Here is a 57,018-nt window from a genome sequence, read left to right on the forward strand (position 1 = left end):
AAAAAGTGATTTCCTGTTCCTTGGCGGCGCTGGAACTGTGTCCGTGATGGATTTGTCGCTGCTCATCGGTGGCGTAGGTCAGCTCCATGCTCGCCAACCAGGCTCGAGCATCGATCTGTTGCAACTGATCCGGATTGCGCTGGCCGTTCTGCAAGTGCTGGTGCAAGGCCTGCATGTTGTCGCGAACATGGGAAAGGATCTGGCTGACGCGATCCTGGAACTGCAGGCCGATCAGGACCTCGCTGATTTCGTCGCGGATGCCGACACTCTCTTGCTGGAGTAACTCGGTAGAGCCCGACAGGCGCTGGGTAATGCTGTGAAAACGATCCAGCACATGTTGAATGCTGGCTTCGGAGGCGGAGACCGAGTGCTGGTCATTCGTTGCAGTGTTGTCGGCGACTTCGACCAGGCGAGTGATGGCGCTGTTGATGATGCCGACGGTGGCCGACATCTTTTTCCCGGTGTCGCTTGAGAGACTCGACAAGCTGCGCACGGCATCGGCCACCACGGCGAAACCACGGCCCGCTTCACCTGCTCGTGCGGCTTCAATCGCGGCATTCAGCGCCAAGAGGTTGGTTTGCGCAGCGATCGCCGCGACCTCTTTAGACATGCTCAGCAGTTCGCCGGTGTAGTCGGTGAGGCTGCGGACTTGTTCCAGCATCTCGTCGCGGCTCAGCTGCGTGGCCTTGAGGGAATTGACCACCTGCGTCAGTTCCGTTTCGCTTTGCGCGAGCACCACCACTGCGCCGCTCTGGGCATCGCCGGCCAGGCCATCCGCCGCTTGTTGCGAAGTCTGCACGGCTTCTTCCAGCTTGCTGTAGATGCCTGAGAAACGCTGGCTCAGCGTGACGATGGCCTGCTCGGTCTGGCTGCGGGAGTTCTCGATCTGCTTGGTCCAAATGGGCACCGCTTCCAGGCACACGGCTTCCAGACCGTTGGCCGCCGACGCGGCACTGGCGGCCTGATGTTGGCTCAGGATGCTGGCATGTGCCTGGCTCAACGCTTGGTCAAACAGCTTGCGCTGGCAGCGGACAATCCAGGCGCAGGCACCACCGCCGCAGGCGAGCAGAATCAGTGCGGCGGTCACGTGCGGTGCTGCCATCCCGGCAAAGGCCAGCAGCGACACAGCACCGCCCGAGGCAATAGCCAGGACGGGCCAGATCAAGGCGGTGAAATCAGGACGAACGGAGGAATAATTGCGGTCAAAGTCATAAGAAGACAAGGGCGGATCCTTATTCAAATCGTTCCATTCGAGCGGCTAAACTGTCACCGATAGAGAAGTGCCTGCTCCTGCGTCTGCAACTGAATCGTTGTAATTTCAACGACTTGGCCAATGCAGGCGACAGGTCATATTGCTTTGGAACTAATACAAATTGTTGCTGTCTTGGACGATAGCAGTAGGCCATCCTTTTGCAAGGCAGCAACCGCGTCAGTCAATGTTTTATTTGGTGCTGGTGGCTTATTTTCAGCGTGATTGCGAGAGGTTGTTAATTGCGTTGCGAGGGAGGGCAGAGCGGAGGGCGACGTTTGACAACCCAAAAAACAGGCACAAAAAAAGGCCAGCTAAGCGCTGGCCTTTTTTGTGTATCTAGATGGCTCCACGACCTGGACTCGAACCAGGGACCCAGTGATTAACAGTCACTTGCTCTACCAACTGAGCTATCGCGGAATGGCGCCTATGTTACTGATTCAAAAAGAGAAGTCAAGCGCCTGATAGCAACTTGAGCGATTCGTCGGGACAGACGGTGGTTTATCGGCCGTAGGCGGTTACCAGAATCGTCCCAGAGGTCTACCATGGCTGCCCGGAAGTGGTCACACGCGCTACCGGCCATTCGCCGAAACAGGTACGCGCCATGAATCATTCAATCCTTGCACCTCACACCAGCGGGGTGTTCGCATGAGCATCGCTCAGATCAGCTTGCCCAAAGGTGTCGGCCCTCACGCCGAAAAACTGCTCGACGCAATCACGCAGGCCAGTACGGCTGAAGATCTGAACCGTGCCGGTGGCAAGGCCGAGGGTTTTGTTCTGGGCCTGGAAAGTGCCAAGGCGATCAAGAGTCAGATTGCCGAGTCGCTCTATGTCGCCTATGACGATGCCGCCAGCCAGCGTGCCACCGAATTGGCTTAACCGCCGAACGTAAACGTGCCGAGCATCATTTTGGCGTAGAGCGACGTGGCGGCCAGTTGCACCAGCCACAAGGCCAGGCCGCCAAGGAATACGCCGGCAGCGACTTGCAGTACCAGGTTATTCCCGCGTTTGGCCGGGGTGCGAGGGACGAAGTCGTCCAGCTCATCGCGGTCGGCGCGTAGGTCATCGTTTTTCATGTGGGTTCTCGTAAAATTCCTGGATGTACAAAAAACTTGTGGGAGCGAGCCTGCTCGCGAAGGCGGTCTATCTGTCACATTGATGCTGGATGTGCCGCCGTCTTCGCGAGCAGGCTCGCTCCCACATTTGATCTGCGTGCAGTCTAGAGTGACCGATCGCCGAGCTGGGAATTATCTGCGACGAATAAAAAACGGGAAGCCAATCGGCTTCCCGTTTTTCATATCACCGAACGACTCAGATCACCGCAACGATGGCCTTGGTCACTGCATCGATGTTGCTCTGGTTCAACGCCGCCACGCAGATGCGACCGGTGTCCAGGGCGTAGATGCCGAACTCGGTGCGCAGGCGGGTGACTTGCTCAACCGTCAGGCCGGAGTAAGAGAACATGCCGCGCTGACGGCCGACGAAGCTGAAGTCGCGCTGCGGGGCGTTTTTTGCCAGGGTGTCGACCATCTGGATACGCATGCCGCGAATCCGCAGGCGCATTTCAGCCAGTTCTTCTTCCCACTGGGCGCGCAGGACCGGGCTGTTCAATACCGCGGCGACGATGCTTGCACCGTGGGTTGGCGGGTTGGAGTAGTTGGTGCGGATCACGCGTTTGACTTGCGACAGCACGCGCGCGCTTTCTTCTTTCGATTCGCTGACGATCGACAGGGCACCAACGCGCTCGCCGTACAGCGAGAACGATTTAGAGAACGAGCTCGATACGAAGAAGGTCAGGCCCGATTCAGCGAACAGGCGCACAGCGGCGGCGTCTTCGTCGATGCCGTCGCCAAAGCCCTGGTAGGCCATGTCGAGGAACGGTACGTGGCCTTTGGCTTTAACCACTTCCAGCACGTTGTTCCAGTCCGCCGGGCTCAGGTCCACGCCGGTCGGGTTGTGGCAGCAGGCGTGCAGCACAACGATCGAGCCGGAGGGCAGGGCGTTGAGGTCTTCGAGTAGGCCGGTGCGGTTTACGTCGTGGGTCGCGGCGTCGTAGTAGCGGTAGTTCTGCACCGGGAAACCAGCGGTTTCGAACAGGGCGCGGTGGTTTTCCCAGCTCGGGTCGCTGATCGCCACGACGGCGTTCGGCAGCAGTTGCTTGAGGAAGTCGGCACCGATTTTCAGTGCACCGGTACCGCCCACGGCCTGCGTGGTGATGACGCGGCCAGCGGCGATCAGTGGCGAGTCATTGCCGAACAGCAATTTCTGCACAGCCTGGTCGTAGGCGGCGATACCGTCGATTGGCAAGTAGCCACGGGAAGCGTGTTGAGCGACGCGAATCGTCTCGGCTTCGACAACGGCGCGCAGGAGTGGAATTTTCCCCTCCTCGTTGCAGTAAACACCGACTCCCAGGTTGACCTTGTTGGTACGGGTATCGGCGTTGAATGCTTCGTTGAGGCCCAGGATTGGATCGCGTGGTGCCATTTCGACAGCGGAGAACAGGCTCATTTTTGCGGCGGCTCTGAATGGAGAGTGGAGGGACGTGTGGCGCTCCAGCCGAATGCACTAGAGCGGTGCACAAACGGGGAGCTAGTATAGAGGCCATCAGCGACCGATGGCGACAGCCGTTTCGGCTTTTCCGCTAAGTTTTTCCGATTATTTTTCGACCGTTAGTCGATTGCCGTCGTCAAAGGATTCACGGGATGTAGGACGTTTGCCTTGAAAGAGCAGGCAATCGACTCCACATTGAGCACAATCCAGTTTTTTCCTCGGGCGACGTCGGTCGTTTGCGGTCTTTCTCGTTGCTGTCCGGTTTGACCGGTCAGGCGCGACCCCAGGGGTATTGAATGTCTGAATTTCAGCTAGTCACCCGCTTCGAGCCCGCCGGCGATCAGCCGGAAGCCATCCGCCTGATGGTCGAGGGCATCGAAGCCGGGCTGGCGCACCAGACGTTGCTTGGTGTGACCGGCTCCGGCAAGACCTTCAGCATCGCTAACGTGATCGAGCAAGTGCAGCGTCCTACCCTGGTGCTGGCGCCGAACAAGACCCTGGCCGCGCAGTTGTACGGCGAGTTCAAGGCGTTCTTCCCGAACAACGCGGTCGAATACTTCGTTTCCTACTACGACTACTACCAGCCCGAAGCCTATGTGCCGTCGTCCGACACCTTCATCGAGAAGGATGCGTCGATCAACGACCACATCGAGCAGATGCGTCTTTCCGCGACCAAGGCGTTGCTGGAACGCAAGGACGCGATCATCGTCACCACCGTGTCGTGCATCTACGGTCTGGGCAGCCCGGAAACCTATTTGAAGATGGTGTTGCACGTGGATCGCGGCGACAAACTCGATCAGCGCGCCTTGCTGCGTCGCCTGGCGGACCTGCAATACACCCGCAATGACATGGACTTTGCCCGTGCGACCTTCCGCGTGCGCGGTGATGTGATCGATATCCACCCGGCCGAATCCGATTTCGAAGCGATCCGCATCGAACTGTTCGATGACGAGGTCGAGAGCCTGTCCGCCTTCGATCCGCTGACCGGCGAAGTGATCCGCAAGCTGCCACGCTTCACGTTCTATCCGAAAAGCCACTACGTGACGCCACGAGAAACCCTGCTCGGTGCCGTTGAAGGGATCAAGGTCGAGTTGCAGGAACGCCTGGATTACCTGCGCACCAACAACAAGCTTGTTGAAGCCCAGCGTCTGGAGCAGCGCACGCGCTTCGACCTGGAGATGATCCTCGAGCTGGGTTATTGCAACGGTATCGAAAACTACTCGCGCTACCTGTCCGGCCGTGAATCCGGCCAGGCGCCACCGACGTTGTTCGACTACCTGCCGGCCGACGCCTTGTTGGTAATCGACGAATCCCACGTCAGCGTGCCGCAGGTCGGCGCCATGTATAAGGGCGACCGTTCGCGTAAAGAAACGCTGGTGGAATACGGTTTCCGCCTGCCGTCGGCGCTGGATAACCGGCCGATGCGTTTCGACGAGTTCGAAAGCATCAGCCCGCAGACGATTTTCGTCTCGGCAACGCCCGGCAATTACGAGGCGGAACATGCGGGGCGTGTCGTTGAACAGTTGGTGCGGCCGACGGGGCTGGTCGATCCTCAGATCGAAATCCGTCCGGCGCTGACCCAGGTCGACGACTTGCTCTCGGAAATCGGCAAGCGTGTCGCGCTCGAAGAACGGGTGCTGGTCACGACTCTGACCAAGCGCATGTCCGAAGACTTGACCGATTACCTGGCCGACCACGGCGTTCGTGTGCGTTACCTGCACTCGGACATCGACACCGTGGAACGGGTAGAAATCATTCGTGATTTGCGCCTCGGTACGTTCGATGTGCTGGTGGGGATCAACCTGCTGCGTGAAGGCCTGGACATGCCGGAAGTGTCGCTGGTGGCGATTCTCGATGCGGACAAGGAGGGCTTCCTGCGCTCCGAGCGCTCGCTGATCCAGACCATCGGCCGGGCGGCGCGTAACCTCAACGGTCGGGCGATTTTGTACGCCGATCGCATTACCGGCTCCATGGAGCGGGCGATCGGCGAAACCGAGCGCCGTCGCGACAAACAGATCGCCTTCAACCTGGCCAACGGCATTACGCCGAAGGGTGTGTTCAAGGACGTTGCCGACATCATGGAAGGCGCCACCGTGCCGGGCTCGCGCAGCAAGAAGCGCAAAGGCATGGCCAAGGCTGCCGAAGAGAGCGCCAAGTACGAAGCGGAATTGCGCTCGCCGGGTGAGATCGCCAAGCGTATTAAAGCCCTGGAAGAGAAGATGTACGCGTTGGCGCGTGATCTGGAGTTTGAAGCGGCGGCGCAGATGCGTGATGAGATTGGTAAGTTGCGGGAGCGGTTGATCACTGTCTGAGATTTGCAGCGCCCGGGATGACCTCTTCGCGAGCAAGCCCGCTCCCACATTAGACCGCGATCGCCTGCATTACGCGGACAAATGTGGGAGCGGGCTTGCTCGCGAAAGCGGTCTTCTGAGCACCGCAGATCTTGACTAGTGCGCCTCGCCAGCCTTGATCCCCTCCGGCAATTTCTTGGTCAACCAGATCGCCAGCATGCTCACCCCCAGCGCAATCCCGACAAAGTGAAACGCATCGTTGTAGGCCATGATCGACGCCTGCTGATGCGCAATCTCACTGATTTTTCCCAGTGCCGCCGTTTCATTGCCCAGCCGGTCCGCCATCGACGCCAGCCGCTCGGCCACCTGTGGATTGCTCGGCACGATGGCTTCGCGCAAGTAATCAAAGTAGGTCTTGGTGCGCGCATCCAGCAGGGTGGCGAGGAGGGCGATGCCAATCGCGCCGCCGAGGTTACGCAGGATGTTGAACAGGCTCGACGCCGAACCCGCGTCCTGCGGCAGGATGTACGCGGTGGCGATCAGCGAAATGGTGACCATGATCAGGGGTTGGCCGAGCGCGCGGATGATCTGGATCTGATTGAACTGCGGTCCGGCGAAGTCCGGGTTCAACACCCCCGATGAAAAACTCGCCAGCCCGAACAGGCCGAATCCCAGCGTACACAGCCATTTCGGCGAAATGTACTTCATCAACTTTGGCACCAGCGGAATCAGAAACAGCTGCGGCACGCCCATCCACATGATCACTTCGCCGATCTGCAGGGCGTTGTAGTTCTGAATCTGCGCCAGGTACAACGGCAACAGATAAATCGAGCCGTACAATCCGACCCCCATCCCCAGGCTGGAAATACTCGACAGGCCAAAGTTGCGGTTGCCCAGGATGCCGAGGTTGATCAGCGGGTTGGGCTTGGAAAACTGCACGATCACAAAGGTGATCAAGCTGATCAGTGCGATGCTGCCCAGGGTCACGATCAGGTTCGATTCCAGCCAGTCCTTGCGATGGCCTTCTTCCAGAAACACCTGCAAACAACCGAGCCCGACGCCAAGGGTGAGAATGCCCATGTAATCGGTGCTTTTCAGCAATTCCCAGTGCGCTTCCTTCTTCTCCAGGCCGTACATCAGGCCGGCGATCATGATCAGGCCTGGCGGGATGTTGATGTAGAAGATGTATTCCCAACCCCAATTCTCGGTCAGCCAGCCGCCCAGCGTCGGGCCGATGGAGGGCGCGAAGGTGGCGGTCATGGCGAACATGGCCATGCCTTTGGCGCGGTGGTGTTCCGGGAGTTTGATCAATGTGAGGGTGAATGCCAGCGGAATCAGTGCGCCGCCAGTGAAGCCCTGCATGGCGCGGAAGATGATCATGCTTTCCAGGCTCCACGCCATGGAACACAGCAGCGAGGAGGCGAGGAATCCCAATGAAACCCACACCGCCAGTCGCCGCGCCGAGAGCAATTGCACCAGCCAGGCGGTCAGCGGAATCATGATGATTTCCGCGACCAGGTACGAGGTGGAAATCCACGAGCCTTCTTCCAGGGTGGCCGACAGGGCGCCCTGAATGTCCTTGAGCGAGGAGTTGGTGATCTGGATGTCGAGCACGGCCATGAAGGCGCCGAGCATCACGCTCATGACCGCAATCCAGTCCCGTCGGGTCGGTTCGCCGACCGGGCGGATCAATTGATCACCGGCCATCGTCAGGGGCGTCTTTGATGTTCACTTTGGCGGTGACTGACATGCCCGGGCGGATCCTGCCGCGCAGCGGATTGTCCGCGTCGAACGTCAGTTTTACCGGAATCCGTTGTACGACTTTGGTGAAGTTGCCGGTGGCATTGTCCGGCGGCAGCAGGCTGAACTGCGCGCCCGAGGCGGCGAACAGGCTGTCGACGCGCGCCTTGATCGGCGTGTCGCTGTAGGCGTCGAAGGTCAGTTCGGCGCTCTGGCCGGGCTGCATGTGGCCGATCTGGGTTTCCTTGAAGTTGGCCTGAATCCAGATGTCCTGGTCCGGAACAATCGACAGCAAATATGCGCCGGCCTGCACCACTTGGCCCTCGCGGGCGGCGCGCTGGCCGATCAGGCCACTGATCGGCGCGTGGATTTCGCTGCGGGTCAGGTTCAGTTCGGCTTGCGCCAGGTCGGCCTTGGCGTTGGCGATCTGCGCGTCGAGGCGCTTGATCTCGGCATTCAGGGCGTTGACCTGCTGGCGTTGGCCCTGCGCATCGGCCTGGGCCTTGGCCACTTGCGAGCGGGCGATGTGGTTGTCGGCGGACAGGGTGGTCACCCGTTCTTCCGAGATGTAGCCGGGTTTGCGCAAGGTCTGGGCGCGGGTCAAATCGATCAGCGAGCGGCCGAGGCTGGCCTGACTGGACGCGACCTGCGCTTCGCTGGCGGCGATCAGGCTCGATTGCTGGGTCAGTTTGCTTTGCGCTTGCAGGCGTTCGGCCTGACGGGTGGCGAGGGTCGCGTTGGCGCGGTCGACGGCGAGGTCGAAATCGGCACCTTCGAGCTTGATCAGCAACTGGCCTTTCTCAACGTGCTCGTTGTCGTGCACCAGCACCTGGTCGATGCGAGCGCCCAACTGGCTCGAGACACGGGTGATCTCGCCCTGGACATAGGCGTTGTCGGTGCTTTCATAAAATCGTCCCTTAAAGAACCACTGGGCAAAGAAGCCCCCGGCAATGAGCAGGACAATCAACAGGAAAATAAACAGGCGACGCTTGAGTTGGGCAGGCATGGGGCAGACTGTAGTCGAGAAATTGTAAGGAAAGTTATCAGCTGGTGAATCTGTCATACAGCCGACAAGCGGTAAATGCCGTCGGCTGATATTCGGTCATTCGCCAGGGCATACGCGCGTTGTAGGCGCAAACTTGGCTTAAATGCCCTGCTTACTGGAGCCGGGCGGGTATCGCCTGTTACCATTCGCCCTTTGTTTTATCTTCATTTCGAGACTTGCCATGACCACCGTCCGCACGCGCATCGCGCCATCGCCTACCGGGGACCCCCACGTAGGTACCGCTTACATCGCTTTGTTCAACTACTGCTTTGCCAAGCAGCATGGCGGTGAGTTCATCCTGCGGATCGAAGACACCGACCAATTGCGTTCGACCCGCGAGTCCGAACAGCAGATTTTCGATGCCCTGCGCTGGTTGGGTATCGACTGGAGCGAAGGCCCGGACGTCGGTGGCCCGCACGGTCCTTACCGTCAGAGCGAGCGCGGCGATATCTACCAGAAGTATTGCCAGCAACTGGTTGAAATGGGCCATGCCTTCCCGTGCTTCTGCACCGCCGAAGAACTGGACCAGATGCGCGCCGAGCAAATGGCTCGCGGCGAAACCCCACGTTACGACGGCCGTGCGCTGTTGCTGTCCAAGGAAGAAGTCGCGCGCCGCCTGGCCGCTGGCGAACCTCATGTGATCCGCATGAAAGTGCCGAGCGAAGGCGTGTGCGTGGTGCCGGACATGTTGCGTGGCGACGTCGAGATCCCGTGGGATCGCATGGACATGCAAGTGCTGATGAAGACTGACGGCCTGCCGACGTACTTCCTGGCCAACGTGGTCGACGACCACCTGATGGGCATCACCCACGTCCTGCGCGGCGAAGAATGGCTGCCGTCGGCGCCGAAGCTGATCCTGCTTTACGAGTACTTCGGCTGGGAACAACCAGAGCTGTGCTACATGCCGCTGCTGCGTAACCCGGACAAGAGCAAGCTGTCCAAGCGCAAGAACCCGACCTCGGTGACGTTCTACGAGCGCATGGGCTTCATGCCGGAAGCGATGCTCAACTACCTGGGGCGCATGGGCTGGTCGATGCCGGACGAGCGCGAGAAATTCTCGTTGCAGGAAATGGTCGACCACTTCGACCTGAGCCGTGTCTCGCTGGGCGGACCGATTTTCGACATCGAGAAGCTGTCCTGGCTCAACGGCCAGTGGCTGCGTGACCTGCCGGTGGAAGAGTTCGCTTCGCGCCTGCAGACCTGGGCGCTGAACCCTGAGTACATGATGAAGATCGCGCCGCACGTTCAGGGCCGGGTCGAAACGTTCAGCCAGGTGGCTCCGCTGGCCGGGTTCTTCTTTGCCGGTGGCGTGAATCCGGATGCCAAGCTGTTCGAATCCAAGAAGCTGTCGGGCGATCAGGTGCGTCAGTTGATGCAGTTGATCCTGTGGAAGCTGGAAAGCCTGCGTCAGTGGGAAAAGGACAGCATCACCGCGACGATTCAGGCGGTGGTTGAATCCCTGGAGCTGAAGCTGCGTGACGCCATGCCGCTGATGTTTGCGGCGATCACCGGTCAGGCCAGCTCGGTGTCGGTGCTGGATGCGATGGAAATCCTCGGTCCGGACCTGACTCGTTTCCGTCTGCGCCAGGCGATTGACCTGCTGGGCGGCGTGTCGAAGAAAGAAAACAAGGAATGGGAAAAACTCCTGGGCAACATCGCCTGAGGACGTTTGACCCTGTGGTAACCGCCGGAGGCTGCGATCATTTGATCGTGAACTTCGGCGCTCCCCCCGATTTTCCGGGGGGAGGGCGGTAAGTGATTGTTATGTCGGCAAAAAACTTTGAAATATTTTAAAAATAAGTTTGACAGCTTTTCGATCCGCCATTAAGATTCGCCCCGTCCTCAGCGATGAGGGGCTATAGCTCAGCTGGGAGAGCGCTTGCATGGCATGCAAGAGGTCGACGGTTCGATCCCGTCTAGCTCCACCAATTTACACTTCAAGGTCTGGCCACACTGACCTTGAAGCGATCAACACTCAGCGTTGATCTGTTGTATAGAAGGGTTTGCGTCCCCTTCGTCTAGTGGCCTAGGACACCGCCCTTTCAGTGGCCTAGGACACCGCCCTTTCACGGCGGTAACAGGGGTTCGAGTCCCCTAGGGGACGCCAGTTTTACAGAAGCGATGTTGCAAGATGTCGCTCCGCCGCGAGGCGAAAAATCCGGGGCTATAGCTCAGCTGGGAGAGCGCTTGCATGGCATGCAAGAGGTCAACGGTTCGATCCCGTTTAGCTCCACCAATTTTACAGTTCAAGGTCTGGCCACACCGGCCTTGAATCGATCAGATCTCAGCACTGATCAGTTGTATAGAAGGTTTTGCGTCCCCTTCGTCTAGTGGCCTAGGACACCGCCCTTTCACGGCGGTAAAGTGGCCTAGGACACCGCCCTTTCACGGCGGTAACAGGGGTTCGAGTCCCCTAGGGGACGCCACGATTACCCGCTCTGCGGGATTTTATAAGGGTCATTCAATTATTGAATGGCCCTTTTGTTTGTCTGGCGTTTGGCCAAATCCCCCCATTTCTTTCAAACTGTTCTTCAGACCAGCGGTCACATCCACGACTTGCGAAAAATTATTATGAGAATAATATTCTAGTCGTAATATTCGGAGGCAACGATGAACGATAAAAAAGCTCAAACCCGCGAACGCATCCTCAAGGCTGCCAGCGCAGCGCTGATTCAGCGCGGCCCGGCAGAGCCGAGCGTTGGCGAAGTGATGGGCGCAGCCGGCCTGACCGTCGGCGGCTTTTATGCGCACTTCGAAAGCAAGGACGCAATGATGCTGGAAGCGTTCCAGCAGTTGCTCGGTCACCGTCGAGGCATGATCGCCGACATGGATACCGAGTTGACTGGCGAAGAGCGTCGCGCCTTGGTGGCGGCGTTTTACCTGTCGCGTAAACACCGTGACTCCTCTGAGTCGGCGTGCCCGATTCCGGCTTCGGTCGGCGAGTTGGGGCGCCTGCCAGACGCCTTTCGCGTCGCACTTAATGAGCATGTGGAAATGATGGTCGCGCAGTTGGCGGCCAGCCCGGAAGACACCGACAAAGCCCTGGCTGACATGGCCTTGATGGTGGGTGGTTTGGCGCTGGCCCGCGCGCTGGGGCCAGGAGAGTTGTCCGATCGATTGCTGCGCGCCGCCAAATCGGCGGTGCTGTGACCTGAAGGCATTGGCCTGAGGAGTGAGAGCGATGAGCACGTTGAAGTGGGTTCGTGGCGTTAATGGCACCTTGGGCTGGTTCGCACCACAACTGGTCGCGAGCAGAATGCGACTGGCATTCATGAGCCCGCGAGAACTGCCTCCGCGTGACTGGGAGCTGCCGCTGCTGGCGAAGTCCGAACGTATCACCCTGCGCTTTGGCCTTTCGGCGCTGCGCTGGGGCCAAGGCCCTGCCGTGTTGTTGATGCACGGTTGGGAAGGGCGGCCGACGCAGTTCGCCAGCATTATCACTGCACTCGTCGATGCGGGTTACAGCGTGGTTGCCCTCGACGGTCCCGCGCATGGTCGCTCTCCCGGTGAGGAGGCGAATGTCGTGCTGTTTGCTCGGGCCATGCTCGAAGCCGCCGCCGAGTTGCCGCCGCTGCAAGCGGTCATTGGTCATTCGATGGGCGGCGCCAGTGCCATGCTCGCCGTCCAATTGGGCCTGCGCACCGAAACCCTGGTCACCATCGCCGCTCCGGCGCGGATTCTCGGCGTGCTGCGCGGCTTTGCCAGGTACGTGCGGCTGCCGCCCAAGGCGCGTTCGGCCTTCATCCGTCAGGTCGAGAAAGACGTCGGCATGCGCGCTGCGGCCCTGGACGTGGCGCACTATCAGCTCGACATGCCAGGCCTGATCGTCCATGCCGAAGATGACTGCTTTGTGTCGGTCAAGGAATCGCAACTGATTCACGAAGCCTGGTTTGACAGCCGCTTGCTGCGTCTGGAAGAAGGCGGCCATCAGAAAGTGCTGGCCGATCCTCGGGTGATTGATGGCGTGTTATCACTCCTGGCCGGTCGCAGCCTGCAATCGCGCCAATCGGCGTAAGCATCCGTTACACTGCGCCGGTCGACATTATCTGACCGGGAGTGGGGCATGAGCTGGGATCGGGCAACGCCATTTATCATTGATCTGCAAGTGGGCGCCGAGGACATCGACGGGCTGGGTCACGCCAATAATGCGGTGTACGTGACATGGCTCGAACGTTGTGCCTGGCGTCACTCGCAGCGTCTGGGCCTTGATCTGGTCGAATATCGGCGACTGGACCGGGCGATGGCGGTGGTGCGGCACGAGATCGATTACCTGGCCGCCGCCTACGAAGATGATGAATTGCAGTTGGCGACCTGGATCGTCGATTGGGATCAGCGCCTGAAAATGACCCGACACTTCCAGTTGAAGCGCCCTCGCGACAACACCACGTTGCTGCGCGCGCAAACCACGTTCGTCTGCATCGAACTGTCTACCGGCAAGCCAAAACGCATGCCGACCGAATTTATCGAAGGCTACGGCCCGGCGTTGCAGATGTTGGATACGACCAACATCTAATGTGGGATGTTCTGCAGATTCCCCGCGCAATCCAGTAAACTGCCGCACGTTTTTCGTCGAGTGTGTTTTTCATGCAAATTGCTTTGGCGCCCATGGAGGGGTTGGTCGACAACATCCTGCGGGACGTGCTGACCCGTGTGGGTGGTATCGATTGGTGCGTGACCGAGTTCATCCGGATCAACGACCAGTTGCTCACGCCTGCCTACTACCACAAGTTCGGCCCCGAACTGCTGACCGGTGCCCGCACCGCGTCCGGCGTGCCGTTGCGCGTGCAATTGCTCGGTTCCGATCCGGTGTGCCTGGCGGAAAACGCCGCGCTGGCGTGTGAGCTGGGTTCCAAGGTCATCGACCTGAACTTCGGTTGCCCGGCCAAGACCGTCAACAAGTCTCGCGGTGGCGCGGTGTTGCTCAAAGAGCCTGAACTGCTCAACGAAATCGTCGAGCACGTGCGTCGTGCGGTGCCTGCGCACATCCCGGTGACCGCCAAGATGCGCCTCGGCTTCGACAGTCCGGACGGTTCGCTGGTGTGCGCCACAGCCTTGGCTGAAGGCGGCGCAGCACATATCGTGGTGCATGCGCGGACCAAGACCGATGGCTACAAACCGCCGGCGCATTGGGAGTGGATCCCTCGCGTGCAAGAGGTGGTCAAGGTGCCGGTGTTTGCCAACGGCGACATCTGGAGCGTTGAAGACTGGCGTCGTTGCCGCGAGATCAGCGGCGTGGAAGACATCATGCTCGGTCGAGGCCTGGTCTCGCGCCCGGACCTGGCCCGGCAAATCGCGGCAGCGCGAGCCGGTGAAGAGGTGGTCGAGATGACCTGGGCCGAGCTGTTGCCGCTGATCCAGGACTTCTGGCTGCAAGCCAAGGCGCAGATGACACCCCGCCAATCCCCCGGTCGCTTGAAGCAATGGCTGGCGATGCTGACCCGAAATTATCCGGAAGCGGTCGAGCTGTTCACCGTCCTGCGGCGTGAAACCGAGCTGGATCAGGTTTCCCGTTTGCTCGGTCTGACAGTCGCCGAGGCGGCGTAAAAAAATCTGAAAAAAGCCTCTTGAAATGCAATCAGCGGTCCCTATCTAAGGGTTACGCGATGCCGAATTCGGGTCGCGGAGACACAAAACCTTGCTGATTGTTTTCAGGAGATTTGAATCATGACTACTGCATTTTCCCTGGCCCCACTGTTCCGTTCCTCGGTTGGTTTCGACCGTTTCAACGACCTGTTCGAAACCGCCCTGCGCAACGAGCCAGGCAGCAGCTACCCACCTTACAACGTGGAAAAACACGGCGATGATCAATACCGCATCGTCGTCGCCGCAGCCGGTTTCCAGGAAGAAGACCTGGACCTGCAAGTGGAAAAAGGTGTGCTGACCATCAGTGGCGGCAAACGTGAAGCGAACGAAAGCGTGACCTTCCTGCACCAAGGCATTGCCCAGCGTGCGTTCAAGCTGTCGTTCCGCCTGGCGGATCACATCGAGATCAAGGCTGCCGATCTGAGCAACGGTCTGCTGAGCATCGACCTGTTGCGGGTGATCCCGGAAGAGGCGAAAGCCAAACGCATCCCGATCAACTGGACGCAAAAACCGGCTCTGCAGCACTAAGCCAGAGCAATGAAAAAGGGCGCCCTCGCGGCGCCCTTTTTTGTGCCCAGACATCACACATACCCTGTAGCAGCTGACGAGCACCGCGAGGCTGCGTTCGGCTGCGCAGCAGTCGTCAAAGAAGCCAGCGCGGTGTTTCGGGTAATCCGCATCAACAGATTTCACGACTGCTTCGCAGCCGAACGCAGCCTCGCGGTGCTCGACAGCTGCTACACAGGTCGGGTTATTTCAGGAGTTTTTGAAACTCTTCCACCGGCAACGGCCGGCTGTGCAAATACCCCTGATAAAAATGGCAGCCCAAACCCTGCAAAAATTCCAGTTGCTCCGCCGTCTCCACGCCCTCGGCAATCACTTTCAGCTCCAGGCTGCGCGCCATGGCGACAATCGCGCGGATGATTTCCGCGTCGTTCGGATCAGTCGTGGCGTCACGGATAAACGACTGATCGATCTTCAATGTGTCGACCGGTAAACGCTTGAGGTAGGTCAACGAGGAGTAGCCGGTGCCGAAGTCGTCCATCGCGAAACTCACGCCGAGTTTTTTCAGGCGGCGCATTTTGTTGATGGTGTCTTCCAGGTTCTGGATGACGATGCCTTCGGTGATTTCCAGTTTCAGCAGCGAGCAGGGCAGGCCGTGGCTGGAGAGGCTGTGTTCGATGCGTTCGACGAAATCGGTTTGACGAAATTGCCTCGGGCTGATGTTCACGCACAGGCTGAAGCTCAACGGGTTGACCAGGCCTTTGGTGACCAGTTGTTTGAAGGCGCCGCAGGCCTCGTCAAGAATCCAGGTGCCGACTTCAAGAATCAGTCCGCTGTCTTCCAGTACCTTAATGAACTCGGCCGGTGATTGCGGCCCGAGTTCGGGGTGGTCCCAGCGCACCAGCGCTTCGGCACCGACAATGCGATTGCCTCGGGCGTCGATCTGCGGTTGGTAATGCACATGGAATTCGCCGCGAGAAAGCGCCAGGCGCAGGTCGGTTTCCATGCGCAGGCGTTCGCTGGCAGCCTTCTGCATGGTGTTGTGATACATCTGCGTGGTGTTGCGGCCCGAGTCCTTGGCGCGGTACAGCGCGATGTCGGCGCGTTTGAGCAGGTCGGTCGGGGTCGAGCCGTGGTCGGGAATCAGCGCGATGCCGATGCTCGGCGTCACTTGCAGGCGCTGGCCGTCGAGGAACATCGGTTCCGACAACAGTTCTCGCAAGGTGTCGGCCAAGTCCTGGACCTGGGCGCTGACTTCGTTGCGCGAACCTTCCAGGCCGCTGAGCAGCACCACGAATTCATCGCCGCCCAGCCGCGCCACGGTGTCTTCCATGCGCACGCTGGCTTCCAGTCGCGCGGTGATGATTTTCAGCACGGTATCGCCGACCGGGTGACCGAGGGAGTCGTTGATGTGCTTGAAGTGATCAAGGTCGAGGAACAGCAGCGCACCGCGCAGGTTATGGCGCTTGAGCAGGGCGATCTGCTGGCTCAGGCGATCCATCAGCAGCGCGCGGTTGGGCAGGTTGGTCAGGGGGTCGTGGTAGGCCAAATGGCGAATTTGCGCCTCGGCGTTTTTCAGCAGGCTGACGTCGCGGGCGGTGAGCAACAGGCAGGCGGTTTCGTTGAGGGTGATCGGTTCGACCGAGACTTCGACGGTCAGCAACTCCCCACGCTTATTGCGCCCGAGCATTTCCTGGTGATGCACGCGACCCTTGAGTTGTAGCTCGGCCAGCAACGCCGAACGTTGTTTCTCTTCGGCCCAGATGCCCACTTGGTACACCGTACGACCGATCACTTCCTGTGCGCGATAGCCGGTCAGGCGGCAGAAGCCGTCGTTGACCTCCAGGTAGCGTCCGGTGTCGCGCTCGGTAATGGTGATGGCGTCGGGGCTGGAGTGGAACGCCTTGGCGAACTTCTCTTCACTGGCCTTGAGCGCCGCTTCGGAACGTTGTTGCTGGGTGATATCACGCAAGGTGGTGACGATGCAGGGTTGGTTATCGACGTTGATCTGGCGGCTGGAAATCACGCAGGTCAGCGCTTGCCCATTCTTGTGCTGGGCGACGATGGCGACATTGTTCAGCCCTTGTTCGCGGATGACCTGCTCGATCCGTTGCAGGCTTTTCGCCGAAGCGTCCCACAGGCCAATCTGGTCGGCGCTGCGGCCAATCACTTCGGCGGCGCTCCAGCCGAAGGTCTGGGTGAAGCTGGAGTTGATCTCGATGAACTGGCCAGTGTCCTGGCGCGTCACGCAAATCGGGTCCGGGCTGACCTGGAACAGCGTGGCGAATTTCTCTTCCGAGGCCACCAGTTTTTGTTCGCGCTCCACCTGATCGGTGATGTCCAGCAAGGTACCGGCCATGCGCAACGGGAAGCCGTTTTCATCGCGGTAGAGGCGGGCGCGGCTTTCCAGGTAGCGCGAACTGCCGTCCGGCAGTTGCACGCGGTAGGTCAGCTGATAATTGCCGGCCGGGCCTTCGCGCAGGCTGCGGTAGGCGTCACGCATGGTGTCGCGCTCTTCGCCGGGCACGCCTTCGAAAAATTCCTCGAAGGATTCATGGAAGGGCTTTGCTTCCAGGCCGTGCAACTGGGCGGCCCGTGCCGAGCCGTAGAGCATGCCGCTGGGAATGTGCCAGTCCCAGGTGCCGAGTTGCGCCGAGTCGAGCGCGAGGTCGAGGCGTTCCTGGCTGTCCTTGAGGGCTTGTTCGGCGACTTTGCGTTCGGTGGTGTCGAGGAAGGTGCTCAGTAGATACGGCTGGCCCTCGAGTTCGACTTTTTGCGCGCTGAGGATGCCATCGAGGACCTGCCCGTTACTGGCGCGAAACTGCACCTCCATGCTGGTCAACTCGCCTTTGGCTTTGGTCGCAGCGACCAGTTTGGCCCGTTGCTCCGGGTGCACCCAGAGGCCCAGTTCCAGCGTGGTGCGGCCTATCGCGTTCTGCACAGGCCAGCCGAACAGGCTTTCGAAATACTGGTTGGCTTCGGTGATCAGGCCGTCTTCCTGGCGGGTCAGCAACACCATGTTCGGGCACAGGTGAAACAGCGTGGCGAAGCGTTTTTCCGAGCTGCTCAGGGCCTGTTCGCGCTGGCGCTGGTGGGTAATTTCGCGAATCACTCCGATCATGCGGGGTCGTCCGTGTTTATCCGGCAGCAGGCTGCCGCTGATTTCCAGCCAGTGCAGGCTGCCGTCGGGCCAGCGGATGCGGTGATGCATCGCTTGCTCAAGCGGCGCGCCGGCAATCACCGCATGGAACGCGCGGACGGTTTTCGCCCGGTCTTCCGGCGGCAGCAAGTCGAGGTATTCCAGGTCCTCGGGCAATGGCAAATGCGGGTCGAAACCAAACAGTGCCTGCGTTCCCCGCGACCAGCTGATCTGCCCACGTTCGATGTCCCAATACCAAGCCCCCAGCCGCGCGCCGTTGAGGGCTGCGAGCAATTGTGGCGCGCTTTCCCAACTCAGCTCGGACCTTTTTGGGTCAAGCGCCTGGATACGCGGCATCGGCGGAACACGGTCAACAGATTTCGGCATTGGCAGCGGGCCTTGGGCAGAAATGGGCGTTAGGCGCAGGAGTTCGCAGCTCTATTGGCGTATCACAGGTTAGCCTTGAGTCCCGGGAAAATCGATTTGTGCATCCAGCAAAGCCATAAAAGCCTTCGCCGCATTCGATAGCGTCCTTTCGGTGTGCAAGATATAGCCTAGCTGGCGAGTCAGTTGTATGCCCGGCAAAGGTATTCGCGCAACCTGATCATCGAGCATCGTACGCGGCAACACGCTCCAGGCCAGGCCGATCGAGACCATCATCTTGATCGTTTCCAGATAATTGGTGCTCATGGCGATGTTCGGCGTCAGGCCCTGCGCCTCAAATAACCGCTGCACGATGTGATGAGTAAAGGTGTTGCCGCCGGGGAAGACCGCCGGGTGCAGGGCAATGTCGGCCAGGGTGACCGGGCCGTGGCTGATCAGCGAGTGCTCCGGGGCGACCACGAAATCCAGCGGGTCGTCCCACACTGGTGTCGCCTTGACCAGCGAATGGGGCTCCGGTGCCAAGGTGATCACCGCCAGTTCCGCGCGGCCATGGAGGATTTCTTCGTAGGCCACTTCCGAATCGAGGAACTGAATATCCAGCGCCACTTGTGGGTAACGTCGGGTGAACTCCCTTAATAAGGGCGGCAAACGGTGCAGGCCGATGTGGTGACTGGTGGCCAGGGTCAGGCGGCCGGACACTTCGCCGGTCAGATTGGTCAGGGCGCGCCGGGTGTCGTCCAGCACATTCAGAATCTGGTAGGCCCGTGGCAACAGGGCACGGCCGGCTTCGGTCAGGCCGACTTCACGGCCCAGGCGATCAAACAGGCGCACCTTCAATTGCTGCTCGAGCCCCGCGATGCGTTTGCTGATAGCCGGTTGGGTCAGGTGCAGCCGCTCGCCGGCTCCGGAGAAGCTGCCGGTCTCGGCGATTGCGATAAAGGCATTGAGGTTGGCCAGATCCATTGTTGTATTCCAGTTGGTTATCCAAAGCATAAAAAATATGAATTTGAGTTATTTAATGTAACCCCCTAGGATCAGCCTCACAAGCCAAGGGGTTATTGATTTGCTCAAGACCCAGGGCATAGAAACAAGCTGATGAGGAAACGTCTGATGGCCGGCAAAACGCTCTACGACAAGCTCTGGGATTCGCATTTGGTCAAACAGCGCGACGATGGCTCTGCGCTGATTTATATCGATCGTCACATCATCCACGAAGTGACCTCGCCGCAAGCCTTCGAAGGCCTGCGTCTGGCCGGGCGCAAGCCTTGGCGCATCGATGCCAACATCGCGACCCCGGACCACAACGTACCGACCACCCCGGAGCGCAAGGGCGGCATCGAAGCGATTGTCGACCAGGTCTCGCGTTTGCAGGTTCAGACCCTCGACGACAACTGCGATGAATACGGCATCGTCGAATTCAAGATGAACGACATTCGCCAAGGCATCGTCCACGTCATCGGCCCGGAGCAGGGCGCGACCTTGCCGGGCATGACCGTGGTCTGCGGCGACTCCCACACCTCGACCCACGGTGCGTTCGGCGCCCTGGCTCACGGTATCGGCACTTCCGAGGTCGAGCACGTGCTCGCCACTCAGTGCCTGGTCGCCAAGAAAATGAAGAACATGCTGGTGTCGGTCGAAGGCAAATTGCCGTTCGGCGTGACCGCCAAGGACATCGTCCTCGCCGTGATCGGCAAGATCGGCACCGCCGGCGGTAACGGCCACGCCATCGAGTTCGCTGGTAGCGCGATTCGTGACTTGTCCGTTGAAGGCCGCATGACCATTTGCAACATGTCCATCGAGGCCGGCGCTCGCGTAGGTCTGGTGGCTGCTGACGAAAAAACCGTGGCCTACGTGAAGGGTCGTCCATTCGCCCCGAAAGGCGCGGAATGGGACTTGGCTGTTGAAGCGTGGAAAGACCTGGTGTCTGACGCGGATGCTAAGTTCGACACCATCGTTGAACTCGACGCGACCCAGATCAAGCCGCAAGTCAGCTGGGGCACCTCGCCTGAGATGGTGCTGGCCGTGGATCAGAACGTGCCGGACCCGGCGAAGGAAATGGACCTGGTCAAACGCGATTCGATCGTGCGCGCCTTGAAGTACATGGGTTTGACCGCCAATCAGGCGATTACCGACATTCAGCTGGATCGCGTGTTCATCGGCTCCTGCACCAACTCGCGGATCGAAGACTTGCGCGCCGCCGCCGTGATCGCCAAGGGCCGCAAAGTCGCGTCGACCATCAAGCAAGCCATCGTCGTGCCGGGTTCGGGTCTGGTGAAGGCGCAGGCCGAGGCCGAAGGTCTGGACAAGATTTTCCTCGAAGCCGGTTTTGAATGGCGTGAGCCGGGTTGCTCGATGTGCCTGGCGATGAACCCGGACCGTTTGGAATCGGGCGAGCATTGCGCGTCGACCTCCAACCGCAACTTCGAAGGCCGTCAGGGCGCCGGTGGTCGTACTCACCTCGTCAGCCCGGCAATGGCCGCCGCCGCTGCTGTAAACGGTCGTTTCGTCGACGTCCGTGAATTGATCTAAAGGAGCGCAGCATGAAAGCTTTTACCCAGCACACTGGTCTTGTCGCGCCTTTGGATCGTGCCAACGTCGACACCGATCAGATCATCCCGAAGCAGTTCTTGAAGTCGATCAAGCGCACCGGTTTTGGTCCGAACCTGTTCGATGAATGGCGTTACCTGGATGTGGGGCAGCCGTATCAGGACAACTCCAAGCGTCCGCTGAACAAGGACTTCGTCCTCAACGCCGAACGTTATCAGGGCGCCAGTGTGTTGCTGGCCCGCGAGAACTTCGGTTGCGGCTCCAGCCGTGAACACGCGCCGTGGGCGCTGGAAGAGTACGGTTTCCGCAGCATCATCGCGCCGAGCTACGCCGACATCTTCTTCAACAACAGTTTCAAGAACGGCTTGCTGCCGATCATCTTGAGCGACGCTGAGGTTGATGAGCTGTTCCAGCAGGTTGAAGCGAATCCGGGCTACCAGTTGCAGGTCGACCTGCAAGCCCAGACCGTGACGCGTCCGGATGGCAAGGTGCATAACTTTGAGATCGACGCGTTCCGCAAGCATTGCTTGCTCAATGGTCTGGACGATATCGGTCTGACGTTGATGGACCATGAGGCGATTGCGACGTTTGAAGCCAAACACCGGGCGAGCCAGCCCTGGTTGTTTCGCGACGCTTGATTGAGCTGAAATTTATGTAGACAGGGCCGGCCTCTTCGCGAGCAAGCCCGCTCCCACATTTGAAATGCATTCCCCTGTGGGAGCGGGCTTGCTCGCGAAGGCGGCAGTTCCGGCAACACAAGGCTAAACCTTAAAAAAGGAATTCCCCATGACCAGCACCGCCCAGCACACCCAGGTCGTCCAAAAGCAATTCGGTGAACAGGCCTCGGCCTACCTGAGCAGCGCCGTTCACGCTCAAGGCACCGAGTTCGCGCTGCTACAGGCCGAACTGGCCGGGCAGGGCGATGCGCGGGTGCTGGACCTGGGCTGCGGCGCCGGTCACGTGAGTTTTCACGTGGCCTCGCTGGTCAAGGAAGTGGTGGCCTACGACCTGTCGCAGCAAATGCTCGACGTGGTCGCGGGTGCTGCCGTTGATCGTGGTTTGAGTAACGTATCGACGGTCCTCGGTGCCGCCGAGCGCCTGCCGTTCGCCGATAGCGAGTTCGACTTCGTGTTCAGCCGTTATTCGGCGCACCATTGGAGTGATCTCGGCCTGGCGCTGCGGGAAGTGCGTCGGGTGCTGAAGCCGGGCGGCGTGGCGGCGTTCGTCGATGTGTTGTCGCCGGGCAGCCCGTTGTTCGACACTTACCTGCAAAGCGTTGAAGTGCTGCGCGACACCAGCCATGTGCGCGATTATTCCGCCGGCGAGTGGTTGCGCCAGGTCAGCGAAGCGGGGTTGCATACCCGCAGCACCACGCGTCAACGGCTGCGTCTGGAGTACACCTCCTGGGTGGAGCGCATGCGCACACCTCAAGTAATGCGCGCAGCGATCCGCGAGTTGCAGCAGTCTATGGGCAACGAAGTGCGCGAGTATTTTGAGATTGAGGCCGATGGCTCGTTCAGTACCGATGTGCTGGTGCTGATTGCAGAGCGATAAGCTACGGACGATAGAATTTTTCCGGGTGCGCCCCTGGGCGCACCGACTGATGACATGAGGAAAGCATGAGCAAGCAGATTCTGATTCTTCCAGGTGACGGTATTGGCCCGGAAATCATGGCCGAAGCGGTCAAGGTGCTGGAATTGGCCAGCGACAAATACTCCCTGGGCTTCGAGCTGAGCCACGACGTGATCGGCGGCGCCGCCATCGACAAGCACGGCGTGCCTTTGGCTGACGAAACCCTGGAGCGCGCCCGCGCCGCCGACGCTGTGCTGCTGGGTGCCGTGGGCGGCCCGAAATGGGACACCATCGAGCGTGACATCCGCCCTGAGCGCGGCCTGCTGAAAATCCGTGCGCAACTGGGCCTGTTCGGCAACCTGCGCCCGGCGATCCTGTACCCGCAACTGGCCGAGGCGTCGAGCCTGAAGCCGGAAATCGTCGCCGGCCTGGACATCCTGATCGTCCGTGAGCTGACCGGCGGTATCTACTTCGGCGCGCCACGCGGCACCCGTACCCTGGAAAACGGCGAGCGTCAGTCCTACGACACCTTGCCGTACAGCGAAAGCGAAATCCGCCGCATCGCCCGCGTCGGCTTCGACATGGCCATGGTGCGCGGCAAGAAGCTGTGCTCGGTGGACAAGGCCAACGTCTTGGCATCCAGCCAACTGTGGCGTGAAATCGTCGAGGAAGTGGCCAAGGATTACCCGCAAGTCGAACTGAGCCACATGTACGTCGACAACGCCGCCATGCAGTTGGTGCGGGCACCGAAGCAGTTCGACGTGATCGTCACCGACAACATGTTCGGCGACATCCTGTCCGACCAGGCCTCGATGCTCACCGGTTCCATCGGCATGCTGCCGTCGGCGTCCCTGGACACCAACAACAAGGGCATGTACGAGCCATGCCACGGTTCCGCGCCGGACATCGCCGGCAAGGGCATTGCCAACCCGTTGGCGACCATTTTGTCGGTCTCGATGATGTTGCGTTACAGCTTCAACCAGCAGGCTGCAGCCGATGCCATCGAAAAAGCCGTGAGCCTGGTACTGGATCAAGGCCTGCGCACAGGCGACATCTGGTCGGCGGGTTGCACTAAAGTCGGTACGCAGGAAATGGGCGACGCAGTAGTCGCCGCGCTGCGGAATCTGTAATCTCTCGGGCCCGCTGCGAAATTCAATACAAAGCAGCGGCCCACTTTTAAAGAAGGTGTAGTTGCGATGAAACGTGTAGGTCTGATCGGTTGGCGCGGTATGGTCGGTTCCGTGCTCATGCAGCGGATGCTGGAAGAGCAGGATTTCGATCTTATTGAGCCGGTGTTTTTCACCACTTCCAATGTCGGTGGCCAAGGCCCGTCCGTGGGCAAGGACATTGCTCCGCTCAAGGACGCTTACAGCATTGAAGAGCTGAAAACCCTCGACGTGATTCTGACCTGCCAAGGTGGCGACTACACCAGCGAAGTGTTCCCCAAGTTGCGTGAAGCCGGCTGGCAGGGTTACTGGATCGACGCCGCTTCCAGCCTGCGCATGCAGGATGACGCGGTCATCGTCCTCGACCCGGTCAACCGCAAGGTCATCGACCAGCAGCTGGATGCGGGCACCAAGAACTACATCGGCGGCAACTGCACCGTCAGCCTGATGCTGATGGGCCTGGGCGGTCTGTTCGAAGCCGGTCTGGTCGAGTGGATGAGCGCCATGACCTATCAGGCGGCCTCCGGTGCCGGCGCGCAGAACATGCGTGAACTGATCAAGCAGATGGGCGCGACCCACGCCGCTGTCGCCGATCAACTGGCCGACCCGGCCAGCGCGATCCTCGACATCGACCGTCGTGTGGCTGAAGCCATGCGCAGCGAAGCGTACCCGACCGAAAACTTCGGTGTACCACTGGCCGGCAGCCTGATCCCGTGGATCGACAAGGAACTGCCGAACGGTCAGAGCCGCGAAGAGTGGAAGGCCCAGGCCGAGACCAACAAGATCCTCGGTCGCTTCAAGAGCCCGATCCCGGTCGACGGCATCTGCGTGCGCATCGGCGCCATGCGCTGCCACAGCCAGGCGCTGACCATCAAACTGAACAAAGACGTGCCGATCGCCGACATCGAAGGGCTGATCAGCCAGCACAACCCTTGGGTCAAACTGGTGCCGAACAACCGCGACATCAGCATTCAGGAACTGAGCCCGACCAAAGTCACTGGCACCCTGAACGTGCCGGTGGGCCGTCTGCGCAAGCTGAACATGGGTTCGCAATTCGTCGGTGCTTTCACCGTCGGCGACCAGCTGCTGTGGGGCGCGGCCGAACCGCTGCGTCGCATGCTGCGGATTCTGCTCGAGCGTTGATCGGTTGAAACAATGAAAGAACCCGTGCCTTGAAAGAGGTGCGGGTTTTTTTATTCCGGCAATCTGATGTCGATGAGTTGTCTGTACTGGCCCCTTCGCGAGCAAGCCCGCTCCCACATTGGAACGCATTTCAAATGTGGGAGCGGGCTTGCTCGCGAAGGGGCCATCACAGGCACCACAAATCCCGCCAGAATTGCCTGCACGCCACCCACCCGGTAAAGTGCCGCTCCCCCCGTTTCGCCTGAGGTAGAACCATGAGCCAGTCCTTTGATATCGCCGTAGTCGGCGCCACCGGTACTGTCGGCGAAACGCTCGTGCAGATTCTTGAAGAACGCGACTTCCCGGTCGGCGACTTGCACCTGCTTGCCAGCAGCGAATCGGCCGGTCATTCGGTTCCGTTTCGCGGCAAGAACGTGCGGGTGCGGGAAGTCGATGAGTTCGATTTCAGCAACGTCCAATTGGTGTTCTTCGCCGCCGGCCCGGCGGTGACGCTCAGTTTCGCCTCGCGTGCAACCGCTGCCGGTTGCTCGGTGATCGACTTGTCCGGCGCTTTGCCGGCCGATCAGGCGCCACAAGTGGTGCCGGAAGCCAATGCCGAAATCCTCGCGACGTTGAAAAAGCCCTTTCTGGTCAGCAGCCCAAGTCCGTCGGCCACCACCCTGGCCGTGGTGCTGGCGCCGTTGCTTTCGGTGATTGACCTGCAGCGGGTCAACGTAACCGCCAGCCTGGCGGTCTCTGCCCAAGGACGTGAAGCAGTGAAAGAGCTGGCCCGGCAAACCGCCGAGCTGCTCAACGTGCGTCCGCTGGAGCCGACATTCTTCGATCGGCAAATGGCGTTCAACCTGTTGGCTCAGGTCGGTAAGCCCGATGAGCAGGGCCATACGTTGTTGGAAAAACGCCTGGTACGTGAGTTGCGTCAGGTGATTTCGCTGCCTCAATTAAAGATTTCCGTCACTTGCATTCAAGCCCCGGTGTTTTTTGGCGATAGCTTTAGCGTGACCTTGCAGTCAACGAGCGCAGTCGACCTGGCGAAAGTCAACGCGGCGCTGGAAGATGCACCCGGTATCGAGCTGGTTGAGGCTGGCGATTATCCGACCGCAGTGGGCGATGCGGTGGGCCAGGACGTGGTGTACGTCGGTCGGGTTCGCAGCGGTGTCGACGACCTGTCGGAACTTAATTTGTGGCTGACGTCAGATAACGTACGCAAAGGCGCCGCGCTCAATGCTGTGCAGGTGGCTGAATTGTTGATAAAAGACCTGCTGTAAAAGATACTTGGCAACAATTCACAGAATGATTCTAGCCGGGCGCTATGCTTGGCCGCACTGCTGAACGAAAGCCGCTCGACAGGGCTTTGCGGGGCAGGCAAGAAATGATCGCGCGCGATGACACTTCGACGCCGCGCGCAATGCCTTACGGCAGCGACTATCAATACCTTCTCGCTGGCCGAGGAATGTTCAAACAAAGGATGAGGCTATGGTTCAAGTTCGCAAACTGGTGTTAGCAATTGCGGCCGCCTCGGCGCTGTCATCCGGTATGGCGCATGCCCTCGGGCTCGGGGAATTGACCCTGAAGTCGACGCTGAACCAACCCTTGGTGGCGGAAATCGAGCTGCTCGACGTCAAGGACCTTACGGCCGCCGAAGTGGTGCCGAGCCTGGCCTCGCCCGAAGATTTCGCCAAGGCCGGTGTCGACCGCCAGGCATTTCTCAATGACCTGACCTTCACCCCTGTGCTCAACGCCAGCGGTAAAAGCATCCTGCGTGTGACTTCCAGCAAGCCTCTGTCCGAACCCATGGTGAAATTCCTGGTTCAGGTCATGTGGCCTAACGGTCGCCTGTTGCGCGATTACAGCGTACTGCTCGATCCGTCCAAATTCTCGCCGCAGACCGCTGAAGCGGCTGCGCAGCCAGCGCCGACTTCAAACGTTACGGCTCCGGTGACCGGCGCGTCCAACCCGGCTCAACACACCACCACGCCGCGCGATACCCTGTGGGAAATCGCTGCGAAGGCGCGCAACGGTGGTTCGATTCAGCAAACCATGCTGGCCATCCAGGCGCTGAACCCTGATGCCTTTATCGACGGCAATATCAACCGGCTGAAAACCGGTCAGGTGCTGCGCATGCCGGATCAGGCGCAAGCCACCACGTTGCCGCAACCCAAGGCCATCGCTGAAGTGGCCGCGCAGAACACCGCGTGGCGCCAGGGTCGACGTTATGTGGCGAAACCCGGCACCGGCCAGCAACAACTCGATGCCACCAAGCGCGGTCGTGCTGACGCCGCTAGTGCAGAACCTGCCAAGGACAAGCTGAGCCTGGTCTCTGCCGAATCCGGCAAGGCCGGTGGTAAAGGCGCTGCGGGCGATGCCAAGAACCTGAGCAACAAGCTGGCCGTGACCCAGGAAAGCCTCGACACAACCCGTCGTGACAACGCTGAACTGAAAAGCCGCATGACCGATCTGCAAAGTCAGCTGGACAAGCTGCAAAAACTGATCGAACTGAAGAACAATCAACTGGCCAAGATGCAGGCCGAAGGCGCGGCGGGTGCACCTGCTGCTGCGGCGACTGCGACCGCTCCGGCCATGTCGGCGGAGTTGGCAGCCAACCCTGCGCCGGCACCGGCTGAGGTGGCGCCTGCTCCGGCGGCGGCACCTGAAGCGACACCGGCACCTGCCGAGCCACCAATCGAGCCGACACCCGCGGTCTCCGACGACCAGAAGTTCAACGAACTGCTGACCAACCCGATCCTGCTGGGGCTGATCGGTGGTGGTGCGGTGGTTCTGGCGCTCCTGCTGCTGTTGCTGGCTCGCCGCCGCAAAGCCCAACAGGAAGCCGAGAAACACCTGCGCATGGCCCGTGCGTTGTCTGAAGAGCAGAACATGTCCTTTGACAACGACCTGCCGGAAACCAGCTTCGAAGGCCTGGAAGTTCCGCCGCCTAGCGTGAAGCTCGCGACTGCGCCGGCTCCTGCACCTGCTCCTAAGCCAGAGCCCGCTCCAGTGATAGAGCCGGAGGTGATGACTACGCCGATTGCAGCGCCTCTGGTGTCACCTGCCGGCGAACGTGATGACGACGTGCTGACCAAGGCGCAGTCGCACATTGCTGCGGGTCGTCTGAACCAGGCAGCCGCGTTGCTGGAAGACGGCATCAAGCAAGAGCCGCAGCGCAGTGACCTGCGTTTGAAGCTGATGGAAGTGTACGGTCAGCAGGGCGACCGTGATGCGTTCGTGGGCCAGGAGCGCCAACTGGTCGCCAATGGCGACAACTTCGCCCAGGTCGAAAAACTCAAGACCCGCTTCCCGGCCATGGCCGTGGTCGCCGCCAGTGGCCTGGCTGCAGCAGCCATCGCCGCAGAACTGGATGCGCAGTACGTCAAGGACCTGCTGCTCGACGAGCCGCAAGCCCCGGCAGCCGATGATGACTTCGACAGCGCATTCGACCTGAGCCTGGACGACCTGGAAGCCGCTTCCCCGGCCGTGGTTGCGCCTGAAGCAGACGCGTCGACCGAGCTGGACGAGTTCCCGCTGGATGACGATTTGAGCTTTGAATCGGTGCTGCAGCAGCAAACCGACATCAAGGAAAACCTCGATGACCTGTCGGACTTCGATCTGGACATGGACCTGGGTGCAGAGCCGTCGCCGGCCATCCTCGCTGAAGACGACTTCCTGCTGGATCTGGACGAAGGCGTGAAAGACTTTCCGGTCGCGCCTGAAGTGCCACAGGACGATCTGGAATTGCCTGCCGATTTTGACCTGTCGCTGGCCGATGAAATGGACGCGGCCCCGGCCAAGCCTGCCGTCGCTGATGTCCCGGACGACTTTGAAGCCGAACTGGATGACGTCAACGCCGAACTGGATCGTTTGTCCCAGAGCATTGGCGAACCGCGCTTCACCGCAGAAGACGCTATGGCCTCGGCGGCGGATGAGCCGGACTTCGACTTCCTCTCCGGTACGGATGAGGTCGCTACCAAGCTCGATCTGGCCCAGGCCTACATCGACATGGGCGACAACGACGGCGCTCGGGACATCCTCAATGAGGTGGTGACCGAGGGTGATGCCGGGCAGAAGAGCGAAGCCAAGGAAATGCTTTCGCGTCTGGCCTGAGTGATCCGTCAGCAGTAAACAAAACGGCAGCCCATTGAGGCTGCCGTTTTTTATGGTTCATCGCAATTCGAATGGGGATCGGCGGTGCGGCGATCCCACATTCGATTAGGGTGTTTTCAAGACCTATGCTCGCGATGAGGCTCTGACATTCACCGCAAATGCTGAAGCCACTCTGGCGTCTCGGTCCGGCGGCCTTATAATGCCCGCCTTTGCGTAGATCAGCAGGCTGCACCCCTTGGCAAATATAGATAATCCGGCCGCAGAAATGGCGGCCGACGGCTTTTACCGGATCGCCTTGGGCGTTGAATACAAAGGCTCGCGTTATCGCGGCTGGCAGCGCCAGGCCTCCGGTGTGCTCACGGTGCAGGAAACCCTTGAGAAAGCCTTGTCCAAAGTCGCCGACTCACCGGTGTCGCTGCTGTGCGCCGGGCGAACGGATGCGGGCGTGCATGCCTGTGGTCAGGTGGTGCATTTCGATACCCAGGTCGAGCGGTCGATGAAGGCCTGGGTCATGGGCGCCAACATCAATTTGCCCCACGACGTCAGCGTCAGTTGGGCCAAGGTCATGCCGGCGCATTTCCATGCGCGGTTCAAGGCCATCGCCCGGCGTTACCGCTATGTGATCTACAACGATCAGATCCGCCCGGCGCACCTCAACGAAGAAATTACCTGGAATCACCGTCCGCTGGACGTCGAGCGCATGGCCGAGGCCGCGCAGTATCTGGTCGGCACCCATGATTTCAGTGCGTTCCGCGCCGGTCAGTGCCAGGCCAAATCGCCAATCAAGGAATTGCATCATCTGCGCGTGACCCGTCACGGCAAGATGATCGTGCTGGATATTCGCGCCAGCGCGTTCCTGCACCACATGGTGCGCAACATTGCCGGCGTGCTGATGACCATCGGTGCCGGCGAGCGCCCGGTGGAGTGGATGAAGGAAGTATTGGAAAGCCGCATTCGCCGTTCTGGCGGGGTCACGGCACATCCGTTTGGCCTGTATCTGGTGCAGGTCGAGTACCGCGATGAGTTCGAATTGCCCGAGCGTTATATCGGCCCACACTTCCTGACCGGTTTCACGGAACTTGACGGCTGACGCCCTCGAACGCATTTGTTACCATCCGGGACTTTCCCGGAATTCCCCTGAGGATTTATCGACATGTCAGCCGTTCGCAGCAAGATTTGCGGGATTACCCGCATAGAAGATGCGTTGGCGGCGGTCGAGGCCGGGGCCGATGCCATAGGGTTTGTGTTCTACGCCAAGAGCCCGCGGGCCGTGACGTTCCAGCAGGCGCGCGACATCATCAAGGCGCTGCCGCCGTTCGTCACCACCGTGGGTTTGTTCGTCAACGCCAGCCGCTGCGAATTGGGCGAATTGCTCGATGCCGTGCCGCTGGACCTGTTGCAGTTCCATGGCGACGAAACGGCCGCCGAGTGCGAAAGCTGGCATCGGCCGTACATCAAGGCGCTGCGGGTCAAGGCCGGAGACGGCATCGCGGCAGCCTGCGATGCGTTCCCAAGTGCCAGCGGCATCCTGCTCGACGCCTACGTTGAAGGTGTGCCCGGCGGAACCGGTGAAGCATTCGACTGGTCTCTGATACCGCAAGGCTTGAGCAAGCCGATCATTCTGGCGGGCGGCTTGACCCCCGATAACGTCGCCGGCGCTATTGCCCGGGTCCGGCCTTATGCGGTGGATGTCAGCGGCGGGGTAGAGGCGAGCAAGGGCATCAAGGATCACGCAAAGATTCAGGCGTTCATCAAAGCGGTACGTGATGTGACGGCTGGCTAACTGCCGCCGTCCACAGCTCTGTAGAAAAGAGGCTGAGGGTTGTTCGGGTTGTACGCAGGTCAGTATTTCTGACCCGGCCATCCACCAACCATCGCCACACACACATGAATTTAGCTCAAGGGCATACGCGGGGCTGCGAACCAGAGCGTTCGGGCCGCCGGTACTGGAGAAAGAAAGCATGAGCAACTGGTTAGTAGACAAACTGATCCCTTCGATCATGCGTTCCGAGGTCAAGAAGAGCTCGGTGCCTGAAGGTCTGTGGCACAAATGCCCGTCTTGCGAGGCTGTGCTGTATCGTCCGGAGCTGGAAAAGACCTTGGACGTTTGCCCCAAGTGCAACCACCACATGCGTATCGGCGCCCGCGCCCGCATTGATATCTTCCTCGACGCCGAAGGCCGTGCCGAGCTGGGTGCGGACCTGGAGCCGGTTGACCGCCTGAAATTCCGCGACGGCAAGAAGTACAAGGATCGCCTGACCGCTGCCCAGAAGCAGACCGGCGAAAAAGACGCACTGATCTCCATGAGCGGCACCTTGCTGGGCATGCCGGTGGTGGTGTCGGCGTTCGAATTCTCCTTCATGGGTGGTTCGATGGGTGCCATCGTCGGTGAGCGTTTTGTTCGCGCCGCCAACTACGCCCTGGAAAACAAATGCCCGATGATCTGCTTCGCCGCTTCCGGTGGCGCGCGGATGCAGGAAGCCCTGATCTCCCTGATGCAAATGGCCAAGACCTCGGCGGTACTGGCGCGTCTGCGTGAAGAAGGCATTCCGTTCATCTCCGTTCTGACCGACCCGGTCTACGGCGGTGTTTCCGCCAGCCTGGCGATGCTCGGCGACGTGATCGTCGGTGAGCCGAAAGCCCTGATCGGCTTTGCCGGTCCGCGCGTGATCGAGCAAACCGTGCGTGAAAAACTGCCGGAAGGCTTCCAGCGCAGCGAATTCCTGCTGGAACACGGCGCCATCGACATGATCATTCACCGTCAGGAACTGCGTCCGCGCCTGGGCAACCTGCTGGCACAAATGATGGGCCTGCCGACACCGAAATTCGTCGCCGCGCCAATCGAGCCGATCGTGGTTCCGCCGGTACCTGCGAACATATGACCGAGCGTACCCTTGGCGAGTGGCTCGCCTACCTTGAGCAGTTGCACCCTTCGGCCATCGACATGGGCCTGGAGCGCTCGCAACAGGTAGCGTCCCGCATGGGGCTGGGCAAGCCGGCGCCTCGGGTGATCACGGTCACCGGCACCAACGGCAAGGGTTCTACCTGCGCATTCGTGGCTTCATTGCTGCGGGCGCAAGGCCTGAACGTTGGTGTCTACAATTCTCCGCACCTGCTGCGCTATAACGAGCGGGTGCAGGTCAATGGCGTCGAAGCCACTGACGCCGAGCTGTGCCAGGCCTTTGCGGCTGTCGAAGCCGGTCGAGGCGACACATCCCTGACGTACTTCGAAATGGGCACCCTGGCGGCGTTCTGGCTGTTTCAACAGGCCGGGCTTGATGCGGTGGTGCTGGAAGTCGGGCTGGGCGGGCGTCTGGACACGGTTAACGTGGTTGATGCCGACATGGCGCTGGTCACCAGCATTGGCGTCGACCATGCGGATTATCTGGGCGATACCCGTGAGTCCGTGGCCTTTGAAAAGGCCGGCATCTTCCGTCAGGGCGCGCCTGCGCTCTGTGGCGATCTGAATCCTCCACAACCCCTGCTGGACAAGGCGCGCGAGCTGGCTTGCCCGTTTTTCCTGCGTGGCCGCGATTTTGACCTCGGCGTGACCGATCACAACTGGCAATGGCGCGGTCTGGATGCTCAAGGGCGTGCGGTCGAACTGCGCGATCTGCCGTTGCTTGATCTGCCGATGGAAAACGCCGCGCTGGCGTTACAGGCCTATCTGCTGCTCGGTTTGCCGTGGGTTGATGCGCAGATTATTGATGCGCTGAAAGCGACGCGGGTGGTGGGTCGTCTCGACCGCCGTCAGTTCGACTGGCAGGGCAAACGTTTGAACGTGCTGCTGGATGTGGGGCATAACCCGCATGCGGCGGAGTATCTGGCGCGGCGTCTGGCCAGCCGTCCACCGGTCGGCAAGCGTCTGGCGGTGTTCGGTTTGCTGGCTGACAAGGATCTGGATGGTGTTGTCGGTGAATTGAATGCTAGTGTCCAGCACTGGGCTGTTGCGCCGCTGGATTCCCCGCGAGCGCGACCGGTTACCGATTTGCAGGCTGCGTTGCAGAACGTTGGCGCGTCGGTAACGTCCTATGACAGCGTGGCGGCAGCCCTGGAAGGGCAGAGCGCGTTGGCGACGAGCGACGACGAGATTCTGTTGTTCGGATCATTTTATTGTGTCGCCGAGGCCCTTGAATGGCTGGCCCGGCGCTCCACGGAGGAAGCGGCAAATGGCATTGCTGGATAAGGCCTACAAACAACGCATGGTTGGCGCCCTGGTGCTGGTGGCGCTGGCGGTGATTTTTCTGCCAATGCTGTTTTCCCGTCAGGATGAGCAGCGTCAGGTGGTGGTCGACGCCCCGGCTGCGCCGCATGCCCCGGCGGTGCCGCAAGTGCAGGTCGAGCCAGTCGTGGTGCCTGAGCCGCAAGCGCTGCCTCAAGAGCCGGTGCCGAGCGACGATGAAATCGCTCAGCAAGAGGCGCCGACGGCACCGATTGCGCCGGCTGTCCCTGTCGCCCCGGCGCCTGTGGCCAAACCAGTCGCGCCTGCGCCAGCCGCCAAGTCGACGACGCCGCCGGCTCAGCCGATCGCGGCTGCGCCGACTAAACCCGATACCACTCAAAGTCGCATCGATGCCAATGGCTTGTCGGTCAGCTGGTCGGTTCAGCTGGCCAGTCTGTCGAGCCGCGAAAGCGCTGAAAGCCTGCAGAAAGACCTGCGCAGTCAGGGCTATAACGCTTACATCCGATCCTCTGATGGCAAAAATCGAGTGTTTGTCGGGCCGCTGATCGAGCGCGCCGAAGCCGACCGTCTTCGTGACTTGCTGGACCGCCAGAAGAAACTCAAGGGTTTTGTCGTGCGCTTCCAGCCTGAGCGCGGGTAAAAACTATCACGCCGATTTGAAATGCACTGACAATCGCAGCTTACCGATAGCCCTGCGCTCTGCTAAAATGCGCCGCCTTATCCGTCTGTAGGCTGCACTGTGCCATTTACCTGGGTTGACTGGGCGATCGTTGCAATCGTCGCCATCTCCGCATTGATCAGTCTGAGCCGCGGCTTCGTCAAAGAAGCACTGTCGCTGGTGACCTGGATCATCGCAGGAGCCGTTGCCTGGATGTTCGGTGGTTCATTGTCCGAGTACCTCGCCGGATACATTCAAACGCCGTCGGCTCGTGTGATCACGGGCTGTGCCATCATGTTTGTCGCCACGTTAATCGTGGGCGCAATGATCAATTATCTTATCGGCGAGTTGGTTCGCGTCACCGGGCTATCCGGGACCGATCGATTCCTCGGCATGGCCTTCGGCGCCGCGCGTGGCGTGTTGCTGGTGGTCGTGGCGGTCGGGCTGTTGAGCCTGGGGCCGGTACAGCAGGACGGGTGGTGGAAAGAGTCACAGCTCGTGCCAAAATTTCTATTGGTCGCAGACTGGTCCAAGAACCTGATTCTCGGGTGGAGCAGTCAGTGGCTTGCCAGCGGTATCAGCGTACCCGCTGAGATACCGTTCAAGGAGCAACTCTTGCCGATGGCCAAAACGCCTCAGTGAGAGTTGTTCAGTTCAGATCCATTAAGTAGGGGTTGCGTCGCATGTGTGGCATCGTCGGTATCGTCGGTAAGTCGAACGTCAATCAGGCGCTGTATGACGCGCTAACCGTCCTCCAGCACCGCGGCCAGGACGCTGCCGGTATCGTGACCAGCCATGATGGCCGGTTATTCCTGCGCAAGGACAACGGCCTGGTGCGTGACGTGTTCCATCAGCGTCACATGCAGCGTCTTGTCGGCCACATGGGCATTGGCCATGTGCGTTACCCGACCGCAGGCAGCTCGACTTCGGCCGAAGCTCAGCCGTTCTACGTCAACTCGCCTTACGGCATCACGTTGGCGCACAACGGTAACCTGACCAACGTTGAACAACTGGCCAAGGAGATTTACGAATCTGACCTGCGCCACGTCAACACCAACTCTGACTCGGAAGTCCTGCTGAACGTGTTCGCTCACGAACTGGCCCAGCGCGGCAAGTTGCAGCCAACCGAAGAAGACGTGTTCGCCGCTGTAACTGACGTGCACAACCGTTGCGTCGGTGGCTACGCGGTCGTGGCGATGGTGACCGGTTACGGCATCGTCGGTTTCCGTGACCCGCACGGCATCCGTCCGATCGTCTTCGGCCAGCGTCACACCGACGAAGGCGTTGAGTACATGATCGCCTCCGAAAGCGTCTCCCTGGACGTGCTCGGTTTCACCCTGATTCGCGACCTGGCACCGGGCGAAGCGGTCTACATCACTGAAGACGGCAAGCTGCACACCCGTCAGTGCGCGACCAACCCGTCCCTGACCCCGTGCATCTTCGAACACGTCTACCTGGCGCGTCCGGATTCGATCATCGACGGCGTTTCTGTCTACAAGGCCCGTCTGCGCATGGGTGAGAAGCTCGCCGAGAAGATCCTGCGCGAACGTCCTGAGCACGACATCGACGTGGTCATCCCGATCCCGGACACCAGCCGCACCGCGGCTTTGGAGCTGGCGAACCACCTGGGCGTCAAGTTCCGCGAAGGCTTCGTGAAGAACCGCTACATCGGCCGGACCTTCATCATGCCGGGCCAGGCTGCACGGAAAAAATCCGTACGCCAGAAGCTCAACGCGATCGAGCTGGAATTCCGTGGCAAGAACGTGATGCTGGTGGACGACTCGATCGTTCGCGGCACGACGTGCAAGCAGATCATCCAGATGGCTCGCGAAGCCGGCGCCAAAAACGTCTACTTCTGCTCCGCCGCCCCGGCCGTTCGTTACCCGAACGTCTACGGTATCGACATGCCGAGCGCTCACGAGCTGATCGCGCACAACCGTTCGACCCAGGACGTTGCTGACCTGATCGGCGCTGACTGGTTGATCTATCAGGACTTGCCTGACTTGATCGAAGCGGTCGGTGGCGGCAAGATCAAGATCGACAAGTTCGATTGCGCGGTGTTCGATGGCCAATACGTCACCGGCGACGTCGACGAGGCTTACCTGAACAAGATCGAACAGGCGCGTAACGATGCCTCCAAGGTCAAGACGCAGGCAGTCAGTGCGATCATCGATCTGTACAACAACTGAGTTTCTACCGGCCCTGAGGGGCCGGTTTTGTATCTACTAAAGACTCTCTAAATCAAGAGCAGGGCAAGGAGTGAAAGCATGAGTCAGGATTGGGATGCCGGTCGGCTGGATAGCGACCTCGATGGCGTAGCGTTCGATACCCTGGCCGTACGCGCCGGTCAGCACCGCACGCCGGAAGGCGAACACGGTGATCCGATGTTCTTCACTTCCAGCTACGTCTTCCGTACCGCTGCCGACGCAGCGGCACGCTTTGCCGGTGAAGTGCCAGGCAATGTTTACTCGCGCTACACCAACCCGACCGTGCGTGCGTTCGAAGAGCGCATTGCCGCGCTGGAAAGCGCCGAGCAAGCTGTGGCCACGGCCACCGGCATGGCTGCGATCATGGCGGTGGTGATGAGCCTGTGCAGCGCCGGTGATCATGTGCTGGTTTCGCGCAGTGTGTTCGGTTCGACCATCAGCCTGTTCGAAAAGTACCTCAAGCGCTTCGGCATCGAAGTCGATTACGTGCCTCTGGCGGACTTGTCCGGTTGGGACGCGGCAATCAAGGCCAACACCAAATTGCTCTTTGTCGAGTCGCCATCCAACCCGTTGGCCGAGCTGGTGGATATCGCCGCGCTGGCGGAAATCGCTCACGCCAAAGGCGCGATGCTGGTGGTCGACAACTGCTTCTGCACGCCAGCGTTGCAGCAGCCGCTGAAGATGGGCGCGGACATCGTCGTGCACTCGGCCACCAAGTTCATTGACGGCCAGGGCCGGTGCATGGGCGGTGTCGTCGCCGGTCGTAGCGAGCAGATGAAAGAAATCGTCGGTTTCCTGCGCACTGCCGGGCCGACCTTGAGCCCGTTCAATGCCTGGATTTTCCTCAAGGGCCTCGAAACCCTGAACCTGCGGATGAAGGCGCATTGCGCCAACGCCCAGGAATTGGCCGAGTGGCTGGAAAAGCAAGATGGCATCGAGAAAGTCCATTACGCCGGCCTGAAAAGCCATCCGCAGCACGAACTCGCTCAACGTCAACAGAAGGGTTTCGGTGCGGTGGTCAGCTTTGAGGTCAAGGGTGGCAAAGAGGGCGCCTGGCGCTTTATCGATGCGACCCGTCTGATTTCGATCACGGCCAACCTCGGTGATACCAAGACCACCATTACTCACCCAAGCACCACCTCCCACGGCCGTCTGGCGCCGCAAGAGCGTGAAGCTGCGGGTATTCGTGACAGCCTGATCCGCATCGCGGTCGGCCTGGAAGACGTGGCTGACCTGCAAGCCGACCTGGCGCGCGGGTTGGCGGCCTTGTGATCGAGTTGTCCACTCCGACCTCCGGGTCCAATGGTCGTGTCGCGCTGGTCACCGGAGCAGCGCGCGGCATTGGTCTGGGGATCTCGGCCTGGCTGATCAGCGAAGGCTGGCAGGTGGTGCTGAGCGACCTGGATCGGGTCCGCGGTTCGAAAGTGGCGAAGGTGCTGGGCGACAATGCCTGGTTTATCGCCATGGACGTCTCGAACGAAGGGCAGGTGGCGCTGGGTGTTGCCGAAGTGCTGGGGCAGTTCGGGCGCCTGGACGCGTTGGTGTGCAACGCTGCGGTGGCCGATCCGCACAACATCACCCTGGAAAGCCTAGATCTGGCTTACTGGAATCGAGTGTTGGCAGTGAACCTCAGCGGGCCGATGTTGTTGGCCAAGCACTGTGCGCCGTATCTGCGCGCGCACAGCGGCGCAATCGTCAACCTGGCCTCGACCCGCGCCGGGCAGTCGGAACCCGACACAGAGGCTTACGCGGCCAGCAAAGGCGGGCTGTTGGCACTGACTCACGCCTTGGCGATCAGTCTTGGGCCGGAAATCCGTGTGAATGCCGTCAGTCCGGGCTGGATCGATACACGGGATCCTTCTGTGCGGCGTGCCGAGCCACTGACCGATGCCGATCATGCCCAGCATCCGGCGGGCAGGGTAGGGACGGTTGAAGACGTTGCGGCGATGGTCGCCTGGTTACTGTCGAAGAATGCCGGGTTCGTCACGGGCCAGGAGTTTGTGGTCGACGGTGGCATGACCAAGAAGATGATTTACGAGCAGTGAGAAGCCGTTTCAAGCTTCAAGCTGCAAGTTATAGCTCGATAGTGTCATGCCGGCTTCGCGCGTGACGGCTTCCACTTGTAGCTTGAAGCTTGCCTCTGGCAGCTGTTTTGAAAAAACTTCAATCCTGCTATTGACTTAGGTTCGGTACCTGCGTAAATTTCGCGGCCTCGGAGATGCAAACGGGTGATTAGCTCAGCTGGGAGAGCGTCTGCCTTACAAGCAGAATGTCGGCGGTTCGATCCCGTCATCACCCACCACTTCCGAGATACTTGCGAAAGCAAGAGGTAGGCTGAAATACCTCCACCGACGCGCAGCGGTAGTTCAGTCGGTTAGAATACCGGCCTGTCACGCCGGGGGTCGCGGGTTCGAGTCCCGTCCGCTGCGCCATATTTTCCGAGTCAGATTTATCTGGTTCGAGATTGAAAAGCTTCTGAGTTTTCAATCAGACGAGTTACTTGGATGAAAGTCCAAAGCGATACGCAGCGGTAGTTCAGTCGGTTAGAATACCGGCCTGTCACGCCGGGGGTCGCGGGTTCGAGTCCCGTCCGCTGCGCCATATCTGCTTCAAGGCCCACTGAACGCCTTGGAGCTACGAAGAAGCTGCTGGTTTTGCCAGCGCTCACTTCGAGTCGATAGCAAAGACCCTGGTCGAAAGACCGGGGTTTTTTGTGTCTGGAATTTGGCTTTTTCTCCTCTTGCAGTCTCCCTTGCCGGGCCTTCCTGGCTGCCTTCTTCTATGCTGCCTCTAAGGTTGTCGCGACGACGACGTCCGGCCGGGCTGACCTTGGCGTTGCATTCGCTTGCCTGATCAATTCTGTGCCCTGGAAACACAGTATTTTGATTCGCTGGTCAGTTTTTTTGTGTGGGGCTGTTTGCCGCAGGCGCATAAGCCTATAAACTTAACCTTTCGGTCAGCTTTGCACTGTCATTTCAGCCCTTCGTTTCGTCAAAAAGGGCTTCTGCACGACTCGAGATTTCCAGAACATAACCAGAAGGGCGGGTCTATAACCGCCCAGAGGATGATCCATGTCCAACCGTGATATATCCCGGCGCTCGTTCCTTCAGGGCGGGCTGGTGGCAGGTGTGAGCGTGACGCTCACGCCGCTCAGCAGTCAGGCGCTCGCCGCCTTGATGGAAAACAGCGTGACTGTGCCGTCCGAGCAATGGCTCGGCAACAACGGCAAGGCACGCTCGCGTAACGATGCCTTGTCGAAGGTCTGCGGGAGCAAAGTCTTCGCCCGCGACATCCGCGCCAAGGACATGCCGGGCTGGCCTCAGCAGCAAGGCCACGCCATGCTGCTGAAAACCATCAAGGCCGACCGCATCTATGCGGGCATGGACCTGTCGTGGCTCGGCACCGAATTGCAGCCTGACCGCATCGTCACCGCGGCCGACCTGGAGAAAGACGGCATCGTCTTCCCGGAGGAGCACGCGCCAGATCCGCTGTTGCCGGAAGGCAAGGTGCCGATGTTCATCGGTCACCCGGTGGCGATCCTGATCTGGAATGACTTCGAGCGTTTCCGCCAGGCCAAGGCCAAACTCAAATTCAATGACAAAGCGATTCGTTACGGTGCTCAAGTGCCGTACTACGAAGGCGATCCCTACGGCAGTTTCCGCTATGTGCGAGTGGGCGGGGCGACCTCGGCGGACGAAGACGAATTCGCCAGCCTCAAGGACTCGATCCTGTTCCCGATGCTGAAAAACCGTCGCCCGGTGTGGAATTCCCAACCGAACCTGCACGGCAACTTGACCGAGCGCGGGCTGTTCTACGCCGATCGCATGAAACAGCAGATCGACACGCCGCCGGACAACTGGCTGGTGTTCGACGAGCGCTACAAAACCCCATCGATCGAACCCGCCGCGATGGAGCCGGACAACGGCAACGGTTGGTACGACCCGGCGACCAAGACTCTGCATTTCGTGGTGGCGACCCAGTGCCCACTGGAAGCGGCGACCGAGACCGCGAAGATGATCGCACCGTCGCGCTTCGGCCTGGCGAGTCTGAACATGCACCCCGGTTACACCGTGGGTTACGGTTCCAAAGACCACAACATTTTCGTCTACTACGCCGCCCTCGCTGCTTTGTATGGCGCCGGTGTGCCAGTGCGTCTGGCCAACGACCGCTATGAGCAATTCCAGAGCGGCATCAAGCGTCACCCGTTCGACATCCGTTACCAATTGGCCGTGGACAAGACCGATCACAGCTTCAAGATTTTCCGCGCCGAAATGAGCGTCGACGGCGGTGGCCGGGTTAACTACAGCCCATCCGTGGCGGCCGTTGGCGCCACGGCAGCACAGTCGATCTACTACATGCCGCAGAACGATTTGCAGGTCACGGCCTACCATTCCCGCGCCGTTGAAGCCGGCTCGATGCGTGGTTACGGCACCCTGCAAAGCATGGCATCGACCGAGATGATGGTCGACGAAATTGCCGGTCGCCTGGGCATCGACGCCATCGACCTGCGCAAGAAAAACGCCATGGTCTCGGGCATGAAAAACACCCAGGGCGCTGTGCCTGCGGGTGCGTTGCGCTTGCACGAGATTCTCGACAAGGCCGCCGTTCACGACGTCTGGAAAAACCGCAACACGATCAAAAAGCAGCGCGAAGCGCAGGACCCGGATAACTGGTACGGCGTCGGTTTTGCCATCTGCCAGAAAGACTTCGGCACGGGCTCCGAAGCGCCGATGGCGAGTATCGAGTTCACCGCGCAAGGGCACATCACCCTGCGCCACATCGGTATCGAAATCGGCACCGGCATGTCGACCTCGCAAGCCTTGGTCGTGGCCGACTTCCTCGGCATCGCGGCGACGGAAGTGAAGACCGGCGAGACCGAATGGAAAGAGTTGCAGCTGATCAGCGGCGGCAACCCTTACATCATGAGTCAGGCCGAACAGGACAGCCTGCTGCGCAACCCGCGCTGGGTTGGCAAGATCGCTTCGGCGTCGTCGGCGACCAACTCCGCCTACTACTTCAGCCACGCCACCCGTGAAGCGGCGCGCGTGCTGTTCAACCACGGTTTGTGGCCGGCGGCGCTGCAGATCTGGAGCCAAGGCCCTTACGGTGGTTCGGCCAACCCTTACGTGGTGCGTCGCGAAGATGCGCATTGGGTCGACGGCAAACTCACCGCCAACGGCATGCAGCCGCTGAGCTTTGAACAGCTGGCCAAGCACGCTCACGAGAAGGGCCTGGTCACCGGCGCGACCGTGCACGGTTTCAACCGCTGGAGCTGGGCCGAGGCCGAGTTCAGCATCGACGGCGTGCGTGAACGTCTGCCGCTCGACGGCTTGGCGGTCAAGTACGGCGACGGCGCGCCGAGCGTGAAAAAGGCGCAAATGAACAGCGCCGGTTTCCACCTGCTGGATCGTCAGAACGTGCACTACCCGGACACTCAGTTGAACAACGCGGCAGTGACTTACTACAGCCCGGTTGCGACGCTGGTGGAAGTGAAAGTCAACAAGGGTTCTGCCGAAGTGCAAGTGCTCAACCATCACTCGTGGGTCGAGTGCGGTCGGGTGCTGGTGGAAGAACTGGTCAAGGGCCAGATCGAAGGCGGGATCGCCATGGGCATCGGCCATGCGCTGATGGAAGAGATGCCGCTGTACGAAGGCGGGCCGGGGGAGGGTGACTGGAACTTCAACCGTTACCGCTTGCCGATGGCGCGTCACGTGGCGGTCTGGAAGCAGACGGCTGAAATCCTGCCGCCGCTGTCGCCGAGCGATCCATCGAAGGGCATCGCCGAAGTGGTGATGATCCCGGTGGTCGGTGCCATCGGTAACGCCGTGGCACACGCCATCGGCAAACGGGTCCGCGACCTGCCTATCACTTCTGCACGCATCAAGGAGGCCCTCAATGGCTAACCGTCCGCTTCAACTGACCCTCAACGGTCAATCCGTCGGCCCGGTGGACATCCCTGATGACCTGCCGATGATCGATTACCTGCACGAATACAAAAACCTCACCGGCTCCCGATTGGGCTGCGGTCAGGGCATCTGCCACGCCTGCGTGGTAATCGTCGACAACCCGGACGGCACCAGCGAGGAAGTGCGCACTTGCATCACCGGCGCACATTACTTCGAAGGCAAAAAAGTGCGGACCATCGAAGGCCACGCGAAACGCGACGAGGAAGGCAAAGTCACTGAGCTGAACCCGATCCAGCAGCGCTTCGTCGACGAATTTGCTTTCCAGTGCAGCTACTGCGCGCCAGGTTTCGTGAATGCCGCGACCGTGCTGGTGGAAAAACTGCAGCGTCAGCCGATCGTCAAAAGCCAGCTGGAAAAAGTCATCGAGGACAGCCTCGGTCACCACATCTGCCGCTGCACAGGCTACGTGCGTTACTACAGCGCAACGCGCAACGTGCTGACCGATCTCGGCCTGGTCAAGGAGGGCTAAGCATGAAGCAACTAATTTCCCGTCTGGCGTTGGCGGTCGGTCTGGCTGCGCCGGTGTTGCTGGCGCACGCGGACGATCAGGTCAAGCGCGGCGAATACCTCGCCCGCGCCGCTGACTGCATGGCCTGCCACACCGCGCCAGGTGGCGCGCCGTACGCGGGCGGTCTGCCGATTGTCTCGCCGTTCGGTACGATCTATGGCACCAACATCACCCCGAGCAAAGATCACGGCATCGGCCTCTACAACGATGACGAATTTTTCGCCGCGCTGACCGAAGGCAAGCGCCGTGATGGCGCCAACCTGTACCCGGCGATGCCGTACACCTCGTATCACCTGATCCCGCGCGACGACTCGGACGCAATTCACGCGTACCTGAAAACCGTCGAGCCGATCGAGCGTGCAGCACCGGTCACCAGCCTGAGCTTTCCGTTCAATGTGCGCCTGGGCCTGATGGGCTGGAACATGCTCTACGGCAAGGACGTGCAGCTTTCGTCCACCGAGGGCAAAAGCGATGCCTACAAGCGCGGCCAGTACATGGTCGACGTGCTCGGCCACTGCGGCGAATGCCACACCCCGCGCGGTTTGCCGGGTGCGATGCAACAGGACAAGCGCCTGACCGGCGGCCTGCTCAATGGCTATCTGGCACCGAGCCTGCTGGCCAATGACCTGGCGGCTCGCGGCTGGAACCATCAGGACCTGAGCTCGTTCCTCAAGCACGGCATGAGCGCCCAGGGCACGATGTTCAACGAAATGTTCCCGGTGTTCCACAACAGCACCCAGGGCCTCAATGACCCGGACCTGGCGGCAATGGCGACTTTCCTGCTCGGTGATCAACCGCCGCAAGCCAAGGTGCTGACAGATGCGCCCTTGGACAAGCTCACTGCGAGCGCCCAGCGCGGCCGTCAGGAATACCTGAACGTCTGCGCCGGTTGCCACGCGGTCGGTGGCGAGGGCAAGCCGCACATCGCCGTGGCCATGCGCGGCAACACCACGCTGCGCCTGGAAGATCCGCGCAACCTGGTGCGGGTGATCGACGACGGTATCGGTGAGCAGAAGTTTGCCGGGTTCGAACACATGCAGCCGATGCCGGGGTTTGCCGAGAAGCTCAGTCACGAGCAACTGACTGATCTGCTGAACTACCTGCGTCAGGGCTGGGGCGGTCAGCCAGCAGATCTGGCGGTGAGCGATGTGCAGAAGTTGCGGGCAGATGCGCCGCCGCTCGAGCACAAGGCGCACTGACATGCAGCATCTCGATCTGCAAGTCGTGCGCCGGGCGCTGCAATGGTCGTCGGCCGGCCAGCGCGTCTGGCTGTGCACGGTGCTCGCCACCTATGGCTCGGCGCCGCGTGCGCCGGGTTCGCTGCTGGCGGTGAACGCTGACGGGCAATGGATCGGTTCGCTGTCGGGCGGCTGTGTCGAGGAGGATTTTCTCGAACGGGTTGCCGAAGGGGCGTTTCTGGAGGCGGTCAGTGTCGTGCGTTATGGTGAGGGCGATGATCCGCGTTCTCGGGTGAGCTTGCCCTGTGGCGGTGTACTCGATGTGCTGGTGGAGAACCTTGCTCCGGATTGTGAGGTTCAGGCGCATCTGCGAGAGTTGGAGTCGGCGCTGTTGGGTCAGCGTCGGCTGATCCGCGAAGTCGATCTGGCCAGCGGTGCGCGCAGCCTGTTCGATGATCGCGAGCAGGGTGTGCGCATCGAGCGTGAGATCGACCGGGTGCGCGTGCGGATCGGTGCGGCCCAGCGGTTATTGCTGGCCGGGTATTCCTCGGTCGCTCAGGCCTGTGCAGAGTTCGCCGTCGGGTTGGGTTTCGAAGTGATTCTGTGTGATCCGCGCGACGAGGTGCTGGAAGGCGTGGTGCTGGAAAACGTCGAGATTCGTCGTCAGTTGCCTTCGGTGTTCATTGCTGACGGCGGTTGCCACAGCGACACGGCGGTGGTGGCGTTGACCCACGATCCGCGCATCGATGACCTGGCGATGATGGAAGCCGTGCGCACCGAGGCGTTTTACATCGGTGTGATGGGGTCCATGCAGACGTCGCAAAAGCGCTTTGAGCGGTTGCGCAGGATTGGTGGTCTGGGGGAGGCCGAGCTGGCGCGGATTCATGCGCCGATCGGTTTGAACCTGGGCAGCAAGACACCGGCTGAAATCGCCCTCGCGGTACTCGCCGACATCCTGCGAATCCGCAGTGGCATTGCACGGGACAAGCTGTAAACACCATCCCCATGTAGGAGTGAGCCTGCTCGCGATAGCGGTTTCCCAGTCAATACTTCATAGACTGACCCACCGCCATCGCGAGCAGGCTCACTCCTACAAAGAAGGGGCCGCATTCAGCGGCCCCTTTTTTTTGTATCAGTATCCGAATTTGTCCCGCAGCCCGTAGTACCAGGCGCCCAACGCCGCAAACGGTGTGCGCAGCAATTGTCCGCCGGGGAACGGGTAGTGCGGCAGATCGGCAAACGCATCAAAACGCTCCGCCTGACCTCGCAAGGCCTCGGCCAACACTTTGCCCGCCAGGTGCGTATACGTCACGCCATGGCCGCTGCAGCCTTGGGAATAGTAGATGTTGTCGCCGATCCGTCCGACCTGCGGAAGGCGCGACAGGGTCAGCAGGAAATTGCCGGTCCAGGCGTAGTCGATTTTCACGTCCTTGAGCTGCGGGAACGCCTTGAGCATCTTCGGCCGAATGATCGCCTCGATGTTCGCCGGATCCCGCGCGCCATACACCACGCCACCACCGAAGATCAGGCGTTTGTCGCTCGTCAGGCGGTAATAGTCGAGCAGGTAATTGCAGTCCTCGACGCAGTAATCCTGCGGCAGCAGGTTGTTTGCCAATTCCTCGCCCAGCGGTTCGGTGGTGATGACCTGTGTCCCGCAAGGCATCGACTTGGCTGCCAGTTCCGGCACCAGGTTGCCGAGGTAGGCATTGCCCGCCACGATGATGAACTTGGCCCTGACCTTGCCCTCCGGCGTATGCACCACCGGATTCGCGCCGCGCTCGATACGCACCGCTGGCGACTGCTCATAAATAGTGCCGCCCAGTGACTCGACTGCCGCGGCTTCACCCAGCGCTAGGTTGAGCGGGTGAATGTGGCCACCGCTCATGTCGAGCATACCGCCGACATATTGATCGCAATTCACCACTTCGCGGATACGACGCTGATCCATCAGCTCAAGCTGCGTATGACCGAAACGTTCCCACAGGCGCTTCTGCGATTCCAGATGGCCCATCTGCTTGGCCGTGATGGCTGCGAACACACCACCGTCCTTCAAGTCGCACTGGATATTATATTTGGCAACGCGCTCTCGAATGATCCGCCCACCCTCGAACGCCATCTGCCCGAGCAACTGCGCTTGCTTGGGACCAACGCTGCGCTCGATCACGTCGATATCGCGGCTATAGCTATTGACGATCTGACCGCCGTTACGACCCGAAGCGCCAAAACCAACCTTGGCCGCTTCCAGAACCGTTACCTTGAAACCGTTCTCCAGCAGAAACAGGGCAGAGGACAGACCGGTGTAGCCGGCGCCGATCACGCAGACATCAGTCTCTACTTCACCCTGCAAGGCCGGGCGCGGCGGAACCGCATTGGCCGATGCGGCGTAATAGGACTCTGGGTAGGGAGTGTTCGCCATCCTGCTGCCTCTGTTTAATATATTTTACGAGTGCCTTGATCCTACCCGAGTTAAAAATCGACCGCCAGTCACCGGAAAATCTTCTTCATCGCCGCAAAATTAAATATTTTGCATATTCATAGGGTTAGCTCGAAAAAAGGTGTTGACACCCCTCCGGAATTCCGTAGAATGCCGCCTCACAGCAGGCACGTAGCTCAGTTGGTTAGAGCACCACCTTGACATGGTGGGGGTCGTTGGTTCGAGTCCAATCGCGCCTACCAAACAAAATCCGCTCTGCTGGGCGGTCTAGAAGGGCTCACCGAAAGGTGGGCCCTTTTTTGTTGTCTGTGTCCCGTCCTGAATAAGGTTTACACGTGATTCTGGAATAGACAGTTATGAGAGACGAAAAGCAAAGCCCGGCCATTGAGTCGGGCTTTTTGCTATGTGGGTGATTGCTCAGGCCGATGAACAATCAACTATTCCGAAGCAGTGGGCGGGCCTAAGGTGAATGACCGACCGGTCATGTTCGGTGACGAGATCAGCAAGCCGGAGACCCGCTCTGGCCATCCTCACCAGTTCAAATGTCCAGACGTCCGATTTGGTTTGTAGTTGAAGATATTTGTGTGATTATCGCGGCTCTTATGAATCCATACGGATGTGCTAATAAGATGTCTAGATTTGAAGCGCTGCGTGACGCCTATGCACTCCCTACTGACGTGAAGCCCGGCAGGACTGAGATTTTGCGGGCAGCCGTACAGGGGATCTACGAAAACTTCGTTTTGTTTATGGAAACCCCGGTCTGGTCCTTCAAGGATCTCGACGGGCTTGATATGCCCTATATATCGGTCGGACGGATCGAAGGTGGAGAGTTCCGGCTTGGAAAAGTTGAGGACTTCGCTGTCAGTTCAGAAGGGGTGAATTTCTCGATCAACATTGTTATCGACGAAGCCGTAGATCAGTTCCCTAAGGCTCACATCCACTTCAGTCTCACGGTAGATGAGCAGGACGGAGCGCTGACCGTGACCAGTCACTCGGCTGCCAGTGGCCCTGTAGTCTTCGTCGGCGCTGATTTCACGCCCGTATCTCAACACCTTCATGAGATTTTTTGTTCTGAGCTTGCAGCCTTCAAAAGCATGCATTCTCCGGTGGCGCTGACGACTTGATGACCTGAGTTCTCACCTGCTCAAAATGCCTCGCCACCGTGCGGGGCTTTTCGTTTTCGGGCTATGCCCATTTACCACGCAGGCTGCTTTATGCCGGGACGCGTGTGCTATAAACCTCGCTCATCTCAAGCCGTGAACGGACGCGCTGCTGTGCTTCGATATTCTCTTCTTTTGTTGTTGTTACCGATGGGCTCGGTGTCTGCGTACGATATCGTGCGAGTAGGCGAACTTCTTGCGCAAGAGCTCAATGAGTGCGCTGCGTATTATTTGGTCTCGGCTTCGCTTGTTCGGGCGCAACAACCGGAGTTGGCAGAGAAAAACAAACAAATTGCGATGGAGGCATTGGCCTATTCTCTGGCACTCACCGATAAGGAAGAGACGCGAGCCAGGAGCCGGGCGGCTGTCATATCGATGCATCAAGATTTAAAAAATGGCGCGGCCAGCCTTGCGACGCTGACAGCCAGGTATGCAGATCAATGCGCTAAAACCGTGGATAACCCGGAAGAACGAGCGGATTACTGGCTAAAGAAGCAAGATTGATTGGGTGTGAAACCTGCACTCACGCTCAGAGGGCCGGCCCAGCGCTCAGGGTTGTACGTCCCAACCGCTTTAACAGACATGGCTTGGGCATTTGGCCGATCGCAGCGCATTCATCCCGGATTTCCGCCAACCCTTGAGCAAGGCTTCCCACGACAAAGCCGGCCAGCGCCGCGACAACAACAAATACCAGCACACGGTCTTTTGGCAGGGGTTGGTGTTTCATCCGTGACTCTGCGCACTGGACTCCATAAAGTAATAAATACACGCCAACCATCATGCCAACGCCTACGAGCGAGTAAAGGCCGAACGAAAACACGCTTAACGCTTTTAAAACACCCACCGCACGTCTCCTTCGTTTGAAGTGCGCATAAATTGAACCATTCGGCCCTGTGGTTTGCCACTCAACTCGTGCTGATTGCCTATCGCGGCGCGGGTTGATTGCAATTCGGGCGTAAGATAGCAGTGCTACCTCATCAAAAGGAGCCGCATATGATCGCCGACGAAATGAAAAGACAGGCGTATGAAGGCAAGGCTGTTTGGGATCAGTTCTTCTGCGCTGCATTGATTGCGGAGAGCAACCTGACGGCCCCGGTCGTGGGTGGGGCTACTCACGAAGACAGGCAGAACCTGTTGATCGAAAGAGCCAAGGCGCTCGCTGACAAGATGATGGAAAACAGAAGGTAACCAGAGCCCAGCCATTGCGCTGGGCTTTTCACATCTGGTTATGTCAACGACTGGTGTTCGAATCAGACGATCAGGTCCACTTTTCCGGTTGCCAGGCGATAAACGCCGCCCACTACTTTCAACGTGCCTTTGCTGAGGGCGTCAGTCAGCAGGGGGGAAGCATTTTTTAGTCGCTTGACCGAATCTTTGACATTTTGCGCTACCGCATTGGCGGGAAGACTGCCTGGCTCCTTAAGTACCGCCTCGATAGAGCCCTTGAGTGCTTCAGTCAGTTTCGGGATGTGGCCAGGAAAAACGGTGTGATCTTTTACCGCCTTGATACCTGCGTTAATCGCACCGCAGTCTTCATGTCCGAGCACGAGGATCAGTGGTGAGCCGAGCACCGCGACAGCGTATTCAAGGCTGGCCAAACCCTCATCAGTGACGAAGTTGCCGGCAACGCGTATGGCGAAAAGGTCTCCCCGGGCAGTGTCAAACGCGTACTCGGGGGCGATACGAGAGTCAGAACAACTGAGTACCGATACGAACGGGTTCTGGCCCGTGACCAGAGCTTCTCGTTCGGCCTTGAAGTCATGAGTCTCGGAGGTGCCGGAAACATACCGTTCGTTTCCCTCCATTAGCCTTTTAAGGGCCATGTCAGGGTTGATTGAGTTTTGCGGTTTTGGGGGCGGCGCCGTTTTCTCGGCGGCGAGGAGGAGTTGGTTCGGCAGGGTGCCAGCCAATAGCAGGGCGCCGGCTCCGAGGCCGGCAATCTTCAGGAACTTACGGCGACCACCCGCGTTTTGAAGTGGTTCTGAATCACATGATTCACACATGGCTTGTGTACTCAGGTGAAAGGGGGGCTTGCTGTCAAAAGCGAGTGCTTTCAGAAGCCTTCAGCTCTTGTGGAGTGGAGTCTAGCCGGTATGTGACGTAATGTTTCTGGTGCTGTTTTCAGCCGATTTTGATGGCTGGTCTCAGCTAGGGTCTTACTCATGGTCCATGAAAAAAGTGTGGATATTTAATGGCTTACGATTTTTTTTAACCGGCCGGTGGTCGAAAATATATTGTTACAAGTGAATTGCTGGGATATTATCGCCCCGCGTTCACCACCACGGTTTATGCATTTTTAAGTCCCAAGCTTCCATCAGCTGCTTGGGATTTTTTTTTGCCTGAAATTTGTCCCGCCCCTTCGAATACCCGCCCAAATCGGGCAAATCCCGGTCTTTTGGGCTACTACTGTCTGGCCAAACTCAAACTCGGTCTGATGGGGGTACATCGATGCTGGTTCATTGGTCTCTTGCGGCAATTCACCTGCTGGCTGTTGCGCTGGCTTTCTGGGCCGTTTTGACCCGAGGCACGGCATTCAGTCGCCTGGCGGCCGGGACCGGGGAGGCTCGTCGCGTGCTGATGGCCGATAACTTGTGGGGGATTTCTGCAGTCATCCTTTTGATTACCGGTGGGATGCGGGCCTTTGGCGGGTACGAAAAAGGCACCGATTACTACCTTCATCAGCCGCTGTTCCACCTCAAGATGACGCTTTTCGTGCTGATCCTGCTGCTTGAAGTTGCCCCGATGGTGGCGCTGATCAAATGGCGAATTGCACTGGGGCGTGGCGCGACGATCGATACCGGTCGGGCAAAACTGTTTGCTCGTTTCAGTCATATCGAAGGCTTGCTGGTGTTGCTGATGGTCATCGCGGCGACGGGGATGGCGCGCGGGGTAACCTTTGGTTAACCGAGAGCGATCACGTACTTCCTAGGGTTTATTCGGAAACGTCTGACAGCCATGACATGGGACATGCCGGTAGTATCGGCTTCATGTTTTGGCGGGAGAGGGTGAGCGAGCCGGCGGGCGTTGCGGCGCTCGAATCTTTAGCCAGCCGGTGTTCGGGGTGAACGGGCTGGCTACTGACTGCAACAGGATTCAGGGAGTTTGTGGCTTGTCTGGCGCGGTGAGGCCAGCCTGAATGCGCTGATAGATTTCTTCGCGATGCACTGCGACGTCTTTCGGGGCGTTGATGCCGATCCTGACTTGCTGGCCGCTCACGCCCAGAATGGTGATCGTAATGTCGTCACCAATATTTATGCTTTCACCGACTTTGCGGGTGAGTATCAGCATGGTCTTCTCCTTGATTGCTTTGTAGGGCACCTGAATCGAACAGTGCAGAGGTCGGTGGTATGTATAGATTAGTGCGAAGTCTCACGGTTTGGGTGCCTCTTTCTGACGCGCAGATGCTGCATTAATTCCCAAGGCGTAACTATACAGAGGCCGCAACCATCAATCTCGTTGTTTTGTGCCCATTTTGCGGCACTCGGGAAGTATTCATGAATGTTAAAATCGCCGCTTTCGGCATTCAGAGGGAACCGTTGTGCGCAAAATGGTCTTGGTAATCGCTGTATTGGCGCTGGCTGGATGCGGTGAAGGGAAGGGTGTTGACGCTCAAAAAACGAAACCGGCAGTCGTTTCCGCCCCCGCCGCGACAAGCGGGTCGCAATGGGACCTCGAAGTGCGAGGCGAAACACCCCAAGCGGTGAGTGATCTGAGTGGCTGGCTGATTGAACACAGCTTTGTATCCAACGTCATCATGGAAAACGGCAAGGCGCGCATTCTGATGGGGCCGTTCAGTTCGAAAGCCGAGACCGAGGCCAAGCAGGCAGAAGTGGCTGCGGCGCTGGCCCGGGCCAAGAAACAGAATGTCGAATTGCTGGTGCTTGAGCGTCCTGCGGCCCAGTAACGCAGTGGCTGTAAACGCAAAAAAAGGCCTCGGGTTTTACACCGAGGCCTTTTTACTTTCCGGCGGGCAGTCAGCCGCAGGCTTTCATGTTCACCGGTCCGACAAACTCGTTACCGCGACCCATGACGCACGCCACACTCTGGTTGCGCTGACGTTCCCAGGCTTCAACCGGATAGGTTTTGTTCCAGGCTTCGTACAGTTGGCGGTCCTGTTTCGACAGGCTCAAGCCGTATTGCTTGCTCATGTAGAAATAAGTCCGGGCGATCATGCCGCGAATGGAAGGGCGGGGCATGACCTTCTTGGCCTTGAAATCGACCTGGGTCAGGCATGAGCCGTATTGACCGGTCTGCGCTGGCAGCCAGCCAAAACTGAAGTTGTTGCGGTCACCGTTCACCTCGCCAATGCTCGGCACCAGGTTGTGCAAATCGGCTTCGGCCTTCTGGAATACCGGATCGTAACGGGTGCAGTTCTTGCGCCCACCGGCCTGCCAGCACTGGCGTTGATGGCCGATCTGCCACGCCGGGACAATGTGCTCCCACTCGATGCGGGACGCGCGCTTGGCGTTTTTGCGCGGCACATAACCACAGGCGGCCAGGTTCACCTTGTTGCCCGTGTATTTGCAGCCGCAATAGAACTCGGTGGATTGCGGTGAATACAGTTTCCAGGCGACTTTTTTGGCTTCGCTGAAGGTGCGTGGGGCGCCAGCCTGGGCTCCGAAAATGACGAACAAAAACAGCAAAGAAAACCAGCGGACACTCATTGACTCAATCTTCCTTCGGCACAACCCAAAAAATCTGTACGCCGCCATCGTCGCGATAGGCGAGGGTGACGTTGTCGTTCTCGTCGATTTCTTCCAGCAACTGCTCCCACTCATCCACCGGTTCGTCCGGCAGGCGGAAGATCAATGCTGCTTTGGCTTTTTGAGCAGTGGGGGAGTTGATGATTTTCTGAACGCGCAGACCCATGCGTGCATAGGTGTCAGGAGAAGCGGAGGTGGTGGCCACAGGATTATCCTTATTGAGCTGTACGTGCATACAGTATTTAACTGTAAGCATTTTCGCAACTGCTTAAAATTCAAGAAAATCCTCTGACAGCCGTTTTCCCCCTTTGGCGTAGGAAGAAGAGAAAACTTTTATCGGAGTTTTGCCAGGGGCGTTAACCACTCGTCAACGCTGACGAGTGGTCAAGAACGTGCCCGACCAGAACCGGCCGGGCGAGGGCGGATCAGTATTCCCAGAACATCCGTTGCAGCTCTTTGCTGTCGTTGGTTTTGGTCAGTGCAACCATGGCCAGGATGCGGGCTTTTTGCGGGTTCAGGTCGTGCGCGACCACCCAGTCGTATTTGTCGTCAGGCTGTTCGGCATTACGCAGTACGAAACCGCCTGCGTTGACGTGAGACGAACGAATGATTTGCACGCCGTCCTTGCGCAGGGCTTGCAAGGTTGGAACGACGCGCGAGGACACCGAACCATTGCCCGTGCCGGCGTGGATGATCGCCTTGGCGCCGGACTGAGCCAGTGCCTTGTACGCCGTGTCGCTCACGTTGCCGTAGGAGTAGGCGATTTCTACGTCAGGCAGGCTCTTGATCGTTTTGATGTCGAATTCCGAGTCCATGGTGTGGCGCTTGGCCGGCAGACGGAACCAGTAGGATTTACCTTCGACCACCATGCCGAGCGGCCCCCAGGCACTTTTAAACGCCTCGGTCTTGATGTTGATCATCTTGCTGACGTCGCGACCCGACTGGATCTCATCGTTCATGGTCACGAGGACGCCCTTGCCACGCGCTTCTTTGCTGCTGGCGACGGCGACGGCGTTGTACAGGTTAAGCATGCCGTCGGCCGACATCGCAGTGCCTGGACGCATTGAGCCGACGACGATGATCGGCTTGTCAGTCTTTTCCACCAGGTTCAGGAAGTAGGCGGTTTCTTCCAGGGTGTCGGTGCCATGGGTGATCACGATGCCATCGACGTCTTTGCTGTCCGCCAGTTCGGCCACGCGGCGACCCAGTTGAAGCAGGTTGTCGTTGGTGATGCTTTCCGAGGCGATCTGCATGACCTGTTCGCCACGAACGTTAGCCAATTGGCTGAGTTCCGGAACGCCGGCAATCAACTGTTCGATGCCGACTTTTGCCGCTTGATACGTCGCGCTGTTGGCGGCGCTCGCACCGGCGCCGGCGATGGTGCCGCCGGTGGCCAGGATGACCACGTTCGCCAGTTTCTGTTGGGTTTCGACTTCTTTTGCCTGAAGGGCGGTAGGGAGTAGCAGCAGGAGGGCCAAAGCGCCCGGAATAAAAGTGTTGAAGGCAGATTTCATTATTTTCTCTCTAGTAGTCAGACGGTGCTGATGCAAGTTCATCTAGATACGCCCCCGGCAGATCTGAACGCCGGGGGTGTAGGTGAAGAGCAGGATCTGTACCAGTCGGACGTTGAATGAGAAAAACTTTTAACTATTTGATTTATAAAAGTAATTGTCCAAGCTCTGATCGGCGTTAAACATAAAGGCGTCCGGGTTTCCGAATAGGTTGAGCGTTAGCGTTCGGCTCTCCGAAAATGCCTACGACCCGTGTCGAGAAGCTCGCCTTGCCAAATCAAGAATCAATGCTAAAGAAACCCCCGCACAGGTCGATGCCCCGTTAAGGTTATTTTTCTTACAGGAGTTCCCATGTCGTTTTCTGTTGGTTTTCCAAATGCGGGCGCGATCACCATCGGCGGCAAGTCCCCGTCGACGATCAATGCCTTGAGCGAAGCGACGGCCGACACCGCTCCTCAGGTTCTGGGTAAGGAAGAGGGCAGCGACAACCAGGTTCGAACCGGTGGCGGCGCTCAGGACGAAACCAAGTCCAAGGGCGGGAGCACCCAAAGTATTGCGGTGCAGGTACTGCTCAAACGCATGCAGGAACTACAACAGCAACTGCGCGAACAACAGCAACAATTGGCGGTCGCTCAGGCGGCTCCGTATCCGACTCCAGAAGCTAAAGCCACGGCGGTGATGTCGATCCAGGGGCAAATCGCCGACACCAACGGCGCGCTGTCACAAGTGGCGGGCAATCTGGTGAAAGAACTGGCGAAAGACTCCAGCACCGGTGGCCTGATCAGCACCGTTGCATAACGTGGCGGGTCGGTTTTTGCCAACGAAGACACAAAACAGGTCGTTGACAAATAGCATCCGGGTTCGCATAGTTCGGTCTACGCAAACGTTTGCGCGGCCCTGTCGGTGGCTCATGCCGTCGACGATCGGAGTCCAGGCATTACTCCCGCGCAAGCATTGCTCACAATAATCATAAGATCGGAGTGAACCCATGAAGCTGCCATTCGCTGGACGTCTTCTTGCTGTCGCTATGCTGGCTGTCGCATCCGCCGCGCTGCCCGTCTCATCGGCCTTCGCCGAATCTGCTGAAAAACCCAAAGTCGCACTGGTCATGAAATCCTTGGCCAATGAATTCTTCCTGACCATGGAAGACGGCGCCAAGGCTTATCAAAAAGACCACTCCGGCGAATTCGACCTGATCTCCAACGGCATCAAGGACGAAACGGACACGGCTGGCCAGACACGCATCGTCGAGCAAATGATCCTCGCCAAGGTTAATGCCCTGGTCATCGCCCCGGCGGATTCCAAGGCCATGGTTCCGGTGATCAAGAAAGCCATCGATGCCGGTATCACCGTGATCAACATCGACAACCAACTGGACCCGACCGTCCTCAAAAGCAAGAACATGACGGTGCCATTCGTAGGCCCGGATAACCGTAAAGGCGCGCGTCTGGTTGGCGAGTACCTGGCCAAGCAGCTGAAGGCCGGTGACGAAGTCGGCATCATCGAAGGCGTGTCCACCACCACCAATGCCCAGGCCCGCACTGCGGGTTTCAAAGATGCAATGGAAGCGGCGCAGATCAAGGTCGTTTCGTTGCAGTCCGGTGACTGGGAGATCGACAAGGGCAACAAGGTTGCTGCCTCGATCCTCAGCGAATACCCGGACGTCAAAGCCCTGCTGGCCGGCAACGACAGCATGGCCGTCGGTGCCGTTTCCGCCGTGCGTGCAGCGGGCAAGGCCGGCAAGGTGCAAGTGGTCGGCTACGACAACATCAACGCTATCAAGCCGATGCTCAAGGATGGTCGCGTCCTGGCGACCGCCGACCAGTTTGCAGCCCGACAAGCCGTGTTCGGTATCGAGACTGCGCTGAAAATCATCAAGGGCGAGAAAGTCGACAGCGGCACCAACGGCGTGATCGAAACCCCGGTAGAACTGGTCACCAAGTAAGCCTTCTGGCGACACACTGGTGCTCGCCCGTCCGGGCGAGCACAGGGAGAGTTTTATGTCCGTTTGCGCTCCGAACGCTGTCCTCACGGTCAGCGGTATCGGTAAGACCTACGCCCAGCCGGTGCTGACCGGCATCGACCTGACGCTGATCCGCGGTGAGGTGTTGGCGCTGACCGGTGAGAATGGCGCCGGCAAGAGCACGCTGTCGAAGATCATCGGCGGGTTGGTCACGCCGACCACCGGCCAGATGCAATTCCAGGGTCAGGATTACCGTCCCGGCAGCCGGACCCAGGCTGAAGACCTGGGCATCCGCATGGTCATGCAAGAACTCAATCTGTTGCCGACCCTGTCGGTGGCGGAAAACCTGTTTCTCGACAACTTGCCCAGCAACGGCGGCTGGATCAGTCGCAAGCAGTTGCGCAAAGCGGCGATCGAGGCCATGGCCCAGGTCGGTCTCGACGCGATCGACCCGGACACCCTGGTCGGCGACCTCGGCATCGGCCACCAGCAAATGGTCGAGATCGCCCGCAACCTGATCGGCGACTGCCATGTGCTGATCCTCGACGAACCGACGGCCATGCTGACGGCTCGTGAAGTCGAGATGCTGTTCGAGCAGATCACCCGCCTGCAATCCCGGGGCGTGTCGATCATCTATATCTCTCACCGTCTCGAAGAGCTGGCGCGGGTTGCCCAGCGCATTGCGGTACTGCGCGACGGCAATCTGGTCTGCGTCGAGCCGATGGCCAATTACAACAGCGAGCAACTGGTCACGTTGATGGTCGGTCGTGAGCTCGGTGAACACATGGACATGGGGCCGCGCAAGATCGGCGCTCCCGCGTTGACGGTCAAGGGCCTGACCCGTTCGGACAAGGTTCGCGATGTGTCCTTCGAAGTGCGTGCCGGCGAAATCTACGGGATCTCCGGATTGATCGGGGCAGGGCGCACCGAGTTGCTGCGCCTGATCTTCGGTGCCGACATTGCGGACAGCGGCACGGTCGCGCTCGGGTCTCCGGCTCAGGTGGTGAGTATCCGCTCGCCGGCCGATGCGGTGGGTCACGGCATCGCCCTGATCACGGAAGACCGCAAGGGCGAGGGTTTGCTGCTAACCCAATCGATCAGCGCCAACATTGCCTTGGGCAACATGCCGGTGATTTCCAGTGGCGGATTCGTCAACAACGGCGACGAGATGTCCCTGGCCCAGCGTCAGATCGACGCCATGCGCATCCGCAGTTCGAGCCCGACACAATTGGTCTCTGAACTGTCCGGCGGCAACCAGCAAAAGGTCGTGATCGGCCGCTGGCTCGAGCGTGATTGCTCGGTGATGTTGTTTGACGAGCCCACCCGCGGCATCGATGTCGGTGCCAAATTCGACATTTATGCATTACTCGGTGAGCTGACCCGACAGGGCAAGGCGCTGGTGGTGGTGTCCAGCGACCTGCGCGAGCTGATGTTGATCTGCGACCGGATCGGCGTGCTGTCGGCGGGGCGCCTGATCGACACGTTCGAACGCGACAGCTGGACCCAGGATGACTTGCTTGCCGCCGCTTTTGCCGG

50 protein-coding genes and 9 tRNA genes (2 of these 59 running past the window's edge) are annotated in these 57,018 nt (G+C 59.5%); 44 read left to right on the forward strand and 15 right to left on the reverse strand.

The window, feature by feature from the left end; all coding sequences use genetic code 11:
* Positions 1 to 1,102, reverse strand: the 5' portion of a protein-coding gene (locus BK660_RS17960) for a methyl-accepting chemotaxis protein (protein ID WP_123434632.1). Its footprint begins 5 nt before the window's first position; 1,102 of the gene's 1,107 nt are visible here — the first part of the coding sequence; it begins with the start codon at positions 1,100 to 1,102; the stop codon falls past the left edge of the window.
* Positions 1,103 to 1,593: 491 nt separating this feature from the next.
* Positions 1,594 to 1,669 (reverse strand) — tRNA-Asn (locus BK660_RS17965).
* 228 nt (positions 1,670 to 1,897) lie between these two features.
* On the opposite strand from BK660_RS17965, the gene BK660_RS17970 reads away from it, so the two are divergent.
* Positions 1,898 to 2,128, forward strand: coding sequence for a hypothetical protein (locus BK660_RS17970; RefSeq protein WP_027921605.1), 231 nt, complete (start codon positions 1,898 to 1,900; stop codon positions 2,126 to 2,128).
* Here BK660_RS17970 and BK660_RS17975 read toward each other — a convergent pair.
* Together BK660_RS17975 and BK660_RS17980 are read right to left on the reverse strand one after the other, a co-directional pair.
* Positions 2,125 to 2,325, reverse strand: coding sequence for a hypothetical protein (locus tag BK660_RS17975; RefSeq protein ID WP_123434380.1), 201 nt, complete (start codon positions 2,323 to 2,325; stop codon positions 2,125 to 2,127). The two genes, BK660_RS17970 and BK660_RS17975, sit on opposite strands and share 4 nt — an antisense overlap.
* A 235-nt stretch (positions 2,326 to 2,560) precedes the next feature.
* Positions 2,561 to 3,757 (reverse strand): amino acid aminotransferase, encoded by a 1,197-nt coding sequence (locus tag BK660_RS17980; protein WP_123434381.1) that lies wholly within the window; start codon positions 3,755 to 3,757, stop codon positions 2,561 to 2,563.
* A 338-nt stretch (positions 3,758 to 4,095) separates the two neighbouring features.
* Between BK660_RS17980 and uvrB the strand changes: the two genes are divergently transcribed.
* Positions 4,096 to 6,111 carry an excinuclease ABC subunit UvrB gene (gene uvrB / locus BK660_RS17985; RefSeq protein ID WP_123434382.1) on the forward strand — a complete coding sequence of 672 codons (2,016 nt, stop codon included), beginning with the start codon at positions 4,096 to 4,098 and terminating at the stop codon, positions 6,109 to 6,111.
* A gap of 135 nt (positions 6,112 to 6,246) precedes the next feature.
* Here uvrB and BK660_RS17990 read toward each other — a convergent pair whose 3' ends face one another.
* Both BK660_RS17990 and BK660_RS17995 read right to left on the reverse strand, forming a co-directional pair.
* Positions 6,247 to 7,797 (reverse strand): MDR family MFS transporter, encoded by a 1,551-nt coding sequence (locus BK660_RS17990; protein ID WP_123434383.1) that lies wholly within the window; start codon positions 7,795 to 7,797, stop codon positions 6,247 to 6,249.
* Positions 7,787 to 8,836 carry an HlyD family secretion protein gene (locus BK660_RS17995; protein WP_123434384.1) on the reverse strand — a complete coding sequence of 350 codons (1,050 nt, stop codon included), beginning with the start codon at positions 8,834 to 8,836 and terminating at the stop codon, positions 7,787 to 7,789. Before BK660_RS17995 ends, BK660_RS17990 begins: the two co-directional genes overlap by 11 nt.
* 220 nt (positions 8,837 to 9,056) lie before the next feature.
* On the opposite strand from BK660_RS17995, the gene gltX reads away from it, so the two are divergent.
* The 10 genes from gltX (at position 9,057) to BK660_RS18040 (ending at position 14,986) form a co-directional block, all read left to right on the forward strand.
* Positions 9,057 to 10,538, forward strand: a complete 1,482-nt coding sequence (gene gltX, locus BK660_RS18000; protein ID WP_109633228.1) for a glutamate--tRNA ligase — start codon at positions 9,057 to 9,059, stop codon at positions 10,536 to 10,538.
* A gap of 189 nt (positions 10,539 to 10,727) precedes the next feature.
* Positions 10,728 to 10,803 (forward strand) — tRNA-Ala (locus tag BK660_RS18005).
* A gap of 79 nt (positions 10,804 to 10,882) precedes the next feature.
* Positions 10,883 to 10,982, forward strand: a tRNA-Glu gene (locus BK660_RS32625).
* A gap of 53 nt (positions 10,983 to 11,035) precedes the next feature.
* Positions 11,036 to 11,111: transfer RNA gene (locus BK660_RS18010), tRNA-Ala, on the forward strand.
* Between the two features lie 122 nt (positions 11,112 to 11,233).
* Positions 11,234 to 11,301, forward strand: a tRNA-Glu gene (locus tag BK660_RS18015).
* Positions 11,302 to 11,485: 184 nt separating this feature from the next.
* Positions 11,486 to 12,025 (forward strand): TetR/AcrR family transcriptional regulator, encoded by a 540-nt coding sequence (locus tag BK660_RS18020; protein ID WP_123434385.1) that lies wholly within the window; start codon positions 11,486 to 11,488, stop codon positions 12,023 to 12,025.
* A 31-nt stretch (positions 12,026 to 12,056) separates the two neighbouring features.
* On the forward strand, positions 12,057 to 12,890 hold the full coding sequence (locus BK660_RS18025; protein WP_123434386.1) for an alpha/beta fold hydrolase: 834 nt from the start codon (positions 12,057 to 12,059) through the stop codon (positions 12,888 to 12,890).
* Positions 12,891 to 12,938: 48 nt separating this feature from the next.
* Positions 12,939 to 13,388 (forward strand): acyl-CoA thioesterase, encoded by a 450-nt coding sequence (locus BK660_RS18030; protein WP_123434387.1) that lies wholly within the window; start codon positions 12,939 to 12,941, stop codon positions 13,386 to 13,388.
* Positions 13,389 to 13,459: 71 nt separating this feature from the next.
* Complete coding sequence (locus BK660_RS18035; RefSeq protein WP_123434388.1) at positions 13,460 to 14,419, forward strand: tRNA dihydrouridine synthase; 960 nt, start codon at positions 13,460 to 13,462, stop codon at positions 14,417 to 14,419.
* Positions 14,420 to 14,539: 120 nt separating this feature from the next.
* Complete coding sequence (locus BK660_RS18040; RefSeq protein ID WP_123434389.1) at positions 14,540 to 14,986, forward strand: Hsp20 family protein; 447 nt, start codon at positions 14,540 to 14,542, stop codon at positions 14,984 to 14,986.
* A gap of 223 nt (positions 14,987 to 15,209) precedes the next feature.
* On the opposite strand, the gene BK660_RS18045 is transcribed toward BK660_RS18040, so the two are convergent.
* The gene (locus BK660_RS18045; protein WP_123434390.1) at positions 15,210 to 18,488 is read right to left on the reverse strand and encodes a bifunctional diguanylate cyclase/phosphodiesterase; all 3,279 of its coding nucleotides are present in this window, start codon (positions 18,486 to 18,488) and stop codon (positions 15,210 to 15,212) included.
* Between the two features lie 69 nt (positions 18,489 to 18,557).
* On the reverse strand, positions 18,558 to 19,448 hold the full coding sequence (locus BK660_RS18050) for a LysR family transcriptional regulator (protein ID WP_123434391.1): 891 nt from the start codon (positions 19,446 to 19,448) through the stop codon (positions 18,558 to 18,560).
* 147 nt (positions 19,449 to 19,595) lie between these two features.
* Between BK660_RS18050 and leuC the strand changes: the two genes are divergently transcribed.
* The 23 genes from leuC to BK660_RS18165 all read left to right on the forward strand — a co-directional run bounded on the left by leuC (position 19,596) and on the right by BK660_RS18165 (position 44,705).
* Positions 19,596 to 21,014, forward strand: a complete 1,419-nt coding sequence (leuC, locus tag BK660_RS18055) for a 3-isopropylmalate dehydratase large subunit (protein WP_027921592.1) — start codon at positions 19,596 to 19,598, stop codon at positions 21,012 to 21,014.
* 11 nt (positions 21,015 to 21,025) lie between these two features.
* Positions 21,026 to 21,670: a 3-isopropylmalate dehydratase small subunit gene (leuD, locus tag BK660_RS18060; RefSeq protein ID WP_123434392.1), complete on the forward strand. Its 645-nt coding sequence runs from the start codon at positions 21,026 to 21,028 to the stop codon at positions 21,668 to 21,670.
* A 148-nt stretch (positions 21,671 to 21,818) separates the two neighbouring features.
* Positions 21,819 to 22,586, forward strand: coding sequence for a class I SAM-dependent methyltransferase (locus BK660_RS18065; RefSeq protein WP_123434393.1), 768 nt, complete (start codon positions 21,819 to 21,821; stop codon positions 22,584 to 22,586).
* A 65-nt stretch (positions 22,587 to 22,651) separates the two neighbouring features.
* The gene (leuB, locus tag BK660_RS18070) at positions 22,652 to 23,734 is read left to right on the forward strand and encodes a 3-isopropylmalate dehydrogenase (RefSeq protein ID WP_123434394.1); all 1,083 of its coding nucleotides are present in this window, start codon (positions 22,652 to 22,654) and stop codon (positions 23,732 to 23,734) included.
* Positions 23,735 to 23,800: 66 nt separating this feature from the next.
* Entirely contained in the window at positions 23,801 to 24,913 is a 1,113-nt protein-coding gene (gene asd, locus BK660_RS18075; RefSeq protein ID WP_027921588.1) for an aspartate-semialdehyde dehydrogenase, read from the forward strand.
* Between the two features lie 254 nt (positions 24,914 to 25,167).
* Entirely contained in the window at positions 25,168 to 26,178 is a 1,011-nt protein-coding gene (locus tag BK660_RS18080) for an aspartate-semialdehyde dehydrogenase (protein ID WP_123434395.1), read from the forward strand.
* A 208-nt stretch (positions 26,179 to 26,386) separates the two neighbouring features.
* Entirely contained in the window at positions 26,387 to 29,011 is a 2,625-nt protein-coding gene (locus tag BK660_RS18085) for a FimV/HubP family polar landmark protein (RefSeq protein ID WP_123434396.1), read from the forward strand.
* Between the two features lie 265 nt (positions 29,012 to 29,276).
* Complete coding sequence (gene truA, locus BK660_RS18090; RefSeq protein WP_123434397.1) at positions 29,277 to 30,101, forward strand: tRNA pseudouridine(38-40) synthase TruA; 825 nt, start codon at positions 29,277 to 29,279, stop codon at positions 30,099 to 30,101.
* Between the two features lie 63 nt (positions 30,102 to 30,164).
* Entirely contained in the window at positions 30,165 to 30,794 is a 630-nt protein-coding gene (locus BK660_RS18095) for a phosphoribosylanthranilate isomerase (protein ID WP_123434398.1), read from the forward strand.
* A 178-nt stretch (positions 30,795 to 30,972) separates the two neighbouring features.
* A complete protein-coding gene (gene accD, locus BK660_RS18100) occupies positions 30,973 to 31,893 on the forward strand; it encodes an acetyl-CoA carboxylase, carboxyltransferase subunit beta (RefSeq protein ID WP_027921583.1) in 921 nt (306 codons plus the stop codon).
* Positions 31,890 to 33,197, forward strand: coding sequence for a bifunctional tetrahydrofolate synthase/dihydrofolate synthase (gene folC, locus BK660_RS18105; RefSeq protein WP_123434399.1), 1,308 nt, complete (start codon positions 31,890 to 31,892; stop codon positions 33,195 to 33,197). The genes accD and folC overlap by 4 nt, the downstream gene beginning before the upstream one ends.
* Positions 33,181 to 33,834, forward strand: a complete 654-nt coding sequence (locus BK660_RS18110; RefSeq protein WP_123434400.1) for an SPOR domain-containing protein — start codon at positions 33,181 to 33,183, stop codon at positions 33,832 to 33,834. Before folC ends, BK660_RS18110 begins: the two co-directional genes overlap by 17 nt.
* Before the next feature lie 99 nt (positions 33,835 to 33,933).
* Positions 33,934 to 34,494, forward strand: coding sequence for a CvpA family protein (locus BK660_RS18115; RefSeq protein ID WP_046026887.1), 561 nt, complete (start codon positions 33,934 to 33,936; stop codon positions 34,492 to 34,494).
* 41 nt (positions 34,495 to 34,535) lie between these two features.
* Complete coding sequence (gene purF / locus BK660_RS18120; RefSeq protein WP_046026886.1) at positions 34,536 to 36,041, forward strand: amidophosphoribosyltransferase; 1,506 nt, start codon at positions 34,536 to 34,538, stop codon at positions 36,039 to 36,041.
* Positions 36,042 to 36,119: 78 nt separating this feature from the next.
* Positions 36,120 to 37,331, forward strand: a complete 1,212-nt coding sequence (locus BK660_RS18125) for an O-succinylhomoserine sulfhydrylase (protein WP_123434401.1) — start codon at positions 36,120 to 36,122, stop codon at positions 37,329 to 37,331.
* A complete protein-coding gene (locus tag BK660_RS18130) occupies positions 37,328 to 38,104 on the forward strand; it encodes an SDR family oxidoreductase (protein ID WP_027921578.1) in 777 nt (258 codons plus the stop codon). The genes BK660_RS18125 and BK660_RS18130 overlap by 4 nt, the downstream gene beginning before the upstream one ends.
* Positions 38,105 to 38,285: 181 nt before the next feature.
* A tRNA-Val gene (locus BK660_RS18135) sits at positions 38,286 to 38,361 on the forward strand.
* Positions 38,362 to 38,414: 53 nt separating this feature from the next.
* A tRNA-Asp gene (locus BK660_RS18140) sits at positions 38,415 to 38,491 on the forward strand.
* A gap of 92 nt (positions 38,492 to 38,583) precedes the next feature.
* A tRNA-Asp gene (locus tag BK660_RS18145) sits at positions 38,584 to 38,660 on the forward strand.
* Positions 38,661 to 39,130: 470 nt separating this feature from the next.
* Entirely contained in the window at positions 39,131 to 41,962 is a 2,832-nt protein-coding gene (locus BK660_RS18150) for a xanthine dehydrogenase family protein molybdopterin-binding subunit (protein ID WP_123434402.1), read from the forward strand.
* Positions 41,955 to 42,494 carry a (2Fe-2S)-binding protein gene (locus BK660_RS18155; protein ID WP_046026867.1) on the forward strand — a complete coding sequence of 180 codons (540 nt, stop codon included), beginning with the start codon at positions 41,955 to 41,957 and terminating at the stop codon, positions 42,492 to 42,494. Before BK660_RS18150 ends, BK660_RS18155 begins: the two co-directional genes overlap by 8 nt.
* Positions 42,495 to 42,496: 2 nt before the next feature.
* Entirely contained in the window at positions 42,497 to 43,732 is a 1,236-nt protein-coding gene (locus BK660_RS18160; protein WP_123434403.1) for a c-type cytochrome, read from the forward strand.
* A gap of 1 nt (position 43,733) precedes the next feature.
* Positions 43,734 to 44,705: an XdhC family protein gene (locus tag BK660_RS18165; protein WP_123434404.1), complete on the forward strand. Its 972-nt coding sequence runs from the start codon at positions 43,734 to 43,736 to the stop codon at positions 44,703 to 44,705.
* 138 nt (positions 44,706 to 44,843) lie between these two features.
* Here the strand turns inward: BK660_RS18165 and BK660_RS18170 are convergent, their stop codons facing one another.
* Complete coding sequence (locus BK660_RS18170) at positions 44,844 to 46,127, reverse strand: NAD(P)/FAD-dependent oxidoreductase (RefSeq protein WP_123434405.1); 1,284 nt, start codon at positions 46,125 to 46,127, stop codon at positions 44,844 to 44,846.
* 183 nt (positions 46,128 to 46,310) lie between these two features.
* Between BK660_RS18170 and BK660_RS18175 the strand changes: the two genes are divergently transcribed.
* The 3 genes from BK660_RS18175 (at position 46,311) to BK660_RS18185 (ending at position 47,809) form a co-directional block, all read left to right on the forward strand.
* Positions 46,311 to 46,387: transfer RNA gene (locus BK660_RS18175), tRNA-Val, on the forward strand.
* Between the two features lie 387 nt (positions 46,388 to 46,774).
* A complete protein-coding gene (locus tag BK660_RS18180) occupies positions 46,775 to 47,269 on the forward strand; it encodes a hypothetical protein (RefSeq protein WP_148057443.1) in 495 nt (164 codons plus the stop codon).
* A 90-nt stretch (positions 47,270 to 47,359) separates the two neighbouring features.
* On the forward strand, positions 47,360 to 47,809 hold the full coding sequence (locus BK660_RS18185) for a hypothetical protein (RefSeq protein WP_148057444.1): 450 nt from the start codon (positions 47,360 to 47,362) through the stop codon (positions 47,807 to 47,809).
* Positions 47,810 to 47,834: 25 nt separating this feature from the next.
* On the opposite strand, the gene BK660_RS18190 is transcribed toward BK660_RS18185, so the two are convergent.
* Positions 47,835 to 48,149: a hypothetical protein gene (locus BK660_RS18190; protein ID WP_123434408.1), complete on the reverse strand. Its 315-nt coding sequence runs from the start codon at positions 48,147 to 48,149 to the stop codon at positions 47,835 to 47,837.
* 149 nt (positions 48,150 to 48,298) lie between these two features.
* Between BK660_RS18190 and BK660_RS18195 the strand changes: the two genes are divergently transcribed.
* On the forward strand, positions 48,299 to 48,493 hold the full coding sequence (locus BK660_RS18195) for a hypothetical protein (protein WP_123434409.1): 195 nt from the start codon (positions 48,299 to 48,301) through the stop codon (positions 48,491 to 48,493).
* A 62-nt stretch (positions 48,494 to 48,555) separates the two neighbouring features.
* Here the strand turns inward: BK660_RS18195 and BK660_RS18200 are convergent, their stop codons facing one another.
* Positions 48,556 to 49,308, reverse strand: a complete 753-nt coding sequence (locus BK660_RS18200) for a carbonic anhydrase (RefSeq protein ID WP_123434410.1) — start codon at positions 49,306 to 49,308, stop codon at positions 48,556 to 48,558.
* Positions 49,309 to 49,753: 445 nt separating this feature from the next.
* Here BK660_RS18200 and BK660_RS18205 point away from each other — a divergent pair, with 445 nt between their 5' ends.
* Positions 49,754 to 50,209 (forward strand): DUF2214 family protein, encoded by a 456-nt coding sequence (locus BK660_RS18205; protein ID WP_123434411.1) that lies wholly within the window; start codon positions 49,754 to 49,756, stop codon positions 50,207 to 50,209.
* Positions 50,210 to 50,398: 189 nt separating this feature from the next.
* Here BK660_RS18205 and csrA read toward each other — a convergent pair whose 3' ends face one another.
* A complete protein-coding gene (gene csrA / locus BK660_RS18210) occupies positions 50,399 to 50,593 on the reverse strand; it encodes a carbon storage regulator CsrA (RefSeq protein ID WP_007938114.1) in 195 nt (64 codons plus the stop codon).
* A 250-nt stretch (positions 50,594 to 50,843) separates the two neighbouring features.
* Between csrA and BK660_RS18215 the strand changes: the two genes are divergently transcribed.
* The gene (locus tag BK660_RS18215) at positions 50,844 to 51,209 is read left to right on the forward strand and encodes an SPOR domain-containing protein (RefSeq protein ID WP_123434412.1); all 366 of its coding nucleotides are present in this window, start codon (positions 50,844 to 50,846) and stop codon (positions 51,207 to 51,209) included.
* 70 nt (positions 51,210 to 51,279) lie between these two features.
* On the opposite strand, the gene BK660_RS18220 is transcribed toward BK660_RS18215, so the two are convergent.
* The 3 genes from BK660_RS18220 to BK660_RS18230 all read right to left on the reverse strand — a co-directional run bounded on the left by BK660_RS18220 (position 51,280) and on the right by BK660_RS18230 (position 53,522).
* Positions 51,280 to 51,969, reverse strand: coding sequence for an endonuclease (locus BK660_RS18220; protein ID WP_123434413.1), 690 nt, complete (start codon positions 51,967 to 51,969; stop codon positions 51,280 to 51,282).
* A 4-nt stretch (positions 51,970 to 51,973) separates the two neighbouring features.
* Positions 51,974 to 52,264 carry a DUF1654 domain-containing protein gene (locus tag BK660_RS18225; RefSeq protein WP_123434414.1) on the reverse strand — a complete coding sequence of 97 codons (291 nt, stop codon included), beginning with the start codon at positions 52,262 to 52,264 and terminating at the stop codon, positions 51,974 to 51,976.
* Positions 52,265 to 52,433: 169 nt separating this feature from the next.
* Entirely contained in the window at positions 52,434 to 53,522 is a 1,089-nt protein-coding gene (locus tag BK660_RS18230; protein ID WP_123434415.1) for an asparaginase, read from the reverse strand.
* Positions 53,523 to 53,870: 348 nt separating this feature from the next.
* Here BK660_RS18230 and BK660_RS18235 point away from each other — a divergent pair, with 348 nt between their 5' ends.
* The 3 genes from BK660_RS18235 to BK660_RS18245 all read left to right on the forward strand — a co-directional run.
* Positions 53,871 to 54,317: a hypothetical protein gene (locus BK660_RS18235; RefSeq protein WP_123434416.1), complete on the forward strand. Its 447-nt coding sequence runs from the start codon at positions 53,871 to 53,873 to the stop codon at positions 54,315 to 54,317.
* 190 nt (positions 54,318 to 54,507) lie between these two features.
* Positions 54,508 to 55,464, forward strand: a complete 957-nt coding sequence (locus BK660_RS18240) for a sugar ABC transporter substrate-binding protein (protein WP_123434417.1) — start codon at positions 54,508 to 54,510, stop codon at positions 55,462 to 55,464.
* 55 nt (positions 55,465 to 55,519) lie between these two features.
* Positions 55,520 to 57,018, forward strand: the 5' portion of a protein-coding gene (locus BK660_RS18245; protein ID WP_123434418.1) for a sugar ABC transporter ATP-binding protein. It continues 55 nt past the right edge of the window; the window shows 1,499 of its 1,554 coding nt (coding positions 1–1,499); the start codon lies at positions 55,520 to 55,522; its stop codon lies beyond the right edge, outside the window.

The organism is Pseudomonas brassicacearum, from assembly GCF_003732265.1.
In the GTDB taxonomy this organism is placed as follows: Bacteria; Pseudomonadota; Gammaproteobacteria; order Pseudomonadales; family Pseudomonadaceae; genus Aquipseudomonas; species Aquipseudomonas brassicacearum_D.

Bases quoted from the DNA above. Each gene is read 5' to 3' on its own strand.
- BK660_RS17970 (WP_027921605.1), top strand. From the start codon at position 1,898: ATGAGCATCGCTCAGATCAGCTTGCCCAAAGGTGTCGGCCCTCACGCC.
- BK660_RS17975 (WP_123434380.1), bottom strand. From the start codon at position 2,325: ATGAAAAACGATGACCTACGCGCCGACCGCGATGAGCTGGACGACTTC.
- BK660_RS17980 (WP_123434381.1), bottom strand. From the start codon at position 3,757: ATGAGCCTGTTCTCCGCTGTCGAAATGGCACCACGCGATCCAATCCTG.
- uvrB (WP_123434382.1), top strand. From the start codon at position 4,096: ATGTCTGAATTTCAGCTAGTCACCCGCTTCGAGCCCGCCGGCGATCAG.
- BK660_RS17990 (WP_123434383.1), bottom strand. From the start codon at position 7,797: ATGGCCGGTGATCAATTGATCCGCCCGGTCGGCGAACCGACCCGACGG.
- BK660_RS17995 (WP_123434384.1), bottom strand. From the start codon at position 8,836: ATGCCTGCCCAACTCAAGCGTCGCCTGTTTATTTTCCTGTTGATTGTC.
- gltX (WP_109633228.1), top strand. From the start codon at position 9,057: ATGACCACCGTCCGCACGCGCATCGCGCCATCGCCTACCGGGGACCCC.
- BK660_RS18020 (WP_123434385.1), top strand. From the start codon at position 11,486: ATGAACGATAAAAAAGCTCAAACCCGCGAACGCATCCTCAAGGCTGCC.
- BK660_RS18025 (WP_123434386.1), top strand. From the start codon at position 12,057: ATGAGCACGTTGAAGTGGGTTCGTGGCGTTAATGGCACCTTGGGCTGG.
- BK660_RS18030 (WP_123434387.1), top strand. From the start codon at position 12,939: ATGAGCTGGGATCGGGCAACGCCATTTATCATTGATCTGCAAGTGGGC.
- BK660_RS18035 (WP_123434388.1), top strand. From the start codon at position 13,460: ATGCAAATTGCTTTGGCGCCCATGGAGGGGTTGGTCGACAACATCCTG.
- BK660_RS18040 (WP_123434389.1), top strand. From the start codon at position 14,540: ATGACTACTGCATTTTCCCTGGCCCCACTGTTCCGTTCCTCGGTTGGT.
- BK660_RS18045 (WP_123434390.1), bottom strand. From the start codon at position 18,488: ATGCCGAAATCTGTTGACCGTGTTCCGCCGATGCCGCGTATCCAGGCG.
- BK660_RS18050 (WP_123434391.1), bottom strand. From the start codon at position 19,448: ATGGATCTGGCCAACCTCAATGCCTTTATCGCAATCGCCGAGACCGGC.
- leuC (WP_027921592.1), top strand. From the start codon at position 19,596: ATGGCCGGCAAAACGCTCTACGACAAGCTCTGGGATTCGCATTTGGTC.
- leuD (WP_123434392.1), top strand. From the start codon at position 21,026: ATGAAAGCTTTTACCCAGCACACTGGTCTTGTCGCGCCTTTGGATCGT.
- BK660_RS18065 (WP_123434393.1), top strand. From the start codon at position 21,819: ATGACCAGCACCGCCCAGCACACCCAGGTCGTCCAAAAGCAATTCGGT.
- leuB (WP_123434394.1), top strand. From the start codon at position 22,652: ATGAGCAAGCAGATTCTGATTCTTCCAGGTGACGGTATTGGCCCGGAA.
- asd (WP_027921588.1), top strand. From the start codon at position 23,801: ATGAAACGTGTAGGTCTGATCGGTTGGCGCGGTATGGTCGGTTCCGTG.
- BK660_RS18080 (WP_123434395.1), top strand. From the start codon at position 25,168: ATGAGCCAGTCCTTTGATATCGCCGTAGTCGGCGCCACCGGTACTGTC.
- BK660_RS18085 (WP_123434396.1), top strand. From the start codon at position 26,387: ATGGTTCAAGTTCGCAAACTGGTGTTAGCAATTGCGGCCGCCTCGGCG.
- truA (WP_123434397.1), top strand. From the start codon at position 29,277: ATGGCGGCCGACGGCTTTTACCGGATCGCCTTGGGCGTTGAATACAAA.
- BK660_RS18095 (WP_123434398.1), top strand. From the start codon at position 30,165: ATGTCAGCCGTTCGCAGCAAGATTTGCGGGATTACCCGCATAGAAGAT.
- accD (WP_027921583.1), top strand. From the start codon at position 30,973: ATGAGCAACTGGTTAGTAGACAAACTGATCCCTTCGATCATGCGTTCC.
- folC (WP_123434399.1), top strand. From the start codon at position 31,890: ATGACCGAGCGTACCCTTGGCGAGTGGCTCGCCTACCTTGAGCAGTTG.
- BK660_RS18110 (WP_123434400.1), top strand. From the start codon at position 33,181: ATGGCATTGCTGGATAAGGCCTACAAACAACGCATGGTTGGCGCCCTG.
- purF (WP_046026886.1), top strand. From the start codon at position 34,536: ATGTGTGGCATCGTCGGTATCGTCGGTAAGTCGAACGTCAATCAGGCG.
- BK660_RS18125 (WP_123434401.1), top strand. From the start codon at position 36,120: ATGAGTCAGGATTGGGATGCCGGTCGGCTGGATAGCGACCTCGATGGC.
- BK660_RS18150 (WP_123434402.1), top strand. From the start codon at position 39,131: ATGTCCAACCGTGATATATCCCGGCGCTCGTTCCTTCAGGGCGGGCTG.
- BK660_RS18155 (WP_046026867.1), top strand. From the start codon at position 41,955: ATGGCTAACCGTCCGCTTCAACTGACCCTCAACGGTCAATCCGTCGGC.
- BK660_RS18160 (WP_123434403.1), top strand. From the start codon at position 42,497: ATGAAGCAACTAATTTCCCGTCTGGCGTTGGCGGTCGGTCTGGCTGCG.
- BK660_RS18165 (WP_123434404.1), top strand. From the start codon at position 43,734: ATGCAGCATCTCGATCTGCAAGTCGTGCGCCGGGCGCTGCAATGGTCG.
- BK660_RS18170 (WP_123434405.1), bottom strand. From the start codon at position 46,127: ATGGCGAACACTCCCTACCCAGAGTCCTATTACGCCGCATCGGCCAAT.
- BK660_RS18180 (WP_148057443.1), top strand. From the start codon at position 46,775: ATGTCTAGATTTGAAGCGCTGCGTGACGCCTATGCACTCCCTACTGAC.
- BK660_RS18185 (WP_148057444.1), top strand. From the start codon at position 47,360: ATGCCGGGACGCGTGTGCTATAAACCTCGCTCATCTCAAGCCGTGAAC.
- BK660_RS18195 (WP_123434409.1), top strand. From the start codon at position 48,299: ATGATCGCCGACGAAATGAAAAGACAGGCGTATGAAGGCAAGGCTGTT.
- BK660_RS18200 (WP_123434410.1), bottom strand. From the start codon at position 49,308: ATGTGTGAATCATGTGATTCAGAACCACTTCAAAACGCGGGTGGTCGC.
- BK660_RS18205 (WP_123434411.1), top strand. From the start codon at position 49,754: ATGCTGGTTCATTGGTCTCTTGCGGCAATTCACCTGCTGGCTGTTGCG.
- csrA (WP_007938114.1), bottom strand. From the start codon at position 50,593: ATGCTGATACTCACCCGCAAAGTCGGTGAAAGCATAAATATTGGTGAC.
- BK660_RS18220 (WP_123434413.1), bottom strand. From the start codon at position 51,969: ATGAGTGTCCGCTGGTTTTCTTTGCTGTTTTTGTTCGTCATTTTCGGA.
- BK660_RS18225 (WP_123434414.1), bottom strand. From the start codon at position 52,264: ATGCTTACAGTTAAATACTGTATGCACGTACAGCTCAATAAGGATAAT.
- BK660_RS18230 (WP_123434415.1), bottom strand. From the start codon at position 53,522: ATGAAATCTGCCTTCAACACTTTTATTCCGGGCGCTTTGGCCCTCCTG.
- BK660_RS18235 (WP_123434416.1), top strand. From the start codon at position 53,871: ATGTCGTTTTCTGTTGGTTTTCCAAATGCGGGCGCGATCACCATCGGC.
- BK660_RS18240 (WP_123434417.1), top strand. From the start codon at position 54,508: ATGAAGCTGCCATTCGCTGGACGTCTTCTTGCTGTCGCTATGCTGGCT.